The organism is Companilactobacillus zhongbaensis (genome assembly GCF_003946515.1).
Classification (GTDB): Bacteria; Bacillota; Bacilli; order Lactobacillales; family Lactobacillaceae; genus Companilactobacillus; species Companilactobacillus zhongbaensis.
Genome location: NZ_RHOM01000013.1, coordinates 1 through 57,671 on the forward strand (window position 1 = coordinate 1; position 57,671 = coordinate 57,671).

A 57,671-nucleotide genomic window follows, 5' to 3' on the forward strand; every position below is an offset into this window, starting at 1 on the left:
GGAACAATCCTTACACAATTAGCTCTCAACTTAGCTAAAGACTTGTTAGACTTGCTTCTATGGTTACCATTACAATTATTACTTGCATTACCATTGTTCTTATTGAACTTAGCATTGAATGCATTATTATTAAGACCATTGTTGTTATTCGGACTACCATTGTTGGCAGCACTATTAACACAAATTGCCTTAACATTGTTCAATTTGATCAGAAGAGGTCTAGAATTAATCGCTGAATTGTTAACATTAGGAGCAACTCTTCTAACGTCGCCTCTATGGAAATTCTTCCAGGACTTAACTTCTTAAGAAGACTACTTAAGACTGCAATGATCTTTAGAATTCTTAGAAACATCCTTGTAGGATTACTTAAGATGGGTATCCTTATTGGACTTCCAATTCTAAATGGATTATTTGCAATTCCATTAGCACTCTTCAATGCTGTTGTTGCATTTATTTTGACAAAACTATTCTTTGCAGTACTCGCCGTTATCCTTGGTGCTGTATTTACAGCAATTGAAATGTTGCTATTGAAAGCATTACTATTACCTTTGATCTTATTGAATAGTGCGTTACTTGCATTAATCCCTTCATTGCTCAATGGTCTCATCGTTGGATTACTTAGATTATTCTTTGGTGGATTGCCATTCTTCACATTAGCTAGATTGTTTGTTATTGTTCCAATGATCTTAATTGGTTTACTAACAGCATTGATTCCTGGCTTGAACTTATTGACAATTCCACTAGGATTATTGGCATTATTAGTATTATTGCCACTTTCAATCTTAGGTACAATTTGGAACATTTTGATTAGTCTACTTGCTGGTAATTGGGCAAGATTGATTAGTAAACTTCTACTCAATGCATTTAATGATATTGCCGCAGTCGAGTTAGCATTAGCTGGACTTCCAATTCTATTATTGCTTGCACCAATTATCCCATTAGTACTATTGATTCCTGCATTGATCATCATGCTTGGATCACTTCCATTTATTCTATTATCAATGCTATTGTTGCTACCAATTTCATTACCAATCTTAATCTTCAACTTATTGTTGATTCTTCCTGTATTGGTATTTGGACTTCCACAACTTTATACATTGTTATGGTTCTTCGGATCAGCATTCTTGGTTCTTACAACAGATCCATTGGAAGATTTGAAAGCATTCATCGTATTGATGTACACAATGGTTACAGAACCAGTACTATACTGGGCATTTAACCTAATCATGATTCCAATGACTATTGGAACATTTATCGGATCATTTACAAACTGGTTGAATCCACTCAACTGGCTAAACAAAGCAATTACTGCATTCGCATTATTCGCTGCTCCAATTGCTTCACTTCTAGCATTACTAAATATTGACTTATTAAGATTTGGAATTCTATTAACATCAATTCCACTATTAAGTATTCCAGCATTTATTGTATTAACAATTGCAAAACGCTTAATGTTATTACTTTCTGGAATCTTCTTCCTTAATTCGTTTATTGCATCAGCACCTGTTGTTATTGAACCATGGGTTGCATTGCTAATTATCTTCATTGATGACTTAGTAGGTGGTATCTTATCACTTGGTATCAGTGTTCCTGATGTACTTCTTACATGGGGTATGTTAGTTCCAGCTGTTGCATTCCCAGTATTCTTCGCCGTTGGTGGAGTTGGCTTGATGCTCAGTCTAGATAGTATTGCTGTAGCACTATTGTTGCCAATCATCACTATCGTATTGAACATTGGTCTTGTATTATCAGCTATTGCAAACCCAATAACAGCTTTAATTGCTATTAATCTATTTGCCACGATCGGATTAGCATCAATTGTTGCCGGTCTTGCCGGAGCATTCATGTTAGCTTACGTATGGATGCCATTCGCATTCAACTTGCTACCATTCTTGCAATATCTAATCTTTGCAAATCCTGCATTCTATGCAATTATTGAGGGTTCACTTGTTCCAGCTATTGGTGCAATTGGACTAATCATTGGTGGTGTTATCTACTGGATCTTAGGTAACTTTGGTTCTGGTATGTTAACAGCTACATCATTCGGAATATTTGTTCACTTACTATTCCCATTAGTCTTAAACGTTGTATTCGGAATTGCTGAATTATTGTCAGTACTACCAGTATTATTACTAGTTCTTCCATTGGCATTGATTCAATCAACAATTCTTCTTGGATTAATTAATTTACCAATTATCATTTTCAACATTCTAAATGTATTGCCTGTATTAATTATTGGTGTTCCAGCATTAATCTCAATCTTCTGGTTGTTTGGTTCAGTATTCTTACAACTTCTTACAAACCCTGTTGAAGATATCAAAGCATTCTTTGTTCTCTTATACACAATGGTTGAAGAACCTGTATTCTACTGGGCATGGAACTTCATTACAATTCCTATGACAATCGCAACATTCGTTGGAATGTTTACTAACTGGGTAAATCCATTTAACTGGTTAAACAAGGCAATTTCTGCCGTACCACTATTGGGTATTCCATTAGTATTAATCGGTTTGTTGTTAACAATTGATATTCTTAGAGTCATTTCACTCGTTGCTACTATTCCATTGTTGAATATTCCAACGTTGATCTTATTAACAATTGCTAAACTTACAACACTTACGTTCTTAACATTACTAGTATTGAACTCATTTGTAGCCACAGTACCAGTTGTATTAGAACCATGGGCAGCTCTAGTAATCATCTTTATCGATGATTTAGTCGGAGGTATCTTATCACTTGGTATCAGTGTTCCTGATGTTCTTCTTACATGGGGAATGATGATCATGGCGGTTGTTGCTCCAATTCTATTCGCTGTTCAAGGCTTAAACGCAATGTTGAGCTTAGATATTATTGCAGCACTCATCCTTATGCCTATCGTTGCTGTCAGTCTTAATTTAGGATTGTTATCAATGGCATTTACACATCCATTTGCAGTAATTATTGCTATCAATAATCTTGCAGCAATGGGTATCACATCATTGGTACTTCTTGTATTGGGAATCTTCATGTTGGCATATACATGGTTGCCAATAACATTTAATGATTTAGCATTCTTACAATTCTTTATCTTTGGTAATCCTGGATTCTATGCAGTTATCATGGGATCACTAGTACCTGCAATTGGTGCTATCGGACTTATCATTGCTGGTGTATTATTCTGGATCTTTGGTAACTTTGGTTCAGGTTTGATTACAGCTAACTCATTTGCATTGTTCGTACACGTAATGTTCCCACTGGTATTCTCAATGCTCATCGGTGTTGCTGCACTCGCATCAGTATTACCAGTATTATTAGTTGCATTACCAGCAGCCTTAATTAAGACATTGTTGTTCTTTGCACTAATTAATATTCCTATTATCTTATTTAACCTTCTAATCCTTATTCCAGTTGCTCTTATTGGTACAGCATCATTAATTACCATCTTCTGGTTCTTTGGATCAGCATTCTTCCAACTACTAACAAATCCTCTCGAAGATTTGAAGACATTCATTGTTCTACTTTACACAATGGTTACAGAACCAGTATTCTACTGGGCATTTAACTTAATCACTGTTCCAATGACAATTTCTTCATTTATCGGAACATTTGTTAACTGGTTGAATCCATTTAATTGGTTAAACTTAGCGATTACTTCATTCGTAATCTTAGGATTACCTATTACTGATTTATTAATTATCCTTAATGTTGATATCTTGAGATTTGCAATCCTATTCACTTCATTGCCAATCTTCAGTATCCCTGCATTCTTTGTTCTTGGATTAGCCAAGAAGGAACTATTGTTAATGTTTGTCTTGTACTTCTTGAATTCATTCGTTGCATCAGTTCCAGTTGTTCTAGAACCTTGGGTTGCATTGTTAATCATCTTTATTGATGATCTTGTAGGTGGAATTCTTTCACTTGGTATCAGTGTTCCTGATGTTCTTGTAACTTGGGTAATGTTAATTCCTGCAATTACATTCCCTGTAATCTTCGCTGTTGTTGGTGTTGGACTTATGCTCAGTCTTGATGCATTTGTTACTGCACTTGCATATCCAATCTTAATTACAACATTGAATATCGGACTTGTATTATCAGTTCTTTCAAATCCATTGGTTGCATTATTGGGAATCAACGCATTTGCTACGATCGGTCTTGTATCAATCGTGCTTGGTGTACTTGGAATCTTCATGTTAGCTTACACATGGATGCCAGCTTCATTTAACTTATTAGCATTCTGCGATAATCTTACAATATCTAATATTTGCTAACCCTGGTTTCTATGCAATTATTGAAGGTTCGCTTGTACCAGCTATTGGTGCTATTGGACTAATCATCGGTGGTGTTATCTACTGGATCTTTGGTAACTTTGGTTCAGGACTAATCACTGCTAACTCATTTGCATTATTCGTCCACACAATGTTCCCATTGGTACTCAATACATTACTTGGTGTTGCAGAATTATTATCAATACTTCCTGTATTGTTACTCGCATTACCAGTTGCATTGATTCAAGCAGCATTATTATTAGGATTATTCGCATTACCAGTTGTTATCTTTAATGTTCTTAACTTGTTACCTGCATTAATCGTTGGTCTATCTTCATTGATCATCATCAATTGGTTCTTCGGATCAGTTGCTTTCCAACTATTAACAAATCCTATCGAAGATCTTAAGACGTTCATTGTTCTTCTATACACAATGGTTACAGAACCAGTATTCTACTGGGCATTCATTTGGATTACATTACCAATGACAATCGGTGCCTTCTTAGGTGCATTCGTTAACTGGTTGAATCCATTGAACTGGATCTTCAAAGCAATTTCTGCATTTACAATCATTGGCATTCCAATCACAGTATTGTTGTCAATTCTTGATATCGATATTATTAGAGTTCTAGCATTGCTTACAACTCTTCCAATCGTTGGTATCCCAGTTGCTGCATTACTTGGAATCGCTAAACTATTATTATTGAACTTAATCAATATTTACTTCTTGAATTCATTTATTGCATCTCTACCAGTTGTAATCGAACCTTGGGTTGCTCTAGCAATCATCTTTATTGACGATTTGGTAGGTGGAATCTTATCACTTGGTATCAGTGTTCCAGATATTCTATTAACATGGGGCATGTTAATACCAGCTGTAGCATTCCCAGTATTGTTCGTTGTATTAGGCTTAACAATTATGTTATCTCTTGATGCAGTCGTTACATTACTTGCAATTCCATTAATTGCACCATTGATTAATATTTCATTATTAATCTTGGCACTTGGTTTCAACCCATTACTTGCATTAATCGGAGTAAATCTATTTACTACAATCGGTATCACATCAATTGTGTTAGCAATAGCAGGTCTCTTCACTCTTGCTTACACATGGATGCCATTCTCATTTAACGCATTAGCATTCCTTGTTTACTTCATCTTTGTAAACCCAGGATTCTATGCAATTATCCAAGGATCATTAGTTCCAGCCATCGGTGCTATCGGACTAATAATCGGAGGTGTCCTTCACTGGATTATTGGTAACTTTGGTACAGGATTGATTACTGCTAACTCATTTGCAATCTTTGCACATGTTGCATTTACTGCTGTTCTTTCATTAGCTATTGGTGTTATTGAATTAATCTCAGTATTGCCAGTCGCATTGATCGCATTGCCATTAGCAATCATTCAAAGCTTGTTGTTACTCGGTTTGTTCGCATTGCCAGTTGTATTATTTAACTTAGCAATCTTCTTGCCAGCATTGATCATCGGTGCTGCAGGTATGTTGGCTGCATTCTGGTTCTTCGGATCAGCATTCTTCCAGCTATTAACAAATCCTATTCAAGATTTGAAAGCACTTGTCGTATTAGTTTACACAATGATCACTGAACCAATATTCTATTGGGGCTTCCAATTCATTACAATTCCAATGACATTTGGAGCATTTATTGGAACATTCCTCAATTGGGTAAATCCATTGAATTATATCTTCAAAGCAATTTCTGCATTTGCCATTCTTGGTACACCAATTGTTGAGTTGAATTCATTCTTAGCACTTGAACTTCTAAGATTTGGTTCATTGTTAACATTATTACCAATCTTTGGTATTCCAGCATTCCTTGGCTTGACTATCGCTAAACGCATGTTGGTAAGATTGCTTGTATTATTTGTACTAAACACATTCCTTGCAACAGTTCCAGTCGTCTTAGAACCATGGGTTGCATTAGTAATTATCGTCATTGACGATGTTGTTGGTGGAATTCTATCACTTGGTATTAGTGTTCCAGACATCTTGCTTACATGGGGTATGTTGATCCCTGCAATTGCATTCCCAGTATTATTCGCTGTACAAGGCGTCGGAATCATGCTCGGATTTGATATCATTGATATCTTAATCTTTGCTCCACTAATTCTAATACCTATGATTTTCGGATTGTTTAATGCAATCCTTGCAAATCCATTACTTGCAATAATTACTAAACTATTCTTTGACTTCCAAGGAATCGTTTCAATTGGTCTATTGTTAGCTGGTATCTTTACACTTTCATATATCTGGCTACCAATGACATTTAATGGTTTAGCATTTGCAATTTACTTCATCTTTGGAAACCCAGGATTCTATGCAATTATTCAAGGATCCTTAGTTCCAGCAATTGGTGCAATTGGTTTGATCATCGCTGGTATCCTACACTGGGTAATTGGTAACTTCGGTACAGGATTAGTTACAGCTAACTCATTTGCATTGTTCGTACACTTGATGTTCCCACTTGTCCTAACAACAGTTATCGGCATCTTGGAATTAGTATCATCACTTGCACTTTCAATCTTTGCACCATTACTTCCATTGATTGCACTTGGAGTACTTGGACTAGTTGTACTTCCATTAGTTCTAAGTATCTACGCTGCATTTAAGGCATTCCAGACATTATTGATTTTGATTTCATTGGCACCATTCTTGATTCCATTAGTTGGCTTGACATTGGGTCTATTGGCTCCAATCTTCCCACTATTGTTATTGATTTTGATCCCATTGCAATTATTGTTTGATGTCGGCGTTTGGTTATTATTCAGAGGCTTGAATAACCTATTATCATTATTGAACGGATTGATTAAACAAATTGTTGTTAATACAATTGGATCATTCATTCCAACATTATTGATGAAACTAGCATTGTTGAATTCATTGATGCTACATCTATTTGCCGGATTGATGAACTTGATCCCTGGACTATTACATAAATTGTTCACAATTCCACTATGGTTATTAAGCGGATTAAGATTCTTAACAAGTCTATTGACAGTTCCAGTCTTATTATTAGACATGTTAAACAACTTTATTGCTAGCCTAGTTTGGAACTTCATTACAAGTCTTGCTTCATTCTTAATCAAGAACTTGATTTGGATCAAACTCTTTAAGCTTTTGAACAAATTAGTTGGTTTATTATTAAGACCAATTTTACTAGTTATCAATATTGCAATTCCATTGCTTGCTTTGCCTATCATTAAGTTCATCAAAGCTTTAAGAAATGCAATTATAGCAGGATTATTATCATTCTTAATTCCATTTATCGGTGCTTTCTTAATTATTCCAACAGCAATTCTTGATGGATTAAGATTCATAATTGACGATGTAATCTTAGGATTGTTATTACTACCTGGACTAATTCCATTTAGAAATCTCTTATTAGATGCATTGTTCTTAATTCCAGCACTATTGAACTTTATAGCTCTCAACAACTTATTGAGAACGCCATTGAAGTGGATCCACGACTTGTTCTGGCAATTAGCATTACCATTAGCTGTATTAGCCTTAACATTCGCAATCTTGATTCCATTCTTCGGATTGATGTCATTATTGAATCCACTTAAGTGGCTCAGAATGGCATTGTTATCAGCATTGACAACATTTAATGTTCAGTTGTTGACAACCTTGATCGTATTGCCATTGAAACTATTGAATAATAAGCTATTGAGCTTATTACCAGCATTATTGAACGGCTTACTATTAGGCTTCTTGAGAAATATCTTAGGTGGATTGCCACTAGATGTTCTTGGATTACTAGCATTACCATTGCTTAATATCCTTGGATTGATTGGTACATTAACACCAGGATTGAGATTATTAGGATTACCATTATTACTACTAACTCAATTACTTGGATTGCCACTATTATTAGATTCATTGAGAAACTTAATTGCACCACTTCTTTGGGGCTTATTAGCAGGATTGCTAACATATCCACTTGTAAAACTAGCTAAGAATGTAATTGATATTGCATTGTTGCCATTACTTGGATTGTTATCGACATTGCCAATCTTCCTATTGAAGTTATTCAATAAAGCATTTGTATTACGTCCATTGTTATTATTAGGCTTACCATTGTTAGCTCAATTATTAACAGGATTAGCATTACCACTATTCAACTTGATCAGAAGAGCTATCAAGCTTGGCTTGAACTTGTTGAAGGGTGCAATCGCATTATTGACAATGCCATTGTGGCTTGGACTTCCAGCCTTGAATCTATTGAGAGAAGCATTAATCTTACCAGTATTGTTATTAACATTACTCAGAGGATTAAGAAATATCTTCCGTCTACTTGGATTCCCATTGTTGTTATTAGCTCTACCATTATTGGCCGGCTTAGCAACATTGCTTCTAGGACTTCCATTGATCACATTGCTCAACAAGTTATTATCAATGCCATTATTAGCATTGCTTCTACCATTGTTAGCAGCATTACCAATCTTGCCAATCAAGATCTTATTAGATCTATTGTTATTACCACTTGTATTATTAGGTAACAAACTTCTAGGATTGCCAGCAGCACTTCTAGCAGGATTATTATTACCATTACTATTGGGCAGAATGATCAGACACTTGATCAAGTTGCCATTAGACCTTCTTAAGTTAGCCGGTTTGGTATTGTTCAACTTATTGTTGCCATTCATTCCATTCCTTAACTTATTGACACCATTACTATGGCCATTAGGATTACTCCTACAACCATTAGCATTGGCAGATGTCTTAAGAGATCTATTAGGAAACTTACCATTCGATCTATTGAACTTGTTATTGATCCTTCCATTAGCACAAATCTTGAGTACTCTTGCAATGTTAATTCCTGGATTAGGATTGCTTCTAATTCCATTCTTATTACCATTGAAACTATTCAACAGATTTATCGCTATCCCATTAGCATTAGTAAGAACATTAGGTGACTTAGCTAAAGCATTATTGCTTGGCTTACCACTAGCATTGTTAGGTACATTATTGGCATTCCCATTAATCAACCTATTGAACGACATCTTGAGCTTGGCATTATTACCATTACTCACAGGTCTTCTAACATTGCCATTGTTCTTATTGAACCTTGGACTATTAACATTATTGACATTCCCAATTGCCAAGGGTGTATTACCATTCTTGATCGCAAACGGATTGTCAGCATTAGTCGCAAACTTCTTACCAGTATTAGCTGGCTTACTATTGAACCCAGTTATCGTATTGGCAAACGGAATCAGATTATTTAATGACTTTGTCTTTGGTCTATTACATCTTGGTGCATTCTTACTTCTAACATTGCCAGGACTAATTCCATTCAGAAACTTGTTATTAAACGCATTATTCTTCATTCCACTATTATTGAACTTGATTTCACTATTCAACTTATTGAGAACGCCATTGAAGTGGATCCTTGACCTATTCAATCAATTAGCTCTTCCATTAGCAGCTATGGCATTGACATTTGCCATCTTGATTCCATTCTTCGGATTGATCTCATTATTGAATCCATTCAAGTGGCTCAGAATGGCATTGTTATCAGCTTTGACGACATTCAACGTACAATTGTTATCAACATTGTTCTTATTGCCATTGAAACTATTGAATAATAAGCTATTGAGCTTATTACCAGCATTATTGAACGGATTATTATTAGGATTCTTGAGAAATATCTTAGGTGGCTTGCCACTAGATATTCTAGGATTATTGGCATTACCATTATTGAATCTCTTAGCATTAGCAGGAGTTCTAACACCTGGACTCAGATTGTTAGCATTACCACTATTGTTATTGACACAATTACTTGGTCTACCATTATTACTAGATACATTGAGAAACTTAATCGCTCCACTTCTTTGGGGTAACTTAGCAGGACTTCTAACATACCCAATTGCCAAATTGATCAAGAACGAATTGAACTTGCTTGGTTTGCCATTACTTGGATTGTTAGCAACATTGCCAATCTTCCTATTGAAGTTATTCAATAAAGCATTTGTATTACGTCCATTGTTATTACTTGGCTTACCATTGTTAGCCGGATTATTAACAGGATTAGTCTTACCATTATTCAACTTGATCAGAAGAGCTATCAAGCTTGGCTTGAACTTGTTGAAGAATGCCTTAGCATTATTAACAATGCCATTGTGGCTTGGACTTCCAGCCTTGAACTTATTGAGAGAAGCCTTGATCTTACCAGTATTGTTATTAACATTACTCAGAGGTTTGAGAAACTTATTCAATACATTCCTTGGCTTACCAGGATTGTTATTAGGACTTCCATTATTGGCTGGCTTAGCAACATTCTTACTAGGACTTCCATTGATCACATTGCTCAACATGTTATTATCAATGCCTCTATTGGCCTTGTTATTACCATTGTTGGCAGCATTGCCAATCTTACCAATTAAGATCTTATTAGACCTATTATTATTACCACTTGTATTATTAGGTAACAAACTTCTTGGATTACCAATGGCAATCTTAGCTGGATTATTGTTACCACTAGTACTAAATGGATTGTTCAAACACTTCTTGAAGTTACCATTTGATCTACTCAAGTTACTTGGACTCGGATTGTTCAACTTGTTGTTACCATTCATTCCATTACTTAACTTATTAGCTCCATTGCTATTACCACTAGGATTACTCCTAATGCCATTAGCTCTAGCTGATGTCTTGAGAGACATTTTAGGCAACTTACCATTTGATCTATTGAATCTATTATTGATTCTTCCATTAGTACAATTATTGAGTACACTTGCAATGTTGATCCCTGGTTTAGGATTACTTCTAATTCCATTGCTATTACCATTGAAGTTATTCAACAGATTTATCGCTATCCCATTAGCATTCTTAAGAACATTAGGTGACTTGGCTAAACTATTGTTGTTGGCCTTACCACTAGCATTATTAACAACATTGTTGTCATTACCATTGATCAACTTGTTGAACGATGCATTGAGCTTATTGTTATTACCACTATTAAGTGGACTTCTAACATTGCCATTGTTCTTATTGAACCTTGGATTAGCAACATTATTGACATTCCCAATTGCCAAGGGTGTATTACCATTCTTGATTGCAAACGGCTTGTCAGCATTAGTAGCCAACTTCTTACCAGTATTGATCGGATTGTTACTCAACCCAATCCTTGTATTGGCAAATGGCTTGAGATTATTCAATGACTTCATCAAGACTCTTGGCAAGTTCCTTCTATTAGGTGCACTTGCATTACCTGGCTTGATTCCATTAAGAAACTTGATCCTTGACGGACTATTCTTTGTACCAGCATTGATCAACGGCTTGTCATTGTTGAATCTATTGAGCTTACCATTCAAGTTCTTGAGAGACTTGATCAAGAATAACGTTCTTCCATTATTAGTAGCAGGATTAACTAACTTATTGTTGTTACCAATCTTTGGACCATTACAATTCTTGAATCCAATTAACTGGATCAAAGTTCCACTACTAGCTGCTTTGAGAACATTCACAGCTAAGTTATTAGCTAAATTGTTCTTAGTACCAGGACTCATCTTGTTGAACTTATTAACAAGCTTGATCCCAGCTACATTAGCAGCAATCGTCGTACCATTCTTGAGAGGTCTATTGGGTGGCTTGCCACTTGATATCCTAGGATTACTTGGACTACCATTGCTCAACTTATTAGCATTGTTAGGCACATTTATCCCAGGTGTAAGATTGTTAGCTCTACCATTATTGTTATTAACACAATTGCTTGGACTACCACTCTTACTCGATACCTTAAGAAACTTGATTGCTCCACTCCTATGGGGCGCATTAGCAGGATTGTTAACATACCCAATCGCAAATCTCGTTAAAGACTTATTAGGCTTGATCGGATTGCCATTACTTGGATTATTAACAACATTGCCATTGTTCTTCTTCAAACTATTGAAGAATGTATTATTAGGAAACGTATTAGCTCTTGGTTTGCCATTGCTTAACCAAGCATTGACGCTCTTAGCACTAGTACCATTCAACTTGTTGAAAGCTGGATTGAAACTATTGAACAGCTTGTTACCATTAGGTCTTGTTCTACTAACAATGCCACTATGGTTCAACTTGCCACTACTCAATATTTTGAGAAGAGTAGCATTCTGGTTATTACTTGGATTAGAGTTATTAACTCTTCCATTCAAGCTATTGAGAAATCTTTTGAGAACATTCGTTGGCTTACCAATGTTGTTACTCGGACTTCCATTATTAGCCGGATTACTTAACTTCTTGTTCATCTTGCCACTCGTAACACTTGCAACAATGTTATTAGCATTGCCATTACCATTGACACTACTTCTTCCATTGTTAGCATTGCTTGGCAACTTACCAATCAAGCTCTTAACAGATCTACTATTATTACCACTAATGTTCTTGATCAACGGATTGTTAGCATTACCATTAGCAGCAATCTTAGGTAACTTGTTACCACTTGTATTAGGAGCATTGAATGGATTGATTAAATTACCATTCGATCTACTTGGATTATTAGGACTTCCATTATTGCTAAGACTATTAGACTTAGGTAAATTGTTTGCACTACTCAACCCATTACTATGGCCATTACTACCAATCATCAATGTATTGAGAAACGTCTTGAGAATGTTGATTCCATTCAAACTCGCAGATGTTTTGAAAGACATTCTTGGACCATTGTCAGCATTACCAATCGACACATTATTAGCTCTTGCAATCCCAGCACTTGGATTATTAACATTGTTAACAATGCTCAACCCAATCTTCTGGCCATTGCTTCCAGTATTGTTGCCATTGGCATTGACACTTGGATTGGTAGGAACACCAATCGCATTACTCAGAGTTCTAAAAGACTTAGCTAAGTTAGCACTTCCTGTATTGGCAACAATGTTATTGTTCCCAATTATTCATACAGGATTCAACATCCTCGGATTGTTGGCATTGCCATTGATCTCCGGATTACTAACATTGCCATTGTTCTTATTGAACTTGGGTCTTAAGACCTTATTGACATTACCTATTGTGAAGTCGATCTTGCCAATCTTGATCAACTTGGGAATCTTGTTACCATTAACAACACTTCCAGCATTATTATTGGCACCAATCTTCTTGCTAGGTAACTTAGTCAAAGGCTTGAGATTGTTAGGCGATATTTTAGCAACACTATTGGCACTACCTGGAGTACTTAAAGATCTATTTGACTTAGTAATCCTCCCTCTAAAGATCCTAATCAAACCTCTATTAGTACTCGGATTACCATTACTAGCTAAAGTATTGACGTTCTTAGCATTAAGTCCATTAATGTTATTGAACAACTTGTTAGCACATCTACTAGCATTGCCATTAGTTGGCTTGGTAGGACTTGGAAATGCATTACTACCATTATTAGTACCATTCTTATTCATGAATCTGTTGGTTCGTCCGTTAATGATTCCTGGATTGATGTTGCTAAATGGTGTGATCTTACCAACACTATTGAAACTAGCCATTGCAATTCCAGTATTAGGATTATTAGCACTACCATTCTTAATCGGCGCATTGACATTACCATTGTTCTTGTTGAGCTTACCAATTCCATTACTAAATATGGGACTACAACTACTCAGCTTAGGCATGATAATACCAGGATTATTGATGGTCGTCGGTGGAGTCATTGCCTTACCATTCGGCTTACTCGGATCGTTAGGCGGAGCTGGAACACCTGGAACCGTAATTCCAGGAACACCAGGCACAACACCAGACGAAGGCGGCAACGTGGTACCAGAGCCAGGTTACGCAATTCGTCAAATCCCATCAGTTGGATTCTGGGTACACAATGATCCACTTGTCCTATAAGATGCACTAATAAAAATCGTTAAAGACCTCAGATCGATAACGATTTGCAAAAAGCTTTCCAACTAATCACCTCCAAATGATTTCAAATAGGAAAGCTGCAAAAAAGTCACTTCGAAAGAAGTGGCTTTTTTGTTTTGCCTAAAAATAATATCTGAAAGAGCAGAACTAAATAATAGATTTAAAAATAGTATCTGCATAAAAAGAAAAGGGGATGTAGGAGATAATAAAGAAAGGGCATATAGAAAAAGTTGACAATAACCGAGAGTAAAAAATATGCTGAAAAGAAAGGTAGTTTCGAATTGAAGGGATTGTACGAAAAAGCAACGAAAATTGAAGAGTAGAAAAATAACCATGAAAATCAAAATCTAAAAATCAGAAGCACAAATAATAGAAATTATGCGAGTACTTTTGGAAATTCATTAAACTAATGGAATTGAAATTCGATAAACAAAATGAAAGAAGATCCGACAGTAAAAATACGTATTTTGAGTCTGCATGCATTAAAAAAATGAACAGTTTTTGTAAGCAACAAATCGGTTTATTCAATAAGGTTAGGCATGGATCCCATGAATTCATTTGTGGGAGGTAAGCCCTTTTTTTATAAATTATTTATTCTTTAACATTGAACTTCTTATATCATGTTCTTATTACAATGAATCAAACACACGTTCGTGTATAATGAATCTATAACGATAAGGGAGGCGAAATGGTGAAAAACGAAATGGAATATATGATGGGCTTAAAAATAAGAATGTATCCTAACAGAAGGCAGGAAAAGATCTTTTGGAAGAACATCAACGCATCACGTTTCGTTTACAATAAATTACTAGCAAACAGCTGGACTGATTCTAAAGTTTTTAAGAATAAGTTAGACAAACGCTATCCTATCCCAGAAGATTACTGGAAGTATAGCAAGAGTGGAAAATTATTCAAAGCAAGTACAATCCGTCCCACAGGATTAGCTAGGATAACTAAGGAAAAGTATCCATGGTTAGGCGATAAGCATATTGATAGTGACATGGCCAATAATGCCCTCGTGAGTTATAAGTCTGCATGGAGCTTGTTTCATAAAGTACACAACTCTGGAACGCCAAAATTTAAGCGAAAATCGAATCCCAATCAAGGATATCGAACCTCTAATCATTACAGTTCTACAACGGTTAAGAACAATGGCGGAGTTCCATCACTCTATAATGGGTCAATCAAGTTCTTAGATAAGAGTCACATTAGATTGCCTAAGGTGGGAAGAATCAAAGTTAAACTATCTGAGGTCTTACCAAGTAATCGCTTAGTCAGAATAGCAACCGTTTCTATAAAACACTTGCCAACTGGAGAATGGTTTGTGTCTTTACTGTTAAAGAGTGATGAACCATTTAAGAAAAAATTACCTAAAACAAATTCTCAAGTTGGTTATGATTTGAATACCGAAAACTTTCTAACTGATAGCTACGGGAATATAGTCGACAATCCAAGATTTTACCGCTCGTTTAAAGGTCGATTGACCAAGGAACAACGAAAGCTGTCTCGAAGAGCTAGACGTGCTAAGTCAGAAGGACGTAAGCTTTGGGAATCTAAAAACTATCAAAAACAGCGAAAACTAGTCGCTGAACTTCACGCTAGGGTAGGGAATCAACGTAAAAATTTTCTTCACACCATTTCAACTACACTTATCAAAAACCACGATCTGGTAGTTGGAGAAAACTTGAAGAGTAAGAATATGTTGAAGAATCATGCTTTAGCAATGTCTATTTCTGATGTAGGTTGGAAGTCTTTTATCGGTATGCTTGAGTACAAGGCACCACTGTACGGTCGAACCTTTATCGAGGTTGATCCTGCGTACACGACTCAGAAATGTAATAAGTGTGGATTCAAAATGGGCACCAATGGATCGATCAAACTGACCTTAAAAGATAGAAAATGGACTTGTCCAAACTGCACTACTGAACACATAAGAGATGTAAATGCATCTAAGAATATCTTAGCTAAAGGTTTGGTTGAATTATCTAAACCATTAACCGAAGATAGTCCGATTTACAAATAAAGACGTGGGCGTTTGGCAACTCACGTCCTAAGTTCTGGTAATTAGCTCGTAAGACGTTATAATTCCGATTGCGTATAGCATGAGACATTACAACGCAATGCTTTATCTGAATAAGATGTGACTAGTAACTAGAAAGCGATGAGCAAACTGGTGAAGTTCACATGCCACTGACTTTAGTCAGTTGTAGTTGACACCCAGCGGATACAAAGTATCTGATCCCTAAAATGACCCAATGACAAAAAATTGATAACGAGAAAACACATTAAGTCGCATACAAGTTATCAAAATCAACGATTATATGCGAAATGTTATGAGCCAAACGAAAATAACCGTCCGAAAGGGCGGTTATTTTTTTGTCATTAAAATGTAATATTAACTTTGGTTTTAAACATGTCAAAGATGAATATTTTCTGTAAAAAGGTGTAAATGGCTATGCCATGCTGTTTTTAAGATGTATAATTGTGAAAAAGCAAAGGAAAATAGAGTCGATTATTGTACCTAGAATTATTTAAATATGATTTTTTTTGGAACCGATTTAGTAAAAAAATAATACCGTGATATAATCTATATGACTCGGGAGGTGATACTATTGGATAGTTTTACTGATTTATTCTTGTCTAAATCTGAGGTAGAAAAGATTCAGTTATTCAATAAAATAAAATTAATTCGCACGAACCAGTTAGCTAGCGCTGATTTAATCGGTACATATCGTGATTGGCACATAACTGTTAAAGATATCAACTTGCGTAAAGCTGCATATCAAATGAACAAAAGTTACGGAAGTGTCTACAATACTTATTTAGGTATCCAAGAAGATTTTAAAGAGATCCTAGGTAAAGATGACTATGAGATAGAAGAAATGTTCGCCGTATCGAGGGACGGCTACCACGCATTTTTGACAACTAAGTCAGATGGATACCTTTTCTTAGATGCAATTGTTAAAGGAAAAGAGAAGTCTTTCAAACGTTTCTATACTGAACTTAATAGTAGTAAAGCAACTGTTTTAAGACATTTAAAACCTGTTAGAAGTTATTTGAAACGATTCGGTGTTCGGATTGCTTATGAACCAATGCGTTTTGTGGGTAATGAGGAATCCATTCGTTTATCTATCGCGGCATTGTATTGGAATGCTACGCGTGGATTCGTTTGGCCATTCGAATTGTTCTCACAAAAGACTGCATTTAGAGTAGTTGATATTGCTCTGGAAAAATATCGTCTACAACCAATCAATAATATTTCAAAACTCTTTTATGCTTACGTAGTTATGGCACATTCTTACCGTATTCTGGGCGGTAACCATATGCAAAATATCGAAGCATTGAGTGTTATTAATTATCCATTCCCTAATATTTTTGAAGGAACTACTTCATTGTTTGAAGCTTCAAACAATGGTTCACACGATGTTAAGGAATTGAAACGTGCCATTGAATCGATCAGTTATGAGGAGCAAATGTTCCAATCTGCTGACTTCTACATTTTACTAATGTGTGTTCCAACCACATTCGAAGTTTCAGAGGAATACTTACAAACTGTTTCAAGACAGCTAGTTAAGTACAATCCACTTTTTGCTAACTTCATTGACGATTTCTTGGACTTGATTCCATACGATGTTGAACAGACTGTGTCTGATTTTGCATTGTCACACAAGGAATTCATGCGTTACAAGTACAATTTGACTACTTGTATCATCGGTGTTTTAGCTTTGGATCAAAACTTTATTGAAATGTTGAACTTATTCTCAGGCTTTGGGGATGCTATGAGTAACCTGACTGATGAGAACTTGAAGACTAAGGTCGGTTCAACCGTTCAACACTTGATGAGACGTGACAAGTATAGTTCATTGAAAGGTAAGTCTAAGCTTATTTCCGATGCACTTTATGCAATTGCTTATCGTTTCTTCTCACTTTACAATGAGAATATTCAAGTACGAGTTTATCTTGAGTTGGAATCGTTCTTCTTAGTTTATTCTGACTTGGCTATTACTTTGGAAGCTTTGCCATATGTTCAGATCGTTAGTGATTCTAAGGATGCTGATATTGTGGTTACGGCTAATAGTTCTGATTTGCCTGAAGATGAGGTTAAGGACGATGTCTGCATTTATCGTTGGATGTACAACGGTGTTGATGGTCAGATGGGTGGATTGCTTAACTTGATTTATAAGATCTGGACTGATGAAAAAGTTGGCGGGACTAAAACTATTTAGTTGAAGTTTTTTATTAAATGGATTAATATGTTCTGTATGCGATGAGTCGAGAGACGTCGATTTAGGACGTCACTTGAAGTAGGATATCAGGCATTACTCACCGGAATTTTGTGAGCGATATCTTCAGCGGTTGTGTGAACCGACTTAGCTGATTGCTCTTCGGAGTACTACATGAAGAAGCCATGGTTTAATTACCATGGCTTTTTTGGTGGGCAAAAATGTAAGAGAGTAGAGCGGACATATTGAAAAAGATGTAAGAGAGTAGAGCAGACAGAGGCGTTTTGCTTGTGCTGGTGTTTGTGATTTTTGGTGGTTGGGTTTGAGGTAGTATTTTGTATTGGTGGTTCACTGCCGACTCCGGGGCCCGGGATACACACACTGGAACGTAGGGGACACGATTTTGAGCTATCCGAGAAGACCACTCGGACATCTCAAAACTCGGTCTTTCACTAGGCAATGAATTGCCAAGTGAAATCTCCCTACTGAGGTGTGTATCCCGGGCCCCTCCGTCTAGATGGGGCAATACCCCCCTTTTGTTGGAGTTGGGGAATAGGTGCTTCCTAGTTTTTTGCGCAAGATTGTTTCTGATTGATTTCCGTGCTGCTTCTCGGTTCGCGGGACTAGAGCTCCGCTCATTTTGTTTCCTGGCTTACCTTTGTTTTGCAATCTTTTCTTTTTTTGTTTGTTGGATAAGATCAAATATTACTTTTCTTCTCTTGCTTTCACTTCTGGCTTGCGTGCTCGATTCTCTCGCACTCTCGCCTTTGTTTTTATGGATTTATTCTTTTTATTGATAATTTTTAGTTATTTTCTGGAAAAGGGTTGGAATTTGTTGGTTCGTTTGGTTTGATTTATAGTGGGAGTGGCGTTATATTTGATGACTAGATTTTAGTTAAATATTGATAGTTATTCTATTTATTCTTTTATGATGTTGGATGGATGTCTTGAGGAGTAATTTTTTATTTTGGATATTTGTTGGATTGATACACTAAGTATTTTTTGTGATATAGGGTTATTCTTTTCTTTCAAATGTTCACTTTTATGGCGCCAAACTACTTTTGTTTTATTGCCAACGTTTTTATGGATGGTACCAAACGTTGCCCGCTTTGTAGCGGAAACGAGCTCCGGGGACGATGCAACCTCCACACAAGCAAGTCAACGCTGCGTGGGCCTGACGGGCCCAGCTCCGCATTGACTTACTTGTGTTCCGGTGGCAGACCTCGTCCTCTCCGCTCTCTATTTTTTTACAGGGGGTTAAAATATGCGATCACAAAAATTATGGTTATTGACTCTTAATGCTACTTTTAATATGGTTATGGGGTTTATTTTGCCTGTTAATATGATTTTTATTAAACAAAATTTGCATCAGACTCAGAATATGGCTGGATTTTCTTTGATGGTTTATTCGGCCTTGATGATGATCGGTAATTATCTTGGGGGGATTTTGTTTGATCGTTATTCTAAGAAATGGACTTTGCAGATTGGTTATATTATTGCGGTTGTTTCTTTGATCGGGATGACTTTTCACCATGTTTGGCCTAGTTACTTGTTTATGCTGGTTATGCTAGGTTTTGGTATGGGTATTTCTTATACTGCTATTAACGGTTATACGGCTTTTGTGGCTGAGGAGACTGTTGGTGACAGCCGTGTCTTGTTCAATAATATGTACTTGGCGGCTAATCTTGGTATTGCCATTGGTTCTACTGCTGTTGGATTTATTTTTGAATGGAGTATTTTCTTTACTTTCTTTATTCCGGTTATTTTCTTCATCGCTTGTTTGTTGATTGTTTTCTTCAAGTCAGGTGTGCTGGATCAGACTAATGAAGAGGCTGAGAAGACTCATGATATTGTTGTTGATGACGAAGAGGTTGATCCTAAGATCGCTATTGGGCAAAAACGTTTCCGGATGAACTTGATCATTTTGAGTCTTGGCATTTTTATCATGTGGATGGGTTATACGCAGTGGGACAGTAATATGTCGCTCTACATGCTCGGCCACGGCTTCTCGAAAAAGGAATATAGTATCGTCTTCACGATTAATGCGGCTTCACTTTTGTTGATCCAACCAATTATGAATCGGATCATGTCCAAGCTGTTCAAGCTTTTAAAAAATCAAATTTTGGTCGGGATCACGATCATGGGTCTTTCATTTTTACTACTTCCAGGAGCTAAACAGTACTGGATGTACGTTGTTAGTATGTTGATCTTGACGGTCGGGGAATCGATGGTCTTTCCAACTATTCCGGCTTTACTTAATAAGATGTCAACGAGCAAAAATAGAGGTAACCTCCAAAGCTTGTATACGATCATGGGATCGCTGGGTCGAGCTGTCGGTCCATACGCCGGAAGCTTGATCGTTACCGCACTATCTTTTGCCAATTTATTTTACGGTATTACAGCAACGATGATACTCGTTGCGTTATCATTAAAGGGTGTCAAAGAATTAGAAAAATGAGGTTGATTTATGACAATAGCTATTATCATCATCGTAGTATTGCTGGCGATCGTTCTAATTTTGAACGCCCTTTTTTTGTACCTTCAAAAAAGAAATAGCAATGCTTTAGGATCTGATGCTCCACACGTTAGTCGTGATGAAGGATTAGATGAAGCTACTGAAAAATACCTACAGTTACCACGTGACGAGTGGACAATTATTTCGAATAGGAATAAGTTATATGGATGGTTCGTCAAAGCAGAAAAGCCATCCAAGACGACAGTTTTGATCATTCACGGTTTTGCGGTCGATCACACATCGCTGGATATTCACGCTCAGCTTTTTAACCAGATGGGCTACAACGTCTTGCAAGTCGATAATCAAGCTGCCGGTAAGAGCGAGGGCAAGTATCAAGGCTTTGGTTATTTGGAAAGCATTGATACTATCGCTTGGATCAATGAGCTGTTAAAGAAGCGTCCCGATGAAAAAGTTATTTTATTCGGAGCATCCATGGGTGCAGCGACTGTTATGATGACGGCTGGAAACGATCTGCCGAAGAATGTTAAAGGTGTGATCGAGGATTCTGGCTACACTAGCATGTTAGATGTGGTTAACTACCACTTTAAGAGTCGCTACAAGATCTCGGGACGGTTCCTCTTGAAACTGATCTCGATCGTCGCAAAAGTCCGCTCAGGCTTCTTTTATGGCCAAGCAGACTGTACAAAAGCTTTAAAGAAATGTCATTTACCAATTTTATTCATGCACGGAAAATTAGATACCGCGGTTCCTTACTTTATGAGGGATGAATTAGCTAGTGTGGGTGATTTCCCAAAAACGATGTATTCGTGCGATAGTGGGCAGCATATACGCAGTTACTACGTTGACTCAGCTAACTATCGGCAAACTGTCGAAAATTTTTTACAAAAGTATCTCGAGGAGTAAACTATGAAAATTATTATGAACGAGTTCAAAGACCGGATCGAAAACGGTGATTTTAAGCAAACTAGTCTCGACATTAGTAAAGATGACTTGTTGCAAGAAGATCTCTGGTCGGTCAATCAAGCAAGTGTACAGATCAAGAAGGACCTTGCTAATGGCCAATTGTCACAAGTGATGATCCACGTGGTCGATGCCGAATTCCCAATCGATTTTTACATGGAATCGGACATTATCAACTTGCCATTTGACGATGCGAAAAAGGTGATCCACTTCTTTGAAGACAATCAAGAAGTCGATACGAAGGTCTACTTATCAACTCGTTGCGATCACTTGAATGCTTCCAAATTCCACATTGATTTGATCTCGGATGGGGATGTCACAGAAGCACAAGCTAAAAATGCTATCTCGATCATGCGCGCCAACTACGAAACATCGCTTGAAAACTTTAATAAGAAAGATGAAGCAGAAAAAGAGGCTAAGTAATGGACACTTCGATGCTGTTATTCGTCGTTATTGGTCTATTTGCCGGTGTTTTAGGGGCGATACTTGGAATCGGTGGTGGAATGATAATCACGCCGATCCTGACCATAATGATGGGATTAGATATCAAATACGCGATCGGAGCCAGTATCATCTCCGTTATCGCCACTAGTTCTGGTGCCACCATTGCCTATTTGAAGGATGATATGTTAAACCTGAGAGTAGCAATGTTTCTCGAAATAGCCACCACGGTCGGTGCCATCATGGGAGCGCTGTTAGTCGGCCTGTTCTCCAGCACCTTCCTATACGTACTGTTCGGCTTTTTCCTATTGTATTCAACTTACAATATGATCAGAAAACTCATGAGTAAAAAAGGCGAAACGGTCTTCACCGGCAGCGATAAAGCTGTTGAGAAGTTGCGATTAGCCGACAGTTACTACGATAAGGCCGAAAAAAAGCAAGTCGACTATTCGATGAAAAATGTTCCTGGTGGCTTCATCATGATGTGGGCAGCTGGATTGGCCAGTGGTCTGCTCGGTATCGGTAGTGGTGCTTTCAAAGTCATCGCTATGGATACGATCATGAAGATGCCATTGAAGCCATCGAGTGCCACATCAAACTTGATGATGGGTGTAACAGCTGCCGCCAGTGCGACAGTCTACTTTTTTAACGGCTCGATCAGACCAGACATCGCCGGACCTCTAGCCATCGGTGTGCTAGCAGGTGCGACAATCGGTGCAAGATTGATGCAAGTTCTCAAACCAAAAGTGATCAGAATGATTTTCGTCCCTATTATTTTATACATGGGAGTGCAAATGGTTCTGAAAGGATTCGGGGTGAGCTTCTAGATGAAAAAAGAAGAAATGCGTGACGTTGAGCTCATAATCGGAAAAATTTTACGGATCGGAGTAGTCGTGTCCGCTATTGTTATCATTTTGGGCATTGTGCTTTATTTTGTTAACGGTGGTGGCGGTTATTCTGATGGAGAGTGGCCACAACGGTTTGGTGTTATGTTTCAGGGAGTTGCTCAGGGTAAGTCTTATGCTGTGATTATGCTGGGTATTTTCTTGTTGATCTTGACGCCGGTGTTACGGGTTGTGGTTTCTATTTACGCTTTTGCTAAGGAGCGGGACGTTTTGTATGTTTACATTACTACTGCTGTTTTGATTATTTTGATATTTGCTATGGTGTTTGGGTATCATGGCTAGTGGCTTCTGAGCTTATGCTTGGAGGCTTTTTTTATTACCTTGAGGTGAGAGAGTTTTTGGCAGACGAGAAGCGTTTTGCTTGGTTGGATGTTGGTGATTTTTGGTGTGTTTGGGTTTGTGGTAGTAGTTTGGTGGGAGGTTCACTGCCGACTCCGGGGCCCGGGGATACAGACGCTGGAATGCAGCTGACACAATTTTGAGCTATCCGAGAAGTGCACTCGGACATCTCAAAACTTGGTCTTTTACTAGGCAATAAATTGCCAAGTAAAAATTAGCTGCTGAGGTCTGTATCCCCGGGCCCCTCCGTCTAGATAGTGCAACAATCCCCTTTTTTTGGATTGGGACCGATTTATCTTGTACAAATTGGCACTGATTGCGCGTCCTAGTTTTTGCGGTCTATCTCAGTTTCCATGATGGTTGGTAAGATCAAAATCGAGTTCAAAACCACAAAAATCTCGTCCTTCAAAAAAGGACGAAATTTTTTTGTCTTTTGGTTTTGCTAACTCTGAAAAAACTTGAGATAGACATGTGAAAAGTAGGGCAGGACAAAGTGCCGATTTATTCTATCAAAATGGGTAGTGCCCACCAAGAGAGGAAATTATATTCTCTATCTAGGTGGAGGGGCGGGGCGCTATATGGGTTCAGCTGTGAAACGAAGGAACGTAAGCGCTTTCGCACTTGCGCAACTGGTTTTTGGTGGTGGCTACGCCACCGAACGACTAAGGAAGCCAATCCCATATAGCGCCCCGCCCCGGAACCGGCAGTGAACATCTACCCAAACTACTTCATCCACCTACAATATATTTGTTATGATATAAATATATTAATGAAAGTAGGGGAATGTTATGGGGAAAGTTTTTAAGGCCGTTTTTAGTATTGTTTTTTTAATTGGCTCTGTTCAATTTTTAGCTGTTCAGACTGATGCCCAAGCTAAGTTCATCGTTTCTACTAATGGTGATCGGGTCGAGCTGCCTAATAAGTACTTTACTAATATCGATAGCTATAATAAATCGATGAAGGAAGCTAAGCGGGTTGATGACTTGATGAATAATTGGGTCAATAATCCTGATATTCCTTTTGCCGAACTTTATCCTGAAGAAGCTGCTGCTCATCCTGAGTATGCTGCTATGGGTTCGTTTAACCAATTTGCTGCTAAGCGTTATTCTCCTTTGTCAGGTTTCAGTAAGGAGCAAACTCGAGAAGTTTACCGGATTACTTATTCCCACTATGCAGATTCGATGGAAACTATTTCTCATGGTGGTTTGGATACTGAAGGGGTCAAATTGCTAGGAAATCATGGCTATAACGCTATGTTGACGCCATCGGATATTACTGTTTTTAATGGAACTGGTAATAGTAAAATCACTCATGCCTTGGAATTGGGCTTTAAAGAGTGGGAAAAGGATAAAAGATTCCACTTTCGGATGGTAACTAGCGATGTCGATGCTCGAGTTATCGTTGCTGGTAGTAAGCAAGTTGGCTTGGAAGATAAATATTTTGAAAAATATATGTCAGCAATGTATATGCCAGCGATTGTGTATGACAATGTTTTGATCCAAGGTTTGATCGTGGTTGCGCCTGAAATCGAAGCGCTCGATGCAGATGATCCACAATTGATCCATACGGTCATTCATGAACTAGGACATGCAATTGGCAGGCCAGATGTTGATACTCGTTAGAAAAGATGATACTGGCCGTTTTGTAAGTAAGATACCATGTCATTTTCCACATCGTTGCTAGTATCGGTCCAAGCAACATTTTCGTCGATCTCATCTTGGGAAACGTGAGTTTGGCCGTTTTGTGTGTAGGACATCATGCTATCTCTAACTTTTTCTTGATAGTTGGGAACGGCATATGTTTTTGGATCATAGTACACTTGTAGGACTTCCTGAGGGTTGACCTTGTTAGTATTTCCTCCATAAATATTTAGGCTGGGGATGTCGAAATATTTACCATTTGCTAGAGGAATATAGTAATGAGCACCTGAATGACGAATTGCTGAGCTATCTGTCTGATCATTTAGTGTAGGATCGATGGCTTTATCAAGAATCTTATGATTTAAGTCAGAAAATGAATCTGCGCCAAAAAATTTTCCATCATCGTCGAGATACATATCACTATACAATGGAGCAACCGTGTCAGGCTTTTTATGGTTCTGGCCTGATGTAGTTGTTAGAGCATTGTAAGTTTGACCGGATTTTTTATCTACATAAACCCCGTCATCATTTTTCGTAAAATTCATTGAATTCTTTTTAGTTGAATGGCTGGTAGGAATAACTTTTAAATTCTTACCGGCTTTTTTAGCGGAACCATTAAAGTATTTTTATTCAGGATAAATATCACCGTTAGCTAGCTTACGATATTGGTAAATACCCTTTGATCCGTAAGGATTGATGGCGATTATCCGATCGGGATTGTCAGAGCTTTGCAAAAAAAGACTGTTATCGTTAGTTTTTGGAGAGTTGTTAGCATGCTTCTTGTTATGCTTTTTAGCAGAGTTGTGGTTTGAAGTGGTCACTTCTGAATTATCGTTGACGCCAATGTTGGTATAGCTCTTGAATGAGAAATAACTAGCTATCAGTGCTATGATTATGAATCCTCCCAGTACGATGTGTAAACGACGATGTTTTTTCATGAAATCCCCCCCGGATGATGCTTTTAATGGTGCTTTAATTGATTGGTGAATATTAATATTATTATATATCTTGTGAGAGTGAATTTGGAAGAGAACACAAAAAGACCGCATATCTAATTGGTGTACATCATCAATTGATATGTGGCCTTTTGATTTTTACTCGTCGTCGGAGTCATCGTTTTCGTTTGATTCCATCATTTGTTCAGCAGATACGGGATAGCCCAGTTTTGAATTGACATCGTCTACTAGCTGATTTTGTGAACCATTGTACTCCGTATAAACAACTTTTGTTTTTGTGTCTTGTAGTTGATTAGATGAAATTTTCTTAAGAGTTACAGTACTATTTTCTTCTCCATAAAATGAAAAACTAATATTGCTTGGATCACCAGAAATGGTAACCTCATCACCCTTAAAATCGAATTTAGGGTTTTGTATATATGATACTGGATAAGGTGCACCGCTCATCCTAACGTTATAAAGTGAAAACGTTGGTGGTAATCCATATGAATCAGGATCTGCCATGAATGACAAAAATTCAGTTTGATACTTACTACTTGTGAAGACTCTTCCTTGTAAGTCAGAGATAGAGAGGTTTGAACTATTGGATGAATCTGAAGATTCTATAGTTTCAGTATCTGTATCAACGTCGGAAGTGGTTTCGTCACTTGATCCTTTAGTGAGTTTGTCAAACTTGTCCTTACTATATTCTTGATACCAAGTAGGATTCTTTGAATTCTTCTTCACGTCGTCATATTTCTTATGATTAACTTTTTTACCATCAAGAACACCTAGACGCCATTTTCCATCAGCATTTTTGAACTTCAGCTTAACGAAATAATTGCTGTTGTTTTGATCGATTCCTTTGATGATGTAGGAGTCCTCAGATAATTGTTGATATTTAACGTTTTTGATCGTGTTATCGTCAAACGATACCTTGTTTTTCTGGAAGGTAAGCGGATCGATTGATTTTCCTTCGGCTTTTGATTGCTTCCCGTAATATCCCTTGTAAACTGCCGGAACACCACTGTGCCAATCCTTTTCAGATTGTTGGTCGTTGTTGGTAGGTTGGGAAGATATTGATATGTCGCTGCAGCCTGCTATGAATAGTAGGAAAACTGCTATCAAGAAGAGTAGTTTGAATTTTTTTTTCATGATTTAGCTCCTAATAAAAAACAATAGTGATTCATATGAACCACTATTGAGGAATGTTATTTTTTCCAAGCCTTAATAGCTTGTTGCAATTGATAAGTACCATTCATACCTATGATACTTAAGTAATCAAAGTTGGTAATTTCCTTAACATTTTTACCCATGATTGTTTTTTGGTAGTCTGGTGCAGTGTTGTAGTCAATGTCAGTATCGGTTAGTCCAAGGGCATGGCCAGTCTCATGTTCATATAATTCTATACTTGCTTTAGATGAAGTTAATAAATCATGATTTACTTGAATAACTGCAGAATGGAAAACACCTTTATGTGCACCAGTATTATCAGCAATATGCCATGTTAAACCACCACTTGTATGATCTTGATCATCAAAATCGTACATAATGTAAGCTTGTGAAGGAGAGTCAACTTGACTAAATGTGATTAATTCATGAGTTTTTGTAGACCAATCATTGACAGCTTGACGAATTATTCCTTGTTGTGTAGCTGGAATTCTTGGGTCAATCCAATAAGTAAGGTGATCAGATGGTGTTATACCAGAAAATTTACTTACCTGATGAACGATACCGTCTTTACCGGTTTGAGGTACAGTATCTGATTTATTATTCTCATAAAAAGTAGATCTAGAAGCTAATTCATCACTATTTAGTGAATCGTAAAATTTGGATTGAGGGAAAAGATTTTTCGTTGTTGCTTGAACAGTCCCCACTGAACTACTTAAAGCCAATGGCAATACCATGGCTGATGCTGCGATGATTCCGATTATTCTTTTTCTTAATTTCATAATATATTCTCCCTTGTTGTTTGTTTATGATTCCATCCTAATAGAAATCACAGTTATTTCTAGATTCAAAGATGTTACATGGGGCGTTTTCACCGTTATAACGATAAATATATTTATTTTGACTATTCTATAACTTAAAAAAGACGACTATAATGCTAATAAATGGGGGATTTTTATGAAAAAAGCAAAATTCACACAAATTTTTCTAGTAGGATTGTTGGCATTGTCAGTGGTCAATTCTGGCAACATTGTCAATGCGGCTTCTAATGTAATAAGTAACACTACTAGTAAGGCTGCTAACAATGTAAATGTGCCGTCAAAAATAACTAAACAATTATTAACAGGGGATAAATTCAATTCTAAAACTGTCAAAGTATTCATCGAACCCAATAATCCCGCGGGAATTCAGCAAGATATTCAATTGGCTGTCAAAGATTGGTCTCAAGCTACTAACCACGTTAAATTTGAAATCGTGCATGACAGAAATGTTGCTAATGTTCGTTTTACTACCGGGCAAATTTCTTATTTCCGCAATGCTTTAACGTTCCAAGATCAAACTACTCCTAATGGAAATCACGTCTTGATTGACAGAGCAGTCGTTAAGATCGACCCACAGAACTTTGATCAGACTAAAGTCTCTAACTTTGGTATCCGAGTAGCTTCGCATGAACTCGGTCATGTTTTGGGATTGGCTGATGTTAAGAACACTAATCTTAAATACTCGACTATCATGTGGTATCACGATCCTGCTGTAGGGATAACTCAGAATGATATCAATGCAATTAATTACTTATATTAAAAAAAGCAGATTTGCGTCTGCTTTTTTGTTTGGTGTTTTATTGAAAAACGATTATGGAAGTCTCTGGTAACCATTCGTCAGTTGACACACGAAAATAAGTTATTCCGTTTTGATCGATAAGATATTGATCTGTGTACCATGAAGTGTTCCCAGCTAGGCTTCGGTTAGATTTTTTGCCGGTTTTACTGTATAGCGGGTGTATATCGGAACTGTTACCTTTAGTTTTAACTGTGTGGTCACCGTATCCACCTATTTTCTTCCAAAAATATTTAGAAGATGATGATGGTGTAGTAGGTTTGGATGGCTCAGGAGACGTTGTAGTGTCCTTATCATATTCGTGATGTGAAGGTGTTCCAGTAACAGAGTCATCAGTATTAACTGGATCTTTGAAATAATTGTAATTTTCATTAATCATTTGAATATCTAAGGGTGTAGGTGCTGCTATTTCTTGTACGTATTTGTACATAATTGTTTTACCTTTAAAATTTGAGTCCTCAATATCCGGTAACCCTAAGGCGTGACCAATCTCATGAGCTAAGGTATTAACTTGTTTAATTGAATAATCTTCAGGATTCGGAAACTTTAACCAGATATCACCATGAATAATTTCGTTATATTCTCCTTTGTTGTAAAAAGTATTTTGAGTCGTTCCCCAGACACCATCTGACATATCTAATTTTTCTCGGATTGTAATATTTGCATCCTCTTTATTTTTAGTTTCATAAAATGGTAATTGCGGTATCACATCATGCCAAGCAGTCAGTGCTAATTTAGAGACATAGACTTCATTATCAGTTAAATTTGGATCAAAATAGACTTTCAAATTTTTGTACGACTTTAATTTAGCCAATTTGGAAGATCGTACAGGTTCTTGAAGAGCAGCCTTAGCGTTGTTCAAATTGTTATCTGTTGAAATTAATGGAACCCCAGTACTAATTAGTACAGTAGCCATTGCTAATGAGATTATTAGTTTCTTAAGTAAATTTTTTATCATTGTTTTCTCCTTTTGTAATTTATAATTTCATCGTATGGTTTTTTTAAAATATTAATAGAATCAAACGTGTTACATTGGGCGAAAGCACCATAACGGCGCAATAAAAATGGCTAACGATCCTGGGAATGAATCGTTAGCCTTTTTTGTCATGTTTGTTATAGGGAAGTTGTTATTTTCAAAAAAATTTTTTCCATTGGTATTATTCGTTCTAACAAATTTCTTTGAAGCGTTACTTGTAAATAAATGTGTGTGTTGGCATCTTCTTGATGTTTTGGTAACTGATGTGATGGGATGAGCCATTTTGCCCAACAGCGTAGATGTATCCATCGGTTGTATAGCTAACACGTAGTGATCCACTATCCGATTCTTGTAACATGTTGTATAGATGACCACGATCTGCTTCGTTTGGATCAATCTCGCTGTACCATTCTGCGAATAAGTAGTAGGCAGTTTCTTGATCCGAGTTGATGCCATCGCTTGCACAAACAATATTTTCTGATACTTGAGGCTTATTTTTATCCTTTTTGTAACTATCATGGCTGAGATTTTTAGCAGTCACTGTATCTAATTGTCCAATTCTCTTATTAATAAAAGAATTGATACTGGAATCTTGATCCCAGTTTACTGCTGAGAGCCCGTTAATGTGACGGAATTCGTTGATGTAGCCTTCTAAGTATTTTTGAATCTTGGCTGTGTTAGGAACGTAATCAGCATCAGCAGGTAAAACAGTCTTAACTTCTTGTCCATTTGAAAAATCAGAATAAGAACTTTGATATGGTTCGTCAACTGATTCAAAAGGACTGTTTTCTTCTATTGAAGTAGTTACACCGTTTACTGTCAGAGTTGCAGCAGCGTTCGCAGTTGCTGGTGATAGTAGTGGTAATGCAATACCAGAAATGGCAACGATACTTAAGAGCTTCTTATTGATTTTCATATGATCCTCCTTCTAAAAATTATCAAGTTGATTTGTCATCGCCTTGATTACAGTTCTCATATTAGAGTTTGGGTGGGGGACCAACAAGAATCAAAGGTGGTACATTGAAAAAAACTGGTCGTTATAACGATTGAAGAGACAATCAGATTTTAATATAGATCTTGTTCTTTTTCACCGGTTTCTAGATTGACCAGAACCGTATTAATGCTTTTATTACCATCGTAAATCTTGTTAGTAAATACTGCCCAATTTCCAGAAAGTTGAATGGAACCAGAAGCCAAGGATTCTTCTGGTGAGCCATCATGGATTAGGGGATTTTCAACAATGAATCCTTCGTAGTAATTTTTGACTTTCTTGTAGCCATTTTCGGTTGTTTTGGATTCTTTCAAATTATATTTATCGCGCATTTGTTGAATAGTGTAATTACTCTTATATACTTTTCCTTCACTACTAGTGATGGTGTATTTCATGTCATCATTATTTGAATTGTTTGATTTGGTATTGTCGTCTCCAGTGTAGTCAGTAGTGTTGCCAGTTTGTTTTTGATAGTTAGCTTTAGTATCTTTTTTGTACCAAGCAATATTGATCATTTTTTCGTTATATGTCTTTTTATATGAATTAATGTCACCACCGGAATCTTCCTCACTACCGTCATATTGTGCGCCAACCAATCCAAAATAAGTTGTTCCATTTTTAACTTTGAATGTTACTTTTGCATAAATATCAGGTTGTTCTAGATTATAGTGGTTATCAGTACCGTGAATAATAAAGGTGTTTTTATCAAGTTGTTTATATTCTGTATCATCAAAGATAACACTATCCCCTAGACCGTAAGCCATTGTATTTCCACTAAATACAACAGGAGAATATACCTTTTCCCCATCAAATTCTTCATAACGTGAGTATAATCCTTGATACTTTTTAGGTAATCCAGAAATCCACTTGTCAGAATAAGATTGCTTATCGCCGGATGAGTCGTTGCTACGTTCGCTTTTGTTTGTTTTGTTAGTTGATGATGTCTTGCTTGAGCTATCCGAACTACTGGTTGATGGATCAATAGATAACTCTGAACAGCCGGTCAATACCAAGCCCGATATAACGAGCGATGTTAATACGAGATGTTTCTTCCAATTTCCTCTATTCATAATATTCTCCTCTGTTTGTTTACAAATAAACTTTAGATTTTGGTGTAATGGATTGCTAGTATCAATGCTGGTACTTAACCAGAAATAATGTTTTGGAGCGCAAGTTAAGTTGAAGTGAACGTGTATACTTATCTGGAATAGATATTAATGTTTTGATAATATTTATATGAATAATTAAATTATTTATAGGGGAGATTATGAAAAAATTAAACGTTCTATTAATTGCCGTTGTATCAATTTTAACGGCGACAGTAACCGTTTCATTCAATATCGACGAATCCATGGCAAAAACAGTGGTTGATGATCAAAATAATGTTATCGAGATTCCTGACAAGTACTTTACTAATATGCCAAGTCCTGAGCTGATTGAGAATCAAACGGTTCTATGTCGGAAGATGCAGTATTACTTTGCACATCCAGCAGAAACAATAACTGATCCAGTTGTATTGAATGAGGTTGGGACTGACACCATAAACAAGGCTCTCGATAATGCCTTTAACGGAAAAGAAGGTCAAAGGAAACATGCGGAACTGTTGGAAAATTTTAAGTCTCAATATCTCAATCCTGGGGACCGAGCTCTTCGCTTAATGGCAGGAGGTTTGGATACAGGCAAGGTCGCATTGGAAGGTTCCAAATTTGTGGGAATCTTGGATCCCTCTGATATTACTGTCTATAATGCAACGGGAAAGAAAAATGTAACTGAAGCTATCAAGTATTCAATGAATGAGTGGAGTAAGACACCTTACTTTAATTTTAGATTGGTGGATGACCCTAAGGAAGCGAGGGTTATTGTTGGAGAATTAAATCCTGGAGAAACAGCCGAGGAACATATACAAGGTAATTTCAAGTTGGTAAGCAGTTATTACAATATTGAAATTCAAGGGAAAATAGGATTATCACCAAATATCACAAATTTAAATTGGGATGATACTGACTTATTACATACAGTGATGCATGAAATGGGTCACGCAGTGGGGAGACCTGACCTTTACGGTTAAAAGTTGTGCTGTTCACCTTTCTTCATGGCAAGGTTGAAATAATAATCTTCCGCAAGCTCGTCTTGCGATAATTGTGTTTGACCATTGTTTTTCCAATACATAACCTTGTCTAGATTTGCATCGTTATAGATGATGTCAGATGGATCATAAGAGTCTACATCAAAAGTATTGAAATGGAATCCGTGATACCATCTGTTGTGTGGAGCAATTTAGTCATTGTTGTTTAGTCTGAAATATTGTGAATCTATTGCAGTTTTTTGATAATCATTTTGATCGTGAGATGGATTTGCATAATCATCGCCAACAGTGATTACACCATGATCCTTACCGTGATAGATGTCATCGTAATCCTCGGATGAATCATTGACATCGTTCAATTTGACATATGTTTCATTAGAATTTGCATCGGTGTAGGTTCCATCTTTGCCGATCTTATAGCTAAAAGAGTTAGCAGAGTTGTTTGAAGTTGGTTTGACAGTTAACTGATTTTTATTTCTAGAAATTTCTCCATTGAAGAATTTATACTCTGGATACAGGTTGCCGTTACTTTGCTTACGATATTGATAAACACCATTTGTTCCTTGGGGATGAATGCCAATTACTCTGTCAGGATTATTTTGATCTTGTAGAAAGATGTGGCTATCGTCCTTTTTTGATTTATCGGTCTTTTTATCTTTAGATGAAGCCTTCGGATTGTTATTTTCCACCGAAGGTTCAGATTGTTTAACACTTGTGTGCGTATAACTTTGATAAGAAAAGAATCCAATCAAAAATACCGCTACAACCGTTGTGATGGCAGTGATAATTTTAGCTTTCTTAGACATTGTGCTCCCCCTAAAAATCCCATAGGACATTTTAAATATGAAAAAAAGAAATTTCCGATTCAAAATATCATTAATTTTATTATCGTTAATAACAATTATATCTTTATTTTACTTAAAGTTCATTCTAATTTATAGTACCCAAGCTACTTCTTATTTTCCTTTTTATCGCTCGATGACTTTCTTGGACTACGCGGGGATCACTGGTCCGGGATTTTTTGAGTTTGTCGCCTTTATTTGTATTTCGATCGCCTACATTTTTAAATCATTCGGTGCTTTTTCGACTAGTGATGAATATGCTTTTATTTTTTTAGGAATGTTAGAGATCGCAATCTTGGCAGTTTTGACGATCAATTTGATCACCTTCAAAATCGTTCACAATGATCTAACTGTGATTCCTGGTCCAACTTGGTTTTTACTGTTGTTCAATTCGTTGTTGAGTATTTATTTTGGACGTTCGATCGGCCGACAAGCTAAAAAAGCTACAGTGGTGGATGATACGAAAAACGTGGCTGATTCGATCAACATTCAGCCTATTTCGGATGTCATCAAGAAGAAGCGTGACGAAGTTGGGATGACTCAACAAAAATTGGCTGATGAAGTATTAGTTTCACGTCAGACGGTTCACCGCTGGGAATCAGGCAAGTCACATCCTGATATGGAGTACATGATCCGGGTGGCTAAAGCCTTGGATTTTCCGGTAGCTGAGTTTTGGGGTAGTGATGACGATAAGATGAACAATGAGATCGGAAATGTAGTTAAACGAGGAAAAATTTATAAGCAGGCATTGTATTTTTTGATATCGATCGTCATTGTTATCATTGCAGTCTTTTCAGTCGCATTTGCGGGACAAAATATTCAGTCTCCATCCTTGGATAAGGTCAATCCGTTCATTAAACAAGAAATCGGCTACGTTTTAGTACACGAGGCTGGTCAACAAAAAGCTGCCGTGGTGGACGATGAGTTTGGCGAGGGGAATGTTATCACCTTGAACGGTTCGTACAATGGTAAACGAGAATTCGTCAAAATTGTTCATAAGGGAGCATATGTGAAGTCTGAATTACGAAATGTTTCTGAAAAAGATATCCCAGATGGGGTTAAGAAAAACTTGTACATGATATCTCACTTCAATGATCCAACTGAAGGATTGAAAAACATTCAAAAATCATATTCCAAACGATACATATAGTATCGTTTTTTTATTGCCGTTATAACGCTTGCCACCAACAAAGAACTAATGTACCAGCATTGTACCTTGTTGCCCGTGGTTACGCCCTTTATTATCGAACTATAGATAAGTGAGAAGGGGTTTTACAAATGATTGGACAACGGGAGCAGGTTTTGAAAGAGGTTCACAAGTATGCTGACTTTTGTACGAAGATTCAAAATAATTTAGCCAATGGGTCTTCTACTATCGAAGCGATGAAGGAATTGAATTATCAAATCGGGGCAAAAAATCATAATAGTGGTTGGTTTTTTGTGAAGTGGCAAAAATTGCGCAATGTCATTAATGCTCATAAGGTGATTTGGAGTGTGATGGCGTTTATTTTATCTGCTGCACTGACATATTTGATGGAATTAGTTACTGCTACCGTTGACCAAAACTTTCATATTTTTATACCGTTATTCGTTGTGATTGTCATCTTGATCATCAGTTGGAAACCCGTAACGGTGCCATTTATTAAGTTACGGGATAAGGAAAAAACTAGTGAATATTTAGCTTTGGAAGATCGCTTGTCAGAAAATAATCGGGAATTGAACAAGCTTATTTGTACGTATGAGGCTTTTGTTAATAATGCTTTGATTGCTGGATTTGTGACGAAACCTGCTGATATTAAAGGGCCTACTATTGAATCGGATGGGGCCTTTACTTATCCATTTATTTCAGCACAGTTGAAGACATTGAGTGGATATTTGCAGAAGCATCAGGCGGAGACTATCCATGAGGCTTCGATGCTTTATTCTCAGCAGTTGGCTTATGAAAATCAGATCGAGAATGGTAGTTTGGTGGTTATGAATACTGTGGAGACCGCTAATTATGCTAAGAGTTCTGGTGGCGTTGGTGGTCGTACTGGTGGGGTTTTTGGGGATGTTTTTAAGTAGATGATTTGGTTGGAGCCTTTTTTGGGCTTCTTTTTTTTGTTTTTGGGGTTTGTGGTTAAGTTGGGGTATTGGATTTTGGTGGTGAGTTATTTTTTTGCCAAACTACTATTTGGTTGTTGCCAAACCACTATTTTGATGTTTCCAAACCGCTATTTGAATTTTGCCAAACGTTGCCCGTTTTATAGTGGAAACGAGTTCCGGAGCGCAGCGGCCTCCGGTTAACACAGGTGGTCGCGGCACGGCTTCGCCGCACCTCTGTGCGACCACCCGCGTTAATCCTCAGCAGCTGACCGCGCTCCTCCACTCTCTCTCTTTTTTGCAGACAATAACGAACATATGTTTTACAATGTTACTTAGATATTCTAAAAGGGAGGTTGCTTATGGCGACTCGGATCGGGATTCGGCAGTTGGTTGAGTTTGTTTTGCGTAGTGGGGACTTGAATGAGTCTAAGGATAGTCAGAATACTGCTATGATCGGTGCTCGTATTCATCGGCAGCTTCAAAAAGAGCGTAGTGACGATTATGAGAGTGAAGTTTATTTGAAAAAAGTTGTTTCGATGAACGATGAGGATTATGTGCTTTCTGGTCGTGCTGATGGGATTGAGATCAGTGATGACCATATTTTGATCGAGGAGATCAAAACTTCTGATCAAAAGTATGAGGAGTTGACTGATAATACTCGCGAGCTTTATTGGGGTCAGGTGAAGGTATATGGGCATTTGATCTTGGAAGAACATCCAGAGTTAGATGAAGTGACTTTGCAGCTGACTTATTATCAAGTTTCTGAGGATAAGACGACGGTTGACGAAGAGACTTTTGGTCGTGAAGAACTAGCTGACTTTTTTGAAAAACTGATCAATGAGTATGAATTTTGGCTCAAGCTGCGTTCCGATATGCGTAAAACTCGTAATGAGTCGATCGTGCCGATGAAATTTCCTTTTGAAAAATTTCGGACTGGGCAACATGAGATGGCTGCCGCGGTTTACAAGACTATTTGCTTGGAAAAACGGCTTTTTATCGAGGCTCCAACGGGAACTGGGAAGACGATCTCGACGATGTTTCCTGCCATCAAGGCGATGGGGGAGAACAAGATCCAGCGTTTGTTTTATTTGACTGCCAAGCAGAGTACTCGGCATGTGGCTGAAGAGACAATCGATTTGATGAGTGATCACGGATTGAAGTTGAAGAGTATCACTTTGACCGCCAAAGACCGGATCCGCTTTCCGGAAGAAAAAGACTTGTTGCCGGAGAAAAATCCTTACATGATCGGTTACTATGATCGCTTGAAACCGGCTTTGAAAGACATTTTGATCCATGAAGATAGCATCACCCGTAGCGTTATAGAGCGTTATGCCAAAAAGCACACCGTCGATCCGTTTGAGTTTTCTCTGGATACGTCGCTTTTTTGTGATGTCATCATTTGTGACTACAACTATTTGTTTGATCCACTCGTCTACTTGCAGCGGTTTTTCACGGAAAAAGACAATGACAACTTTTTCCTTGTCGATGAGGTTCACAACTTAGTCAGTCGTGCGCGTGACATGTATTCGGCTGAAGTAACCAACGATGCGATTCCTAAGTTGATCGAGGAAGCCCGGAAGCAGAAGAATTCGACTAAAAAATATCAAAATCAACTCAAGAAACTGGCTAAAGCGTTTGAAGACGTCAAGTTCACCTTGGATCTTTTGAAAAAAGACGAACTAGTGACAGCAGATATCCCGAATAACCTCGTTAAAGCACTCAATAAATTCAATGAATTCATCATCGATTGGCTCAAAGACCGAGAACCGTCTGACTTCGTCGATGACACACGCGACTACTTTTTCCGGTGTCTGCAATTTTTGAAGATCAGTGGCTACTATGATGATACGTATAAAACGCGGATCGTCTTAGACGGTGACAAGATCTCCGTCAAGCAGATCTGTCTGGACCCAAGCTTTTTCCTCGACCAATCGCTCAAACTCGGATTAGGTGCGGTCATGTTTTCGGCCACGTTATCGCCAATGGACTATTATCGTGATGTTTTGGGTGGCAAGGAAAACAGTCTGGCTTATCAGTTGCCGTCGCCATTTCCAGCACAGCATCAAGAGATCTTAGTTACTCAGTACGTTCAAACGACTTACTATCAAAGATCGGCCAATGAAAATAATATTGTTGAAAGTTTGAAAGCTTTAGTGACAGCAAAAAAAGGTAATTATTTATTTTTCTTCCCATCATATGGATACTTGCGTCAAATCAAAGATGCTTTTGAGAAAAAATGTCCGGACATTCAGACGACCGAACAAACCACTGGTATGGATGCCTTTGCCAGACAAGACTTTTTAGACCAATTTGAAGAAGATCCTGTGGAGACTTTAGTCGGATTTTGCGTCTTAGGTGGCATCTTCTCTGAAGGAATCGACCTGCGAGGGACCCGTTTGATCGGCGTGGCCATCATTAGCGTGGGCTTGCCAGGATTGAGCCCCGAAAATAATTTGATCAAAGACTACTATGATCAAGAAAACGGCCAAGGATTTGCCTATGCCTATCAATTGCCAGGCATGAACAACGTCCTCCAAGCCGCCGGCAGACTCATTAGAAGCAGCAGTGACGTTGGCATCATTTTATTACTCGACCAGCGTTTCGCCAGCCAAAGATACACCCAACTCTTCCCACCGCATTGGAACAACTACCAAAGAGTCAGCACTTTAAAAAATCTGGCGACCGATATCAATGATTTTTGGAAAGGACAAGCCAATGAAAACTAAACTGACAAAAAATCTCGAATCCACCTTATATCAATATTGCTACGAACAGTCGGCCTACGTCGTCGAAGAGGTCTCGATGCCTGATAAAAAAGGAATAGTGGACACATTGAGTTACCAGCAACTACCAGATGGCTCGATCGAATGGCGCTGCTACGAGCTAAAAGTCACCAAAAACGACTTCCATTCCAAAGCCAAACTGTCTTTTATTGGCAACTACAACTACTTCGTCCTTCCACAAAAATTGTACGAAGAAGTAAAAGAAGAGATCCCGATCCACATAGGCATCTTGATCTATCGCGAGTTTGACCAAGAAGCCTTAGAGCAAGCAGACCAAACTTTGCGGACACCAGGCTTTTTGACCGTCGCCAAAAAAGCTCAGTATCAAGAGCTTCAAGTAGATGAAAAGAAACTGACGAGTCATTTCGTCGCCTCACTTTTTCGCGAAGTCGATAAGGCTAAACGTGTGGAGAAAGGTTTGCAGCTGTATCCGGCTAATAAATTGTATAAAGAATTGAAAAAACGGGCGAAAAAAGGTTACGACATTTACCACCCCGATCATAATATCTACGACCGCTTCATCGATGACATGCAAAGTGATGCTGTGACGGCGTTACAAGAAGAACTGGATGCTAGAAACGCCGAGTGTCAAGAACTAAAACTAAAACTAGCAAAACTGAACCATCCAAATTTGGAGGGCAAAGTATGACCTACTATCCATATTTAAGAGGGCGGATGTACGATTTATTAGCGTTAAAAGAAGCCTGTCTAGCAAATGAGCTAGGAAAAAATATCATGCCGATCATCGAACCAGTCAGAGATTCCAAAGAATTGTTAGACACCGTCAACATATTAGTCGAGCACGAACAACCTTTCAGCGTCATCGCCAACCCGCAAGTCAGCGTCTACGGACTAAATGACACCAAGCTCCACCCACTGCCAGACTTGAGCAAGTTAGCTTTTTTTCATCCGGCAGCGATCTTAGCACCAGACTTCAGCAGTGACTTCATTCAAAGTGACTTCAACAACAGCCTCCTGATTGCCCGCAATTACCAACTATTAAAAGCTTATCAAAACAGCGACCTACTACAAAAAGTCAGTGGAGTCTTGATACCGGAAGAAGCTAGGATCCACCAATTGGTCAAAGACAAGGCCATCACCCTAACAGATCCACTAACTTTCGTCCCCCATGTAGAAGATTACGCAATAATCGACGACGAATTTTTTCAACCAGCAAACTGGTACCAACAAATCGACAACTATCAAGGATTCGGCGACTACTCCATGGTTGGCAGTCACTATTTCGACAAAGGAATGCCATCCAGAGCCATCGCCCTGCATGTTATCTACGCCACAAAAGACGGAACACTAAGGATCCACCACTTCGTCTCCGACAGTAACGAATCCATGCGTGGCCAAAAAGAAAAATTCTTCGAAGCCATCAAAAAGCTAGCCGACTGGGCACCAGAAAACATCCACGGGCTAAATCGAACCACTGCCCTAGAAGAATTGCTAGCCTACGCAAATCAAACCAAGTTCCCAGGCCTAGGCATCGTCAAAAAATTGTCACTCCGCCATTATTTTCAGTTGATGTCTCGATTGTTGGAGTTGAGTAAGTAAAAGAACACCATTCAAATTTGAGTGGTGTTTTTTGCGTTATAACGGACATACAAAGATTCCACACAATTGTGGATTGAACCTCAACATATACCAACCTATGATGAAACCATCAAGTAATCAATAATTCTATCATCAGGGGGCAGAGTTATGGATCGGAATAAAGGTAAAAAGGAATTTTGGAAAACACTGATAATCAGCTTAGTTTTTGTAATACTACTATTCAGCTTGTTAGAAATGGGGGATGTCTTAATACAAAAAATCCCATCAGGTGTCACTACGAGTTCCGAGGTTATTTAAAGCAAACAAAAAAGCCAACCGAAAATCGATTGGCTTTCCAAATTCAGGCACATCTCAGGAGACAAAATAGATTGTTAGTTTGCTTTTTGTTTGAGAATGCGACTAAAAGTTAAGACTATTTACCAGGGTGCAATAGCTTGTGTTCGAAAGGTGGTTGACCGTTAGGAGCAGGTTTTACAGCTTGATTAAGTGCATCATGGAATTGGTTAGGGAAATTATTCATAGTTAAATACCTTCTTTATTTAGTTTTAGATTGTTTTGTTTTTAAAAAGCCTTATTTACCAGGGTGAAGTAATTTATGTTCCAAAGGAAGTTGACCGTTAGGAGTAGGTTTTACAGCTTGATTAAGTGCATCGTGGAATTGATTAGGGAAATTATTCATAGTTAAATACCTTCTTTATATAGTTTTAGAATGTTTTGTTTTTTTAATAGATCTTATTTGCCAGGGTGAAGCAGCTTGTGTTCCAAAGGTGGTTGACCATTAGGAGCAGGTTTTACAGCTTGGTTAAGTGCATCGTGAAATTGGTTAGGGAAATTATTCATAGTTAAATACCTTCTTTATATAGTTTTAGATTGAGTTGTTTTTAAAAAGCCTTATTTACCAGGGTGTAATAGTTTATGTTCCAAAGGAAGTTGACCGTTAGGAGCAGGTTTTACAGCTTGATTAAGTGCATCGTGGAATTGATTAGGGAAATTATTCATAGTTAAATACCTTCTTTATATAGTTTTAGAATGTTTTGTTTTTTAATGGATCTTATTTACCAGGGTGTAACAACTTGTGTTCAATAGGAAGTTGACCATTAGGAGCAGGTTTTACAGCTTGGTTAAGTGCATCGTGGAATTGGTTAGGGAAATTATTCATAGTTAAATACCTTCTTTGTATAGTTTTAGATTGTTTTGTTTTTAAAAAGTCTTATTTACCAGGGTGTAACAACTTGTGTTCAATAGGAAGTTGACCATTAGGAGCAGGTTTTACAGCTTGGTTAAGTGCGTCGTGGAATTGGTTAGGGAAATTATTCATAGTTAAAATACCTTCTTTATTTAGTTTGTTTTGATTCAAATATCTCTGTATTTGATTAATGCGTAATGCTAAGGGCGAATTATTTGTTGCTAAAATACTTTTGTTCTTTGATCAATGCGATTGAAGCAGTGGGAAATGATTTGAATGCTTCAGTTTCATAAGTAGTTTTTTCAAAATTATTGTATGTATCTTTCATGTAAATACCTTCTTGTTATTTAATTGATTTTTTAATTGTAAGTTGATGTTTTTATTAATAGTAATTATCTTTGTAAGTGTTTAATAAGTGGATCGATAACACGATCGTTTTTAGGTTGTACAGATAAGTGTACGGCGTGATGTAAGTCATCAGCTAGGTTGATCATGTAAGTACCAACCTCCTTTCTATGTGTTACATTATTGCGTCTGAAGCTTTAGAGCAGCTTAAAATAATGTAGTCATTCTGTGAAGAAGATATGAAAAAAAGCAATCACCGGTGTGGTGGTTGCTTTTTGACTGGTTAAGATTAAATGTAAAAAGTTTTGAAAGACTAAATAGACCAGGTTGTAGTCCAAACGATCTTAGATTTATATATTCCATCGTCAAGGTTTGTATTACGAACAAAAATTTTAAGACCTTCATTATTTTGCCAAGATATTGGTTGGATCGATTCACCTTGTTTCGTTTGTTCAACAACGAGATTTTTACTAGGGATACCCAATTCATTTTGATTTGAATCAAAATATCGTAATTCAAGACTATCAGTAGTTATTGGTGAGTTTGAAGAACCATAATGAAACTTATCCGAGAAGCTCAATTCTAATTTTGCTGGTGTTTTGTTACGACGATTATCGTTGAAATCAACAATATTGTTGTCACTATCAGGGAGAATTCGATTCTCGAGAGATGAAACTCTTTTAATTATTTGTCCAAATTCTATATTATGAGGAATCGGAACAATACCATCGTTTACGAAAGAAATACTATTAATTGGTTCTATTGGATCAATATAACTTTCTTGATCACTAGTATATACGGTAAATAAGGGTGCATATTCAAAAGAGTTTTTTTCGATTTTTGTAACTATAGTATCAATGGTAACTTTGGTTGGGAAGTTTTCAATGGGGATGTGTTTTATATGCACAGTGTTTTCATCAATTCTAATATTCTCTGGTTTAATATTGTCGTTGTTAATTTTAACGCTGTCTATATTTACAATTTCTTCATTTGGGCTAAGAGGGTAAATGAGTTCATTCTCACGAAATTGAGGGCGTATATTGACGTCATTATGGTTTATTATTGTGATAGTGTGGGTTAAACGGTCAGTTACTTCTGCATTTTCGATATTAAACGTATTGCTTATATGTGTGTTATCAGCGTATGTACTACTAATGGTATGGTCATAGTCATTCTGAATGTTAATACTATCTACTCCAATATGAATTTCATTAGATTTCACCTTGAAAGGATTATTCTTATCAATCGGATTTTCACTGATAATTTCAACATAATATCTTGTATCATTATCTTCTCTTGAAAGAGATTTTAACGGCAATGTGTTTTTTGGATTAGGAAATTCTCTATTTTCAGCTCCCTTAACTCTGTGCCAATGAATCTCATCTTTATCATCAAAGTCACCGTTTAACGTGATGATACTGGAGTCTCCAGCAGTAAAATTTTTTTGATCATCTTTGATAGTCAACATGTTACCAACAGTAACACTGGTATAAGCATCAATTTGTTTTCCAAGACCATTAATTAATGAACCTTTTATTTTAACAACTTCTGAAGAAAGATGTTTATGGGCAAGAATCGAACTTGCATTTTTATTGACAAAAATTTGATTATCTATAATCGAAATGAGTTCGTTAGATGTTTTATCTGTGGTAACTCCAGCAATATCATCAGGGAATGACCATTGAATATCGTGAATATCATTTGCGGTGACAGGATCAGTAATCACATCAAGATAATATCCTTTTTTCAAGAAATCTTTATTTACCAATAAATAATTAGATTGAGGTTTGATGGAAAAACTATTTGTAACTTCACTGTCTTTAGAAAAGGTGATAGATGTCATGTTAGAGTACAAAGGCGGATTGAAGTAAGGCAAAATTGGTACAACTTGTGCAAATGCTTGAAAATAAAAAGTCCCAGGAGTTGTGGATTTAAATGAATAATTACGATTATTGATGGAGTGGTTCAATAAAAATCCAGATTTTTTTATTTCCCTCCATTTTCCCCCATCGAATTTATACCATTTATAATTGACGCCAGAGAATAAATTACCACCAAAAACTGAGCTAGCATCATTTTTGTTAACGTCCGTTTTAATAGTTACAGAATCCCCAGTTCTTGCATAGTAATGATCTTTAGGTTGTAATTTAAAACCTGAAACTGTTACCCAGGATCCAAGAGAATATCCCGGCCCAGTAGGGGTGCGAAAAGGTGCAGGTGCCGTGACAGCAGTATCTGTATTGTCGGCGTGTGCAATTGAAACAAATCCAAAGATGGTTACGAAAGAAATTACAATCAAAGCTATTTTAATAAATTTACTTGAGATAACGTTCTTTAAAATAAGCACAACCTAGTCTCCCCAAAAAATGGGTTATTTGAGTTTAAGTATAACTGGCATATCAAAATCATAGAATGGCAATTTTAATATAAAACAGTATTTATATATTTTTATCCAGTAAAAAAAGTAGTGAAATAATAATGATTAAAATACAAAAAATGAGCGGAGCGAAGTCCCGCGAACTGAATTAAAAATTGGGAGAATATAACAATCAATAAAACGTTCAGCATGAATGCACATAGGGGTTAAGGCACCTACACAATGCACTTAACCTTGCACTTATGATCTTATTAACATAAATAGAAACTGAGATAGACCGCAATAAATAGGACGCGCAAAAAGTGCCAACTTGATCAAAATAACTCGGTCCCCATAAAAAAAAGGGGATTGTTTCACTATCTAGACGGAGGGGCCCGGGGATACAGACCTCAGCACCTAAATCGTGTCAGATGCGTTCCAGCGTCTGTATCCCCGGGCCCCGGAGTCGACAGTGAACCACACACTAAACTACTACCTCAACAACCAAACCACCACTGCAGCCAATCTCTCACACCTCAAGACAAACCCCACCAAAAACAAAAAAAGAACTGTCCAAACGGACAGCTCTACCTGGGGTTGTTTATAAATGAATAAAATTAGTCAAGATCAATAACAATACTAGCGAGTAACGTTATCAAACAATTGGCCAACAGCAGCAACATCGTTAGCAGCTGTATGAATACCAGTACTAATACCAGCACGTAGTGAGTTTAAAATAATCATAAATTTGTTCCTCCTTCATCTGAACAAGACCAATTATGCATCCATAATCATAAAATAAGCTTAAAAAAGCAAAGATGAACAAATTTTTTTATATTTTAAACTTCACTAATGAACTGTGCCATTTCCAAACAAGCATCGTCAGCTTGTGGCAAGACGCCGATCATTGGGGCAAATGCGTGGGCCATGCCGTTGTATTGTAGGAACTTGACGTCAGTTTCATTTTCGTTGAGTAGCTTAGCATAAGCTTCGTCTTGTAATCTGAAAAAGTCGTACTCACCAACGATCATGAGTGTGTTAGCTTTTTGCAGATTGTCTCTGCCGTGTAGTGGCGAGATCAAGTCTAAGTTGGGGTTTTCGTCATGAGTTAAGTAGTACTTTCTCATGATGGCGTTTAAGGAATGGAATAATTTGCGATAGTTATTTCTGATGGCGATCTGAGCTTGATCAATTGGGTAACTGGAAAGGTCCCAAAGCTCTTCATTGTGGTCATCAGCTAATGTTACTACGGCGTATAGCAAGATGTTGGCAGCTGATGATTGGTAGCCTAGGCGATTCAAGAGGTTATCGACAGCAATGCTGACGTTTCCTCCGGCCGAGTCGCCTCCGAGGATGATATTTTCAAAGCCTAAGCATTGTTGAACGTATAAGCTTACTGCTACACCGTCAAGGATCCCTTCGGGGAAAGGATTTTCTGGTGCTAATTTGTAGTCGATGTTGAAGACTGTAGTGTTGCTCTGTTCAGCGATGTATTTGAGCATGTTACGAACGTCTTCAATTTGACCACCATAGAAGGAGCCACCATGGAAGTAGATAAAAGCTTTTTTAGCGCTAGCATTTTCAGGGATGTACTGTTCCATGCGAACATTTCTATGCCAGTATTCGATGTTGCGCTCGACGGTTTCAATGTTAGTTGTGGTGAGGTCTTCTGAGTTGACCGCTCCACCGGCACGTAGTTGGACTAAGTCGTCATCTAAAGCGGAAACTGTTTTAAATTTTTCCAAACTTGGTAGTAATAGGGGACTGTATTCACCACCATTGATCGTGTCGTCTACTGGTTTGACGATTTTATCTAAAGGATCATTTAAAGTTTCGATACAATTATTTTTTAAGACTTCTAGAGTTTGTTTATATGCCATTTTTCTGTTCTCCTTGAACATTTTTAAACCTCTTCGATAGAAGCATCTTTCAAAACATTTGCTTCTGCTGTGTCAGTATCTTGAGCTGATAATTGTTTTTCGTCTAAGTTATAGAAGCGCATCATTGTAATAACAACGATCGATAAGAGTACAGGGATCCAAATAAAATTGATGCTGATGGCGCTGAGTGCTTTAGCACTTTGGACGGTAGCGTTGGCAGAAAATCCGCCCCAAGCTAGGACCCATCCGGAAACCGCTCCACCGACACCCATGCCGATTTTAGCACCAACCATCGGAATAGAGGAGAGGAAGCCTGGTTCCTCGATTTTTTGAACGACACGGGAATATTCAACTGTGTCGGCGATCATTACAAATGAGAGTGTGAAGACACCACCCATAGTGATCATGGAAATAATATTACCGGCAAAAATCCAAACGACGTTACCTGAGTTGATGCCGAGCGGGGAAATTACTTGGCCGATGATGAATGCAATCAAGATGCCTGTCATAATAGAACGATTGCTGAATTTTTTTGCTAAGATCGGGACTAGTAAGTTACCGATAACTGAAGTGATAGTGAAAGCCATTAGTAAACTGAAAACTTTTTTAGCATTGTAAACGTAAGTTACGTAAAAAACAGTCGCAGACATTCTCGTTACCCAAAATGTTTGGATCAAGATCAAACTAATGGAAAGAATGACCCAAGGCCGATTTTTGAAAGCGCCTTTGAATGATTCTTTGATCGAAAGGTGACCTTCGATCTGGTCGGCTTCGTTGTCGGATTCTTCTAGCGGTTGTTCACGCAAGTTGATGAAAGCTGAGAAGAAAAGTAACATGATGACACTTCCGATAATGATGCCCCAGATCATCCAGGCAGTTTCGCTTTTTTGTCCACCGAGCATGTTGATGATCGGTAATGTGATCGCAGCGATAACAGTCGTTCCGATGTTAGTCATAACCATCCGAGCACTAGCTAAGTTAGCTCGTTCTTCTTTATTTTTGGTCAAACTAGGTAGGATCGCAGTGATCGGAGTATTAGCACCTGAGTAAACTAAACTGAATAAGGTGTAGATGACACTGACCCAAATTTTTTGAAAGAGGTCATTGCCACCAAAACTTGGATTGATGAAGAGCAACATGGCTAAGATCCCAAGGGGAACTCCGAACCATAAAAAGTAGGGACGGGATTTACCGTATTTTGATTTGGTGTGATCAATTAGGTAACCGAAGAACATTCCATCGAAGGCGTCAATGAAACGGACGACTAAGAATAGTGTTCCTACGAAAGCAGCGGAGATGTTTAGGACTGTGGTGTAGTAGAACAAGAGATATAGTCCTACCATTTGCCAGATCAGGTTGCCACCCATGTCGGTAGCACCGTAGAAGATGCGTTGTTTCCATTTTTTCCAGGTCATTTGTTTTTTCCTCCTGTATTTTCCCTGTAACCGTATACATATAATAATAAATATTTTTCTATAAATTAATTCCTTAGATTGCCTATTTAGTTACCTTTTTTGACATTTGTCACGGGAGATGGTGTGCAGAGGTATAGATGTAAGAGAGAAACGCAGACAGAGGCGTTTGTGATTTTAGGTGTGTGGTATTGAGGTAGTAGTTTTGAGTGCGGTTCACTGCCGACTCCGGGGCCTGGGATACAGCCGCTGGAACGCACCTGACACGATTTTGAGCTACCCGAGGAGACCACTCGGGCATCTCAAAACTCGGTCTTTCACTAGGCAATAAATTGCCAAGTGAAATTTAGGTGCTGAGGGCTGTATCCCAGGCCCCTCCGTCTAGATAGTGCACTATCTCCCCTTTTTTTTGGAAGTGACCGAGTTTTTTTGAGCAAGTTGGCACTGTTTGCGCGTCCTATTCATTGCGGTCTATCTCAATTTCTATTTTTGTTGGTAAGTTCAAAAAGCAATGATAAAACCCTTATGTAAAATAAAAACGCCCGCGCTTATGCACGGACGTTTTTGTTATTTATGATCTATGGTTAAAACAGAGGTAATGGGGCTAAGTATTCGATGTCTGTTCTTTTAGCTGCTGGGCCTTCTGCTAGGATAGCTAGTTGTTTTACGACGGTGGCGTCTGCTTGTTTTAGGAGGGCTTTGGCTGTGTTTAAGGAGCCTCCGCTGCTTATTACGTCATCTACTATTACTACTTTTTTGCCGCGAATCAGTTCTGCGTCTGCTCCGTCTAGTACTAGTTCTTGGTCAGCGCTGGTGGTTATGGCGTGGACGGATTCTGTTAGTGGTTTGTTCATGTAGTCTTTGACGCTTTTACGCAAGACTATGAAATGGGGATGGTTGGTTTGGTCGCTTAGTACTTGTGCTAGCGGGATTCCTTTGCTTTCCATGGTTACTAAGTAGTCGAAGTCGACGTTGGCTAGTTTTTTACCTAATTGTTCGGCTGCGTAGGCTGTTAGTTCCGCGTCGCCTAGTAGTACGAAGGAGGCAATTGTGGTTGTTGGGTTGATTTTTATTAGTGGTAATTCTCGTTTTAGTGGACCGATGGTTAGTTCGTATGTTTTTGTCATGGTTAGATCCCCAATCCTAATAATGGTAATCCGAATTTTAGTACGGCGCCGCTTAAGAGTCCGATGAACGGATCTACTAGTGCCGTTACTACTAAGGTGATGGCGGCAACTGTTGATAGTGGTCCGTTCATGGCGGTTGTGGCGTTTTCTGGAAAAATTACTACTGCTCCAAGGACTAATAAAAAGCCGGCGATTGATGCACTAGGTACGTACTGACCGATTCTTGGTAGCCAACCCAAGAGTAAAATTACGGCCATGATCAGCATCATGATTATCCCTGCAATTACTGGTTCGGGAGCACTGGCTGTTGCGGAAATAATGGTTTCTACTGGAGCTCCACCTAGTAAACTAGTTCCGAAGTCAGCTAGTGCTTGAGTACTGGTCAATAAATTCAAATCGACTGGATTCGGTTTTTGACCAGTCATTTGACCGGTGATCAATCCATAGGAAATGTTTGCGCCGATGTTTAGGCAGGCTAGACTTAGAGCACCACGTAAAACTTTGACGCTGACTACTGGTTTAACAAATTGAAATTTGCGAGCCGTGACGTGATCTGGCAAGGTCACCCGATAATGTTTCACGAAAACGGCGTAGAGACTAGTTCCGATGACTGAAATGGTAATAGTCCAAACTAAGTCGTGGCTAATGATGTAAGTTACGGCCGCTAAGGCAATCGATATCCAGCCAAAATGTGATTCTTCTTTGGCCATTTGTAGGGCGATTTTTGCTAACATCAGTCCAACTCCAGCCATCATTCCGGCCATGATCTGTGTTCCGAGGATGTCGACGATCTTAGTCAGCGACCCAGTCAGACCGATCACTAACATGATTGCGGCGCCGAAGAAGATGATCGACGAACGTTCACGTAAGTTTTTACCGAGGTGTCCGGTCAACGCTAACGATTCCGCTTGGAATGAAATCGGTGCGACCGATCCAGCAACTCCGTTGACTAACGATGCTAATCCGAACGAAAAAGCTGTCGGGAAGACGGCAAAGCCAAGTGTCATCGCCATGATCCCTTGAGGTATTCCGTTTAAAACAACGCCGATTGCGGCAAGTAAATCTGCTAACCAATGCAAAACAATACCACCTTTGCTGTTAATACGAACAATATACTATATAAATTTATTTAAATCCACCTTATTGATAAAATAAACGTATATTAAAAGGTTGGATATTAATTAATGTTCGGATATTTATCAAAATTGTTTCAGCTTACTTTGTGTGGTTCTTGTCATTTCATACAGTATCCCTAAAAATCAGACGACAAAAAGCCTCTAGACATCACATCATCTAGAGGCTTTTTACTATATTCAACTTGAGACTATAAAAATTTTTCTCTTGGGGGAGATGGTTTTTACATAAGTTCTATTTTTCAGTAACAAAGGTGCTAACTGTGTGTTCCTTACCACTGATGAACACTTTCGCTTCAGGTCCTTCAAGCAATTCCACGTTGGTGTTGTCGTGAGTCAAAGTGACTTTAAAAAGATTGTTTTGGAGGCGGATCCTGAAGGTTAGGGCATTCCACTGTTTTGGCAAGTTGTTCGTTAGATGCAGGATGCCATTTTCTTGGGTCATTCCCGCAAATCCGGCTGTTAGTGCTAACCAGCTACCGCCGAGATTTGACAGATGGAGGCCGTCCTCAGTGTTTCCTTGGAGATCAGTTAAGTCCATCGTGGCAGTGGCCATGAAATATTGGTAGGCTTGCTTGTAGTCGTTAAGTCTAGCTGCGACCATGCTGAAGACTGATCTAGATAGGGATGAATCGTGCGTGGTGATTTTTTCATAGTAGTCATACTCCCGCTTGAGATGGTCCTTTTTAGTATCTTCGGGGAATAAGAACTCAGCCAGGATGGTGTCGGCTTGCTTGGCTACTTGGTGACGATAAATCGTTAGGGGATGATAGTGCAATAATAGTGGGTAATTTTCCTTCGGTGTCGTTTCAAACGGCCACAGAGGTTTGCTGAAAAAGCTGTCATCCTGGGCGTTGATCTTTAGATCTTTATTGAATGGCAGGTAGATTGCTTGAGAGATGCTGAAAAAGTCGTCTAGCTCTTTGTCAGTCACATTGAGTTGTTCGAATTTTTCCGGAGCCAGAGCTTGAACGATCTTGCCTAGTCTAACGGCTAAGTTCAAGTTGTGCTTGGCAATGCGGTTAGTGTAGTAATTGTTGTCGACCATGACGGTATATTCGTTGGGACCAGTAACGCCGGCAAATTCAAAGCGTTTTTGGTGGTCTATTTCACGGAAGTGGCCAAAGTTGACCCAAAATCTAGCCGTCTCCAAAACGAGCTCGAAGCCTTTTTTGATTAACCAATCGTTGTCGACAGTTGCTTCATAATAACGATTGACGGCATAAGCAATGTCACCGTCGATGTGATATTGAGCAGTCCCTGCTGGATAGTAGGCTGAGGCTTCTTGGCCATTGATCGTCCGCCATGGGAACAAAGCACCGTGATCGACACCCAGCGTTCTAGCTTGTTTTTTAGCATCGTCCAAAGTATTGAAACGAAAGTCGAGTAGATCGCGGGCAATTTCGGGATCGGTATAGGTGAAATAAGGTAGGAGATACATCTCGGTATCCCAGAAATAATGCCCTTCATAGCCAGTTCCGCTGAGTCCTTTAGCAGGGATGTTAGTCTTCCCATCACGTCCAGCCGATTGGTTTAGTTGGAACAAGTTGTAACGAATAGCTTGTGTCAGCTGATCGTCACTATCGATCTCGACCTGGCTACTGTGCCAAATATTGCTCCAATATTGCCGAGAACTTTCGGCGATGCTGTCAAAAGTATAGTTACTCAAATCGATCACCGGAGTCTTTTGATCGTAATCGATATTAGAAACACCAGCCAAATAAGTGGCCACGCCGTTTTCCTGGCTAAGGTTAAAGACTTGTTCGGTCAAAGTACCGGAAAAAGCCGAAATAGCCATGGTAATAGTTAGCTTGCTGTTAACAGTTTTGATAACCAAATTTTTTTCATTAGCGGTATCGACAGTCGTGTCGAACTGCAAAGTTTTAACTTGACGAGCCTTTCGAGGATCATCACTAGCGTCAGAATCCTTCACACTTTGCAACGACTTAGTCACCTTGATCTTACCAACGTAACTATTTTTTGTGAATTCGTAACGTAAGGCAACCGCAGTTTGATCGGCTTGGTCGATGACAGTCGTTAAATGTAAGTTGATTGATTGATCGTCGTCGGTCGACAAGACGTAATCTTGCGATAAAATACCAGTTTCAAAGTTAAGATTGGATGACTTCAAAGTTGACCGGTCAAAAGCTTTGCCAGTAGATGTTGTAACTGTGATCTGACGAAGATCGGGCAAGTTGACAATAGTTTGATGATTTTTCGCGTAACCCACCGCTGATTCACCATAGACGATCGGATCAGTCTCGTAATAACCGTTAACTAAAGTGCCACTACTCGGGCTTGGATCGATTGGATCACTGGCGCGAATGCCAAAATGTCCGTTAGCAAGCGAGTAGATCGTCTCTAAATAAGGTGGTTGATGATTTTTTAAGTCAGTCAGACTGAGTGTGTTTAAATTTGACATGAAATACCTCCCTCAAGGTTATTATTCTAATCATGAAATTGTTTACATTATTAATGTACAGGTAACAAAAAAGCTTTCCAATCCACAATTTGGTTGTAATAGTTACCTTTTTTAACATCAGTGAATCTATCTTAGTCGCTTTAACAAAATTTTCAACGGGTATAGCCAGATTTTTTGCAAAAACTAGGAGTTTTGATGGCGATAATCATTCGGAGTCATCTCAAAATGCTTCCGGAACAAGACGAAGAAGTTTTTATTCGAACCAAATCCAGTTTGCTCCGCGATTTCGTGAATCGGCAAGTCCGTCTGCCGCAAAAGCTGGGTCGCCTTAGTCAAACGAGTTTGGACCAAATAATTTTTAGGAGAAACGCCAACAAATTTTTTAAAAATCCGAATCAAGTGAGCTTCGGAAATATGATTTTCCTGACTAAATTGGGCGATGGTAATATTTTTGGAAAAGTTATTTTGAATTTCCGACATCACTGATTGGATCATCAACGGCGAGCCCAACTTCAAAGAACCAGAATCGTTTTCCTGAAAGCGACTCATCTTCTGCAAGACAAAAGCGGCCACATAGTGCAAAGCACTGATCGTCTGCACTTGATTTTGAATATCCGGCTTTTCAGCCCGCTTATATTCAGTGATCTTGGCCAAACTTTTTTCCAGCAGAGCAAACTTAGGCTCAGTCAGATCCAAAGGACCGATCTCAAAATGAATTTGATTAAAGTCATCAATTTGATCAAACAACCAATTCAAAGGCAGCAACAAAGTCAAAATTTCATTCCGAGGATCAACAACCGCCTTAAAGCTGTGAATAACATTAGGACCAATAACAAAAAATTCCCCAGCAGTAAGCTGATATTCCTGACCATTGATCCGAGTACGCCCAGGCTCACCCTTAACGACATAGCACAGTTCAATAGAGTTATGCCAATGAGACATAACATCTTTAACTTTCCATGAGGGGTCAGTATGAAGAAAAGCCTTAACAGGTAATGAGTCGTCAAAAACGAGGTTTTCATAATAAGCAGGCATTTGTATTTCTCCTTTTATTGTTGGAGGTTATTAATTTGATTATATAACATTGTTTGGGGGGAGGGTTGTTCCCGGTCCTGTGGGGGTTCCGGGAATTGCGCCGTGGAACGCTGCGGGCCCACTTTGAGCTATCCAAGGAAGACCGCCTTGGACATCTCAAAGCTGGGTCTTTTCGTAAGCACGGCCTTTGCCGTGCAAACGAAAATTTCGCGGCTGACGGCGAATTCCCTCCACCCCCACAGGACCTAATTGGGAATAAAACTTATTTTTTTGTGGGGATACGGTACTTAGCTAAACATGCTTGGGTAGTTTGGGTTAGATTGATGTACTGAGCTCTGTACGGTCTTACGATTTTGGAAAGTACGATTTATCCAGTAAATTTTGAGAGAGAATATCATCGAAAATTTTTTTGAAGATCCATAAAGAAAAATAAGAATAAAATCAGATTCAGTTGGAACCAAAGGTTTGGATTTTGATTTTACTATCATCAAAGAAACTGAGATAGACCGAAAAGAGTAGGGCAGGAAAAAGCGCCAATTTATACACAAAAAATCGGTCCCACCCAAAAAAATAAGAATGGTTATTAGACCACTATCTAGGTGGAGGGGCGGGGCGCTATATGGGCTCAGCCGCGAAATTTCACTTAGCGGTTTACCGCTTAGTGAAAGACCCAGCTTTGAAACAAGCGAGCGGTTTATGCTCGATTGGTTCAAAGTGGGTCCGCAGCGTTCCAGTCTCATATAGCGCCCCGCCCCGGAACCGGCAGTGAACCACCAACAAAACTACCCCCACTATCCCAATACAATAAAAAAAGCCAACTCCATAAAATGAAGTTAGCTTAAAAATAACTAATCAGAATTACGACCAATATCATAATCATCATCTTTCATAGCCTCAACCTTACCCATCAAATAACCATTACCAACCTGAGAAAAGAAATCATGGTTGGAAGTTCCAGTTGAGATACCATTCATAACAATAGGATTAACATCCTCAGCGTTCCCATCAGGGAAAAGAGGACTTTGACCTAAGTTCATCAAGGCCTTATTAGCGTTGTATCTTAAGAAGACCAACACTTCTTCAGTCCAGCCGATGTCATCGTAAAGAGTGTGCGTGTACTTTTCTTCATTGTCGTAAAGCTCATAAAGAAGGTCGTACATCCATTCTTGCAATTTGCCTTGTTCGTCTTCTGACAATTCGTTGAAGGCGAGTTGGAACTTGTAGCCGATAAATGTTCCGTGGACTGATTCGTCACGGATGATCAACTTGATGATCTCGGCCACGTTGGCTAATTTGTTGTTTCCTAAGTAATAAAGTGGTGTGTAAAATCCTGAATAGAACAAGAATGTTTCAAGGAAGACACTAGCTACTTTTTTCTGGATGCCTGTTCCGTGTTGGTAGATCTCGTTGATGATCTTAGCTTTCTTTTGAAGGAATTCGTTGTGGTCGGTCCAGTCAAAAATTTCTTCGATCTCTTCAGCAGTATTTAAAGTACTGAAGATCGATGAATAACTCTTGGCGTGAACAGATTCCATGAATTGGATGTTGTTGAAGACGGCTGTCTCAGCTTGAGTACGGACATCTTTTCTGATTTGTTCGATCCCGTCTTCTGATTGGAGTGTGTCTAGCAGCGTTAAACCACCAAAAACGTGTCCAACTAGAGTATGTTCAGTCTCGTTTAATGTCCGCCAATCATCGACGTCATTTGATAGTGGGATACGAGTATCCAACCAAAATTGTGATGTAAGTTTTTCCCAAGTAGCTTTGTCGACTTGGTCTTCAATTTTGTTCCAGTTTATGGCTTTGTAGTATGTATCGACCATTTAAAATAATCCTCCTGAGTGAATCTAAAGTGAATCTGAAAAAATTAAATTGAGCAGCTTTCGCATTCGTTACTACCAATCTCATCATTGTTTTCCGTAAATGTTCTTACGTAGTAAAGTGACTTGATACCTTGATAATAGGCATAGTTACGTAAAATACTGAGATCACGAGTTGTTTGCTTAGTATCAGTCTTCCATTCGTAAATTCCTTCTGGGATCTCTGAACGGAGGAATAAGGTCAAACTCATTCCTTGATCGACGTGCTTTTGAGCAGCAGCGTAGATGTCGATAACTTTACGCATATCAGTATCGTAAGCTGACTTGTAATACTTGATCGTATCGTTACTCAATAGTGGAGCTGGGAAGTATAGCTTACCGTTTTTCTTTTCTTGACGTTCCTCTACTAAACGAGTGATTGGTTGAAGGCTCGCACTAGTATTGTTGACATATGAGATCGAACCTGTAGGCGCAACAGCAAGACGGTATTCATTGTACAAACCGTATTTTTGGACACTGTCTTTAAGTGCTTGCCAGTCTTCTTTAGTTGGGATATCGATATCTTTGAAGAGTTCCTTGACTCTGGCTAGTTTAGGAGCAAAGTCTTCGCTGATATATTTGTCGAAGTAAGAACCATTAGCATAGTCAGACTTTTCAAAATTATAAAAAGTTTCTTTGCGGTCCTTAGCGATTTGGTTACTTTCCATCAATGTCCAGTAGTTGAGCAAGAGGAAGTAAACGCCAGTGAACTCGATCGATTCGGGTGAACCGTATTCGATCTGGTTCTTAGCTAAGAAAGTATGAAGTCCCATAGCACCTAGTCCAACTGAGTGGCTCAGTTTGTTACCGTGAGCAACAGAAGGAACAGCAACGATGTTTGAAGCGTCTGAAACGTAAGTCAAAGCACGCATCATTGAACGAACTGATTTACCGAAATCAGGACTGTCCATCATGTTCAAGATGTTAGTTGAACCAAGGTTACAACTGACATCTGTTCCCATTTTGACGTATTCTTGAGCATCGTTTAGTTCTGAAGGAATCTGAACTTGTTGGATCTCAGTACATAAGTTACTCATGATGACCTTACCGTCGATCGGATTAGCACGGTTAACGGTGTCGATATTCAAGACATAAGGGTAACCTGATTCTTGTTGTAACTTACTGATCTCGTCTTCAAGTTCACGAGCTTCAATTTTGTATTTTTTAATGCGGTCATCTTTGACCATGTTGTCGTATTCTTTAGTAATATCCACGTAAGAAAATGGAACGCCATAAACTCTTTCAACGGAGTAAGGGCTGAATAAGTACATGTCTTTGTTCTCACGAACTAATTCATAATACTTATCAGGAACGATAACACCGAGTGACAAAGTCTTCACACGGATCTTTTCGTCGGCGTTTTCTTTCTTAGCAGACAAGAAGTCAATGATATCAGGATGGAAGACGTTCAAATAAACGGCTCCGGCACCTTGTCTTTGACCTAATTGGTTACTGTAACTGAAAGAATCTTCCAACAATTTCATAACTGGCAAGACACCAGATGAAGAATTGTCGATTCCCTTGATAGGTGAGCCTGATTCACGCAAGTTTGACAAGGTGATACCAACACCACCACCGATACGTGATAGTTGCAGGGCACTGTTGACAGTCCGACCAATACTATTCATATCGTCAGTTACTTGGAGTAAGAAACAAGAAACGTATTCTCCACGACGTTTTCTACCAGCATTCAAAAATGAAGGAGTAGCTGGTTGATAACGTTGTGCGATCATTTCTGTTGCCAATGACTTAGCTAATTCTTGGTCACCATTAGCGAAAAGCAAGGCATTAAAAAGGATCCGCATTTCGTAATTTTCCAAATACAAGTCGCCATCGTTAGTCTTGATCACGTATTGGTTGTAAAACTTATAAGCAGCCATAAATGACTTAAATTGGAAATGTTGATCCATCAAAAAGTTATAAAGATCTTCGATGAAGTCGAATGGATATTTATCGATGACCTCGTGTTCGATGAAATCGCCGTCTAACAAGTAGTCGATGTGATCTCTAAAAGAGTCAAATTTCTTAGTGTTAGGTTCAACATTCTCATTGAAAAAAGCCTTAATGGCTTCTTGATCTTTGTTTAGTGGAATTGTATTGTCCACTGGAATATTAATTTCATTATTTAATTTGAAGTAACTTACATTAGTTACGTCCAGGTTGTTTAGCCCCAAATTCGTTCACTACTTTCTTGAAATTTTCTACGTCTTTATCGGTTCCGTTGAATTCAAATTCAAATACGACTGGGACGTCTAAGCCTTTAGCGATGTCTCTGGCAGTGTGGTTGTACAGAGTATTGAAGTTACGGTTTCCGCCTCCCGCAACACCAACACAGTTATCGGCATTTCCTTTGTATTGAAGGAAATCGATCACTGAGTCCATCATATCGTCATCGTAAGAAGGTACGATGAGAATAAACGACCGACCCATTTCGTGAAACGGGTCGGCGTCAGTAATTTGATATGCATCCAAACCAGTTTTCTTAACAAATCTTACGGTTTGGCCTGTGATTGAATAAAAAGCGATGTCTACCATTGACTAGCCTACTAGTCCTTTAAGACTATCTGGGCGGAAGCCAACGATTGGATCACTATTTCCAGGCATTACTACAGGGACGCTTTGGTATCCTTGTTGTTTTAAGTAATCAAGATATTGTGGTTGTTGGTTGATATTTCTTTCTTCGAATTGTACGTTATGTTCTTTTAAGTATCTCTTTGTCATTCTGCATTGCATGCAGTTGTTTTTGCTATATACGATTACGTTGTTCATAATGGTGGTCCCCTTTGTTAATGTTTCAAA

Annotated in this window: 38 protein-coding genes; 19 read left to right on the forward strand and 19 right to left on the reverse strand. The window is 38.3% G+C overall.

Annotated features, from left to right (window positions below):
• From EKM69_RS12310 to EKM69_RS07010, 11 genes are all read left to right on the forward strand, one after another.
• The coding region (locus EKM69_RS12310; protein ID WP_164505884.1) for a hypothetical protein at positions 1–306 on the forward strand (306 nt) is incomplete at its 5' end.
• Complete coding sequence (locus EKM69_RS06965) at positions 276–4,247, forward strand: hypothetical protein (RefSeq protein WP_125709534.1); 3,972 nt, start codon at positions 276–278, stop codon at positions 4,245–4,247. The genes EKM69_RS12310 and EKM69_RS06965, both read left to right, overlap by 31 nt.
• Positions 4,248–4,395: 148 nt before the next feature.
• The gene (locus tag EKM69_RS06970) at positions 4,396–14,070 is read left to right on the forward strand and encodes a hypothetical protein (protein WP_125709536.1); all 9,675 of its coding nucleotides are present in this window, start codon (positions 4,396–4,398) and stop codon (positions 14,068–14,070) included.
• Positions 14,071–14,776: 706 nt separating this feature from the next.
• Positions 14,777–16,111, forward strand: coding sequence for an RNA-guided endonuclease InsQ/TnpB family protein (locus EKM69_RS06975; RefSeq protein ID WP_125709538.1), 1,335 nt, complete (start codon positions 14,777–14,779; stop codon positions 16,109–16,111).
• A gap of 580 nt (positions 16,112–16,691) precedes the next feature.
• Positions 16,692–18,314, forward strand: a complete 1,623-nt coding sequence (locus EKM69_RS06980; RefSeq protein WP_404825406.1) for a helix-turn-helix domain-containing protein — start codon at positions 16,692–16,694, stop codon at positions 18,312–18,314.
• A gap of 1,261 nt (positions 18,315–19,575) precedes the next feature.
• Positions 19,576–20,769: an MFS transporter gene (locus EKM69_RS06985; RefSeq protein WP_125709542.1), complete on the forward strand. Its 1,194-nt coding sequence runs from the start codon at positions 19,576–19,578 to the stop codon at positions 20,767–20,769.
• A 9-nt stretch (positions 20,770–20,778) separates the two neighbouring features.
• Complete coding sequence (locus tag EKM69_RS06990; protein WP_125709544.1) at positions 20,779–21,690, forward strand: alpha/beta hydrolase; 912 nt, start codon at positions 20,779–20,781, stop codon at positions 21,688–21,690.
• A 3-nt stretch (positions 21,691–21,693) separates the two neighbouring features.
• Positions 21,694–22,170: a hypothetical protein gene (locus EKM69_RS06995; RefSeq protein ID WP_125709546.1), complete on the forward strand. Its 477-nt coding sequence runs from the start codon at positions 21,694–21,696 to the stop codon at positions 22,168–22,170.
• Complete coding sequence (locus tag EKM69_RS07000; RefSeq protein WP_125709548.1) at positions 22,170–23,015, forward strand: sulfite exporter TauE/SafE family protein; 846 nt, start codon at positions 22,170–22,172, stop codon at positions 23,013–23,015. Before EKM69_RS06995 ends, EKM69_RS07000 begins: the two co-directional genes overlap by 1 nt.
• Positions 23,016–23,375 carry a DUF1634 domain-containing protein gene (locus tag EKM69_RS07005; protein ID WP_125709551.1) on the forward strand — a complete coding sequence of 120 codons (360 nt, stop codon included), beginning with the start codon at positions 23,016–23,018 and terminating at the stop codon, positions 23,373–23,375.
• An 845-nt stretch (positions 23,376–24,220) separates the two neighbouring features.
• Complete coding sequence (locus tag EKM69_RS07010; protein WP_125709552.1) at positions 24,221–25,054, forward strand: hypothetical protein; 834 nt, start codon at positions 24,221–24,223, stop codon at positions 25,052–25,054.
• Here EKM69_RS07010 and EKM69_RS07015 read toward each other — a convergent pair.
• From EKM69_RS07015 to EKM69_RS07030, 4 genes are all read right to left on the reverse strand, one after another.
• The gene (locus EKM69_RS07015) at positions 25,051–25,617 is read right to left on the reverse strand and encodes a hypothetical protein (RefSeq protein WP_125709554.1); all 567 of its coding nucleotides are present in this window, start codon (positions 25,615–25,617) and stop codon (positions 25,051–25,053) included. The genes EKM69_RS07010 and EKM69_RS07015 overlap by 4 nt on opposite strands.
• An 81-nt stretch (positions 25,618–25,698) precedes the next feature.
• On the reverse strand, positions 25,699–26,010 hold the full coding sequence (locus EKM69_RS07020; RefSeq protein WP_125709556.1) for a hypothetical protein: 312 nt from the start codon (positions 26,008–26,010) through the stop codon (positions 25,699–25,701).
• A 156-nt stretch (positions 26,011–26,166) separates the two neighbouring features.
• The gene (locus tag EKM69_RS07025) at positions 26,167–27,162 is read right to left on the reverse strand and encodes a hypothetical protein (RefSeq protein ID WP_125709558.1); all 996 of its coding nucleotides are present in this window, start codon (positions 27,160–27,162) and stop codon (positions 26,167–26,169) included.
• A 56-nt stretch (positions 27,163–27,218) separates the two neighbouring features.
• Positions 27,219–27,959 carry a zinc metalloprotease gene (locus EKM69_RS07030; RefSeq protein ID WP_125709560.1) on the reverse strand — a complete coding sequence of 247 codons (741 nt, stop codon included), beginning with the start codon at positions 27,957–27,959 and terminating at the stop codon, positions 27,219–27,221.
• 175 nt (positions 27,960–28,134) lie between these two features.
• Here EKM69_RS07030 and EKM69_RS07035 point away from each other — a divergent pair, with 175 nt between their 5' ends.
• Positions 28,135–28,758: a matrixin family metalloprotease gene (locus EKM69_RS07035; protein ID WP_125709562.1), complete on the forward strand. Its 624-nt coding sequence runs from the start codon at positions 28,135–28,137 to the stop codon at positions 28,756–28,758.
• A 37-nt stretch (positions 28,759–28,795) separates the two neighbouring features.
• Here the strand turns inward: EKM69_RS07035 and EKM69_RS07040 are convergent, their stop codons facing one another.
• From EKM69_RS07040 to EKM69_RS07050, 3 genes are all read right to left on the reverse strand, one after another.
• Entirely contained in the window at positions 28,796–29,710 is a 915-nt protein-coding gene (locus EKM69_RS07040) for a matrixin family metalloprotease (RefSeq protein ID WP_225423857.1), read from the reverse strand.
• Positions 29,711–29,981: 271 nt separating this feature from the next.
• Positions 29,982–30,686 (reverse strand): hypothetical protein, encoded by a 705-nt coding sequence (locus tag EKM69_RS07045; protein WP_125709567.1) that lies wholly within the window; start codon positions 30,684–30,686, stop codon positions 29,982–29,984.
• A gap of 149 nt (positions 30,687–30,835) precedes the next feature.
• Positions 30,836–31,831, reverse strand: coding sequence for a hypothetical protein (locus EKM69_RS07050; protein ID WP_125709569.1), 996 nt, complete (start codon positions 31,829–31,831; stop codon positions 30,836–30,838).
• Positions 31,832–32,028: 197 nt separating this feature from the next.
• On the opposite strand from EKM69_RS07050, the gene EKM69_RS07055 reads away from it, so the two are divergent.
• A complete protein-coding gene (locus tag EKM69_RS07055) occupies positions 32,029–32,829 on the forward strand; it encodes a zinc metalloprotease (protein ID WP_125709571.1) in 801 nt (266 codons plus the stop codon).
• Between the two features lie 209 nt (positions 32,830–33,038).
• On the opposite strand, the gene EKM69_RS07060 is transcribed toward EKM69_RS07055, so the two are convergent.
• Entirely contained in the window at positions 33,039–33,653 is a 615-nt protein-coding gene (locus EKM69_RS07060) for a hypothetical protein (protein WP_125709573.1), read from the reverse strand.
• A 172-nt stretch (positions 33,654–33,825) separates the two neighbouring features.
• Between EKM69_RS07060 and EKM69_RS07065 the strand changes: the two genes are divergently transcribed.
• The 6 genes from EKM69_RS07065 (at position 33,826) to EKM69_RS12315 (ending at position 40,414) form a co-directional block, all read left to right on the forward strand.
• Positions 33,826–34,839 carry a helix-turn-helix transcriptional regulator gene (locus EKM69_RS07065; RefSeq protein WP_164505885.1) on the forward strand — a complete coding sequence of 338 codons (1,014 nt, stop codon included), beginning with the start codon at positions 33,826–33,828 and terminating at the stop codon, positions 34,837–34,839.
• Between the two features lie 128 nt (positions 34,840–34,967).
• The gene (locus tag EKM69_RS07070; RefSeq protein WP_125709577.1) at positions 34,968–35,753 is read left to right on the forward strand and encodes a hypothetical protein; all 786 of its coding nucleotides are present in this window, start codon (positions 34,968–34,970) and stop codon (positions 35,751–35,753) included.
• A 380-nt stretch (positions 35,754–36,133) separates the two neighbouring features.
• A complete protein-coding gene (locus EKM69_RS07075) occupies positions 36,134–38,500 on the forward strand; it encodes an ATP-dependent DNA helicase (protein WP_125709579.1) in 2,367 nt (788 codons plus the stop codon).
• Entirely contained in the window at positions 38,490–39,206 is a 717-nt protein-coding gene (locus tag EKM69_RS07080) for a hypothetical protein (protein WP_125709581.1), read from the forward strand. The genes EKM69_RS07075 and EKM69_RS07080 overlap by 11 nt, the downstream gene beginning before the upstream one ends.
• Complete coding sequence (locus EKM69_RS07085) at positions 39,203–40,117, forward strand: sce7725 family protein (RefSeq protein ID WP_125709583.1); 915 nt, start codon at positions 39,203–39,205, stop codon at positions 40,115–40,117. The genes EKM69_RS07080 and EKM69_RS07085 overlap by 4 nt, the downstream gene beginning before the upstream one ends.
• A 147-nt stretch (positions 40,118–40,264) precedes the next feature.
• Complete coding sequence (locus tag EKM69_RS12315) at positions 40,265–40,414, forward strand: hypothetical protein (RefSeq protein ID WP_164505886.1); 150 nt, start codon at positions 40,265–40,267, stop codon at positions 40,412–40,414.
• Positions 40,415–41,961: 1,547 nt separating this feature from the next.
• On the opposite strand, the gene EKM69_RS07090 is transcribed toward EKM69_RS12315, so the two are convergent.
• The 11 genes from EKM69_RS07090 to nrdH form a co-directional block, all read right to left on the reverse strand.
• Positions 41,962–43,995 carry a hypothetical protein gene (locus EKM69_RS07090; protein WP_125709585.1) on the reverse strand — a complete coding sequence of 678 codons (2,034 nt, stop codon included), beginning with the start codon at positions 43,993–43,995 and terminating at the stop codon, positions 41,962–41,964.
• Between the two features lie 848 nt (positions 43,996–44,843).
• The gene (locus EKM69_RS07095) at positions 44,844–45,884 is read right to left on the reverse strand and encodes an alpha/beta hydrolase fold domain-containing protein (RefSeq protein WP_164505887.1); all 1,041 of its coding nucleotides are present in this window, start codon (positions 45,882–45,884) and stop codon (positions 44,844–44,846) included.
• A 23-nt stretch (positions 45,885–45,907) separates the two neighbouring features.
• Complete coding sequence (locus EKM69_RS07100) at positions 45,908–47,299, reverse strand: MFS transporter (protein ID WP_125709589.1); 1,392 nt, start codon at positions 47,297–47,299, stop codon at positions 45,908–45,910.
• 581 nt (positions 47,300–47,880) lie between these two features.
• Positions 47,881–48,423: a phosphoribosyltransferase family protein gene (locus EKM69_RS07105; protein ID WP_125709591.1), complete on the reverse strand. Its 543-nt coding sequence runs from the start codon at positions 48,421–48,423 to the stop codon at positions 47,881–47,883.
• A 2-nt stretch (positions 48,424–48,425) separates the two neighbouring features.
• Entirely contained in the window at positions 48,426–49,502 is a 1,077-nt protein-coding gene (locus EKM69_RS07110; protein ID WP_125709593.1) for an NCS2 family permease, read from the reverse strand.
• 289 nt (positions 49,503–49,791) lie between these two features.
• Positions 49,792–51,978, reverse strand: a complete 2,187-nt coding sequence (locus EKM69_RS07115; RefSeq protein ID WP_125709595.1) for a glycoside hydrolase family 65 protein — start codon at positions 51,976–51,978, stop codon at positions 49,792–49,794.
• A 183-nt stretch (positions 51,979–52,161) separates the two neighbouring features.
• The gene (locus EKM69_RS07120; protein ID WP_125709597.1) at positions 52,162–53,013 is read right to left on the reverse strand and encodes an AraC family transcriptional regulator; all 852 of its coding nucleotides are present in this window, start codon (positions 53,011–53,013) and stop codon (positions 52,162–52,164) included.
• An 848-nt stretch (positions 53,014–53,861) separates the two neighbouring features.
• A complete protein-coding gene (gene nrdF / locus EKM69_RS07125) occupies positions 53,862–54,836 on the reverse strand; it encodes a class 1b ribonucleoside-diphosphate reductase subunit beta (protein ID WP_125709599.1) in 975 nt (324 codons plus the stop codon).
• Between the two features lie 44 nt (positions 54,837–54,880).
• Positions 54,881–57,031, reverse strand: a complete 2,151-nt coding sequence (gene nrdE, locus EKM69_RS07130; protein ID WP_404825408.1) for a class 1b ribonucleoside-diphosphate reductase subunit alpha — start codon at positions 57,029–57,031, stop codon at positions 54,881–54,883.
• The gene (gene nrdI / locus EKM69_RS07135) at positions 57,018–57,407 is read right to left on the reverse strand and encodes a class Ib ribonucleoside-diphosphate reductase assembly flavoprotein NrdI (RefSeq protein ID WP_125709603.1); all 390 of its coding nucleotides are present in this window, start codon (positions 57,405–57,407) and stop codon (positions 57,018–57,020) included. The genes nrdE and nrdI overlap by 14 nt, the downstream gene beginning before the upstream one ends.
• 3 nt (positions 57,408–57,410) lie before the next feature.
• Positions 57,411–57,641: a glutaredoxin-like protein NrdH gene (gene nrdH, locus EKM69_RS07140; RefSeq protein WP_125709605.1), complete on the reverse strand. Its 231-nt coding sequence runs from the start codon at positions 57,639–57,641 to the stop codon at positions 57,411–57,413.
• Between the last annotated feature and the right edge of the window lie 30 nt (positions 57,642–57,671).

Bases quoted from the DNA above. Each gene is read 5' to 3' on its own strand.
- EKM69_RS06965 (WP_125709534.1), top strand. From the start codon at position 276: ATGGAAATTCTTCCAGGACTTAACTTCTTAAGAAGACTACTTAAGACT.
- EKM69_RS06970 (WP_125709536.1), top strand. From the start codon at position 4,396: ATGTTCCCATTGGTACTCAATACATTACTTGGTGTTGCAGAATTATTA.
- EKM69_RS06975 (WP_125709538.1), top strand. From the start codon at position 14,777: ATGGTGAAAAACGAAATGGAATATATGATGGGCTTAAAAATAAGAATG.
- EKM69_RS06985 (WP_125709542.1), top strand. From the start codon at position 19,576: ATGCGATCACAAAAATTATGGTTATTGACTCTTAATGCTACTTTTAAT.
- EKM69_RS06990 (WP_125709544.1), top strand. From the start codon at position 20,779: ATGACAATAGCTATTATCATCATCGTAGTATTGCTGGCGATCGTTCTA.
- EKM69_RS06995 (WP_125709546.1), top strand. From the start codon at position 21,694: ATGAAAATTATTATGAACGAGTTCAAAGACCGGATCGAAAACGGTGAT.
- EKM69_RS07000 (WP_125709548.1), top strand. From the start codon at position 22,170: ATGGACACTTCGATGCTGTTATTCGTCGTTATTGGTCTATTTGCCGGT.
- EKM69_RS07005 (WP_125709551.1), top strand. From the start codon at position 23,016: ATGAAAAAAGAAGAAATGCGTGACGTTGAGCTCATAATCGGAAAAATT.
- EKM69_RS07010 (WP_125709552.1), top strand. From the start codon at position 24,221: ATGGGGAAAGTTTTTAAGGCCGTTTTTAGTATTGTTTTTTTAATTGGC.
- EKM69_RS07015 (WP_125709554.1), bottom strand. From the start codon at position 25,617: ATGAATTTTACGAAAAATGATGACGGGGTTTATGTAGATAAAAAATCC.
- EKM69_RS07020 (WP_125709556.1), bottom strand. From the start codon at position 26,010: ATGAAAAAACATCGTCGTTTACACATCGTACTGGGAGGATTCATAATC.
- EKM69_RS07025 (WP_125709558.1), bottom strand. From the start codon at position 27,162: ATGAAAAAAAAATTCAAACTACTCTTCTTGATAGCAGTTTTCCTACTA.
- EKM69_RS07030 (WP_125709560.1), bottom strand. From the start codon at position 27,959: ATGAAATTAAGAAAAAGAATAATCGGAATCATCGCAGCATCAGCCATG.
- EKM69_RS07035 (WP_125709562.1), top strand. From the start codon at position 28,135: ATGAAAAAAGCAAAATTCACACAAATTTTTCTAGTAGGATTGTTGGCA.
- EKM69_RS07040 (WP_225423857.1), bottom strand. From the start codon at position 29,710: ATGGCTACTGTACTAATTAGTACTGGGGTTCCATTAATTTCAACAGAT.
- EKM69_RS07045 (WP_125709567.1), bottom strand. From the start codon at position 30,686: ATGAAAATCAATAAGAAGCTCTTAAGTATCGTTGCCATTTCTGGTATT.
- EKM69_RS07050 (WP_125709569.1), bottom strand. From the start codon at position 31,831: ATGAATAGAGGAAATTGGAAGAAACATCTCGTATTAACATCGCTCGTT.
- EKM69_RS07055 (WP_125709571.1), top strand. From the start codon at position 32,029: ATGAAAAAATTAAACGTTCTATTAATTGCCGTTGTATCAATTTTAACG.
- EKM69_RS07060 (WP_125709573.1), bottom strand. From the start codon at position 33,653: ATGTCTAAGAAAGCTAAAATTATCACTGCCATCACAACGGTTGTAGCG.
- EKM69_RS07065 (WP_164505885.1), top strand. From the start codon at position 33,826: ATGACTTTCTTGGACTACGCGGGGATCACTGGTCCGGGATTTTTTGAG.
- EKM69_RS07070 (WP_125709577.1), top strand. From the start codon at position 34,968: ATGATTGGACAACGGGAGCAGGTTTTGAAAGAGGTTCACAAGTATGCT.
- EKM69_RS07075 (WP_125709579.1), top strand. From the start codon at position 36,134: ATGGCGACTCGGATCGGGATTCGGCAGTTGGTTGAGTTTGTTTTGCGT.
- EKM69_RS07080 (WP_125709581.1), top strand. From the start codon at position 38,490: ATGAAAACTAAACTGACAAAAAATCTCGAATCCACCTTATATCAATAT.
- EKM69_RS07085 (WP_125709583.1), top strand. From the start codon at position 39,203: ATGACCTACTATCCATATTTAAGAGGGCGGATGTACGATTTATTAGCG.
- EKM69_RS12315 (WP_164505886.1), top strand. From the start codon at position 40,265: ATGGATCGGAATAAAGGTAAAAAGGAATTTTGGAAAACACTGATAATC.
- EKM69_RS07095 (WP_164505887.1), bottom strand. From the start codon at position 45,884: ATGGCATATAAACAAACTCTAGAAGTCTTAAAAAATAATTGTATCGAA.
- EKM69_RS07100 (WP_125709589.1), bottom strand. From the start codon at position 47,299: ATGACCTGGAAAAAATGGAAACAACGCATCTTCTACGGTGCTACCGAC.
- EKM69_RS07105 (WP_125709591.1), bottom strand. From the start codon at position 48,423: ATGACAAAAACATACGAACTAACCATCGGTCCACTAAAACGAGAATTA.
- EKM69_RS07115 (WP_125709595.1), bottom strand. From the start codon at position 51,978: ATGTCAAATTTAAACACACTCAGTCTGACTGACTTAAAAAATCATCAA.
- EKM69_RS07120 (WP_125709597.1), bottom strand. From the start codon at position 53,013: ATGCCTGCTTATTATGAAAACCTCGTTTTTGACGACTCATTACCTGTT.
- nrdF (WP_125709599.1), bottom strand. From the start codon at position 54,836: ATGGTCGATACATACTACAAAGCCATAAACTGGAACAAAATTGAAGAC.
- nrdI (WP_125709603.1), bottom strand. From the start codon at position 57,407: ATGGTAGACATCGCTTTTTATTCAATCACAGGCCAAACCGTAAGATTT.
- nrdH (WP_125709605.1), bottom strand. From the start codon at position 57,641: ATGAACAACGTAATCGTATATAGCAAAAACAACTGCATGCAATGCAGA.